Here is a 54,778-nt window from a genome sequence, read left to right on the forward strand (position 1 = left end):
CCCCCCGGATCCCCCAGCCCAGACCCCGCTTTAATCCAGACTTGTGCCAACCCTGCATCACCAAACAACGGAAAAGACCACCAAAACACCAAATCAACCGTCCCGGAACGCGTGCTCAAGCTGGTCCATCAGCGGTTTTGTCAGGTAGGTCAGAACCGACCGCTCGCCGGTCTGAAGAAAGACCTCCATCGGCATCCCGGGGATCAACTCCACGGACCCAAGGCGTGACAGCTCTTCGGGTGCGACGACCATCTCCACCCGGTAGAAGGACTGGCCGGTGGCCTTGTCCTCGACGCTTGCGGGCGAGATGGCCGAAACCTTGCCGAAGATCTCGGGTGTCGCCCGCATGTTGAAGGCGGGGAACTGGACCTTTGCAATCTGCCCGACGAAGACCTGGTCGATCAGGATCGGGTCGACCCGGGCCTCGAACTCCACGCCTTCGGAGAGCGGCACGATCTGCAGGATCACCGCCTCGGGTGCAACGACGCTGCCGACGGTGGTCACCTGCATCTCGTGAACCACCCCATCGGAGGGCGAGACGATGTCGATACGCTCGAGCTTCTTCTCGACGTTGACGATTTCCAGCAGCAATTCCTCATGGCTGGCGGTGGCTTCGCGCAACTCGGTGACAACCTGTTCCTTGAACTCGCGGTCCACCTGCAGCATCTCCAGCTCGGTGTCCCGGATCGAGTTGCGGATCCGCGCCAGTTCGGCCTGTTGCGTGGCGAGTTCGCCCAGCAGGCCCGCGCGCCGGCTTTGCAGTTCCAGCACCTCGCTTTCGCGGGCAAGCCCGTCCTTGTTGAGCGCGCGGGTGCTTTCCAGATCGCGCTCGATGAAGTCAAGCTGGTCGCGGGTGGCGATGAGCTGTCCCTCGATGCCGTCGATCTGGTTCTCGAACTGAAGGACCCGCTCTGCCAGTTGGTCCTTGCGGCCCTGCAGCACCTCCTGGCGGGCGACGAAGACTTCGGTCTGGCCTGCGAAGTGCTGGTCGAGCGACATGCCCTTCAGTTGCTCCGGCGTTGCCGGGAACTGGATTTCGGGATTGCCAAGATACTCGGCCTCAAGCCGCGCCCTGCGCGCAACGACCTCGGCCAGGCGGCTGCGATAGATGTCGAGATTGACCTGCAGCAGCGTCGGATCAAGCCGGAGCAGCGCGTCGCCGGCTTTGACCATGTCGCCGTCCTTGGCAAAGATGCTGGCCACGACACCGCCGTCAAGGCTTTGCACCACCTTGGGCTTGCCGCGGACAAGAACCTGCCCGGGGGCGATCACGGCGCCGCTGATCAGCGTGGTCTGCATCCAGAAGAAGCCGATCAGGGCAAGCACGAGGCTTGCCACGGCGCCAAGCCGCATGGCCCCGGTCATGCTGGTCTTCAGATGGGGGTCCTGGCCGATGCTTGGTGCGGTCATCCGGGTTGGCCGATCTTCTTGGCCGCCGCCAGGGCGGCCGGGGTGGGCACGGCCGCCGGTGTCGCCGGAGGCGTGGCAAGGCTGGCGGGATCGGTCTGGTCAACCGCCGCGGCGGGAAACATCTTCGCGCGCGCGGCCAGCGCAAGTGGCATCGGTGTCGCTGCCGCAGGTGCCGGCGCGGGGGAAGGCGCCTTGTCGGCGGCCTTGTCGGCGGCCTGGCCTGGTGCAGGGTTCGGTGCGGGGTTCGGGGCCATGCGGATCGGCGTCGTGGTCCGCAGAAGCTCATCCTTGTTGCCGAACTGCAGGATCATGCCCTTGTGCATGATCATCACCTTGTTCACCGTGCTGATGGCGCTTGGCCGGTGCGCCATGACGATCACGACAGCGCCGCGATCGCGCAGCTTCTGGATTGCGGCCGTCAGGGCCTCGTCGCCCTGGCTGTCGAGGTTGGAGTTCGGCTCGTCCAGCACGATCAGCCGTGGTGTGCCATAGATCGCGCGGGCCAGACCCAGCCGCTGGATCTGGCCGCCCGAGAGCGGCTGCGCCGGGGTGCCGATCTGGGTGGAATAGCCGCCGGGCAGGGCAAGGATCATCTCATGCACGCCGGCGATCTGTGCGGCCTCGATGATCTGGCTGTCTTCTGCCTGCAGATCGAAGCGCGAGATGTTCTCGGCGATGGACCCGGGCAGCATTTCAAGCTGCTGGGGCAGGTAGCCGATGTGCTTGCCCAGATCCTCGGGACGCCACTGGTCCAGCGTGGCGCCGTCCAGCCGGACCTCGCCGGCGTCGGGCGTCCAGGCACCGACCAGGATCTTGGCAAGGCTTGACTTGCCGGCCGCGCTGTTTCCGATCACCCCAAGCCCGTCGCCCGGCGACAGGGTGAAGCTGATCCGGTCAAGGATGTTCGGCCGGTCCGACAGTGGTGTCGCCCCCGGCATCAGCTTGGACACCTGGATCACCTGCAGATGCCCCTTCGGCGCCGGCAGCCGGATGTGGTAGCGTTCGGGCGGCAGGTTGTCGAGCGTGGTCGTCAGCCGGCGATGGGCCTCGCGCGCCCGGGCGATCGAGCGCCACTGGCCGATCACCTGATCGACCGGGGCCAGGGCGCGGCCCGCGATGATGGATGTGGCCACGATGGCCCCTGCCGTCACCTCCTGATGGATCGCGAGATAGGCGCCGAGCGTCAGCAGCATGGATTGCAGCAGCAGCCGGAACGATTTGGAGAAGGCCGAGAAAGCCTCGGACCTGTCGCCGCCCCGCTGGGCGCTGGCAAGCCGGGATTCGTGCAGCCGGGTCCAGCGCAGCTGAAGCTTGCTCTGCATGCCAAGGGCGTGCACGGCTTCCGAGTTGCGCCGGACGCGTTCAAGGAAGCTGCGCTCGTTCGACTCCATCGACATCGATTCGCCGATGTGGCGCTGGGTCAGGTACTGGTTCAGGAAGGCGGCAATGCCCACCACCACCGCGCCACCCAGGGTCAGGTAGCCAAGCCAGGGATGGATGAAGAACACCAGGCCAAGGAAGACGGGAATCCAGGGCAGATCGAAGATGCCAAGGACCGCAGGACTTGCCAGAAAGCCGCGGACCACCTCGATGTCCTGCATCAGGTTCTCGCGCGGGCGGTCCTGCAGGTTGGCCGAGCGCATCCAGAAGTCGTAGGATTTGCCGCCCACCTGCATGTCCAGCCGGTAGCTGGCCCGCGACAGCAGCCGCGAGCGCAGGAATTCGTAGAACCCCAGGAAGACATACAGCACGACGACGATGACAAAGAGCCCCTGCAGCGTTGCGACCGAGCTTGAAGACAGCACCCGGTCATAGACCTGAAGCATGTAGATCGGGCCGGTCAGCATCAGGATGTTGATCGCCGCGCTGAACAGGCCGACCAGCAGGAAGGTGTTGCGCAAGCTGCGGATCGCCTGGTGGTAGGGATTGCGTTTCCGGCTCTGGGTCTGGTGCATTCTTGCTGTCATCCTCCGGCATCGCGGCCGTATTCCAGGGTCGCCTGCGGGTCTCGTGATTAACGGGGGAAGGCTGTTTCGGAAAGGTTAACACAAGCCCGGCCGCAACGGAAAATGCTTTGATCCGACCGAAGTCGCCACCCCGCTTGCGGGTGTCCGGCCGTTTCCCGCCGACGTCATCGACCAGGATCGGCCCACGATTCCGTGATACGGAAACCTGGCAGGTGGCGAAGCGCCGGCGATCCGTCCCGGTCAGCTTTCGCGGAAAGCCCGCGAGAAGTAGTCGGTGAACGGCTTGACGAGATAGGCAAAGGGCGTGCGGGGCTGGGTCTGGATATAGGCCTCGACCGGCATGCCGGGCAAGAGCGGCTGGTCCAGCTTTGCCGCCTCGTCGGGCGGGATCGAGATCTCGGCCCGGTAGTAGGTGGCCCCGGTAGCCTGATCGGTCAGCGCATCGGCCGAGACCAGGGCAATCTGGCCGGAAAGTTCCGGCGTCGTGCGGGACGAAAAGGCGGGGAAGGTCAGCTTCACCGCCTGGCCGACCCGCACTTCGTCAATGTGGATCGGCGCGATCTGGGCGGCGATGACCATAGGGCGATCCTGCGGGATGATGTAGACCACCGGATCGGCCGGGCGGATCACGGCGCGCGGGGTGGTCACCAGCAGGCCGAACACCGTTCCTGCGGCCGGCGCGCGGATGTCCAGCCGCGACACCTGTTCCGAGAGTGCGCGCTGCCGCTGGGTCAGTTCCAGCTCTTTCGAGCCGATGTCGCGCAACTCGGTGCTGGCGTCTTCGCGGCGCTGCGCGGTCAAGGCCAGCATCTGCAGGTCGAATTCGGTGATGCGGCCCTCGGCCTGGGCGCGCTCGGCGGCAAGCTGCCCCACCTCGCCGGCCAGCCGCGACTTCTCGCGCTGCAGGGCAAGCACGCGGGACGCCTGCGCCAGGCCCTTGTCGAGCAGCTCTTGCTGATCGGCCAGTTCCTGGTCGATCAGGGTCAGCTGGTCGGTCAGCGCACTTGACTGGGCGTCGATCCCGTCGATCTGCGCCGCCGCCTGCACTTTGCGCTTTTCCAGCTGGTCCAGCGTCCGGGCCAGGGTCTCGGCCCGGGCCTCGAACAGGCGGCGCTGGCCTTCAAGTTGCTCGGCCGCCTCTGGATAGCTGGCCGAAAGCTGCTTGAGGTCTTCCGGCATTGCCATGTCCGGCAGACCGTCGCGCTCGGCCTCAAGCCGCGCCCGGCGGGCCCAAACCTCGGAAAGCTGGTCCTCGATGATGCTGAGTTCGGACCGCAGAAGCGTGCCGTCCAGCCGCAACATGACCGCGCCGGCCAGGACCGTATCGCCTTCGCTGACCAGGATTTCGGCCACCACGCCGCCGTCGGGGTGCTGCACGACCTGGCGGTTCTGCTCGACCTCGACCCGTCCCTGGGCGACGATCGCGCCCGAGATGGTGGTGGCCACCGACCACAGGCCGAAACCGCCCAGCAGCGCCACAAGGGTCAGGCCACCCAGCCACAGCGGACCGCGGGCGCGCAGATGGTCGGGGGGGACCGGAACGGTCAAGACACCCCTCCCGGCCCGCGGGCCCGAACGATGTCGGTATGGTTCTTGACCATCTCGCGCAGCACTTCGTCGCGCGGGCCGAAGGCACGGCGCTGGCCCTCTTCCAGCACCAGGAGCAGGTCGCATTCCTGAATCGCCGCCGGCCGGTGCGCGATGACGATGACGCTGCCGCATGCCGCCTTGATCCGCCGGATGGCGGCGTTCAGGGCCAATGAGCCGTCGTTGTCGAGGTTCGAGTTCGGCTCGTCCAGCACCAGCAGGACCGGGTCGCCGTACAGCGCGCGGGCCAGGCCCACCCGCTGGATCTGCCCGCCCGACAGCTGCCCGCTGGAAGGCGACAGCCGGGTGTCATAGCCCTTGGACAGCCGCAGGATCATGCCATGCGCATCGGCGGCCTGCGCGGCGGCGACCACCTTCGCGGGGTCGGGGTCCGGGGCAAGCCGGGCGATGTTCTGGGTGACGGTGGCGTCGAACAGCGTCACGCTTTGCGGCAGATAGCCGATGTAGCTGCCCAGGGTGTCCGGGTCGTATTGCGCCAGCTCGGCGCCATCCAGGCGGATCCGGCCGGCGACAGGGCGGATCGCGCCCACGATCGCCCGGCCCAGCGTCGATTTGCCGGCGCCCGAGGGGCCGATGATTCCCAGCGCCTGGCCGGGCTCAAGTCGGAAGCCGACGTTGCGCAGCACCGGGGCCGGGTTGCCCGGCAACAGGACCGAGACGCCTTCGGCCTCAAGCAGCCCTTTCGGGCGCGGCAGGACGGTGCGCGCCGGGTCGAGCGGCTGCAGCGACAAGAGCTGGACCAGATGTTCGCGTCCGTCGCGGGCGCGGGTGAACAGCGCCCATTGCCCGATCGCCTGTTCGATCGGCGCCAGGGCCCGGCCCATGATGATCGAGCCGGCGATCATCGCCCCTGCCGTCAGTTCTCCGCGCAGGACAAGCCAGGCGCCCAGTCCCAGGATCGCCGATTGCAGGAACAGCCGCAGCGTGCGGGTGGTGCTGCTGAAGGCGCCCGACAGATCGGAGCTGGCCATGCCGGTGGACAGCGCCTCGGTCCGGGCGGCGGACCAGCGGCGGAAGGCGGCGTCGGTCATGCCAAGGGCCCGCAGCAACTCGGCCTCGGTCTTCAGGCGGTCGGCCATCTGTTCGGCGGCGACCGAGGCGGAACTGGCGCGCAGGATCGGCGCCTTGCCCAGCCTCTGGTTGACCAGGGTCAGCACCACCAGCACCGCGCCGCCCGCAACGGCAAGCCAGCCCAGCATCGGATGAAAGACGAAGATCGCGGCCAGGAAGACCGGGGTCCAGGGCATGTCCATCAGGGCAGCGGCGATGGGCGAGGACCAGAACTGCTGCATCGCCTGCAGGTCACGCTGCGCCGAGAGCGCCAGCGGGTCGCCGGGCACGGTGCTGGCCCGGGTCAGCGCCGCCTCGAACACGCGGCGGTCCAGCCGGGCCTGCAGACGCGCCCCGATCCGGGCCAGCAGGCGGGCGCGGGCATGGTCCAAGAGCCCCATGGCGAGGAACAGGAAGACGACCAGGATCGACAGCGCGACCAGCGTCGGCTCGGACCGGCTGGCCAGCACCCGGTCATAGATCTGCAGCATGTAAAGCGGGCCGGTCAGCATCAGCAGGTTGACGAAGATGCTGAAGATCAGGGCGGCAACCAGCAGCCCGCGCGATTCCCGCTGGACCCGCGCCAGTTCGGTCCGTCCGGCGGCGGACCCGCCCGCTGCTGCGCCAAGGGGCGTCATGCAAGACCCTTCATCACATCGTCCCGATCCGCTGGCGGCCCGGTTCCGGCATCGCCGCGCTCTTGCGCCTTGATGCTCTGAAATCACCAATTCGCAAAGAACAAGTTGAGGATCGACGCGAAGCGAGGGATCGCGGCACCGAATGGCCCGATCGGCCGTCTAGCCGCGCTTGTCGATTTCCTGGGTGATCGAGAAGATCGCGGTGCCCAGGGCGCCGCCCTTCTTCATCTCGCCCAGGATCACCGTGGTCTGCTGGCCCAGGTCATCGGTGATGATCCATTGCCGCAACTCCACCGGGTCGGCGGTGAAGACCAGCTCGATGGTGCCGTATTGGGGGTTCTCGGGGTCTTGTGCCTTGACCCGGGTCGAAGTGCCGTCGGCGCGGTGGCCCACCACCATCTTGGCGCGGGAAAGGTCGATGTTCTCGGCCAGGATCAGGTTCAGCGGCGTGCGCTTCAGCGGGTATTCCTCGGGCGGCTGGTTCGACTTGCCGTCGAAGATCGCCACCTTGCCGGCGCTGGCCAGCACCAGCGACTTGTCTGGCGGTGCGTATTCGAACCGAACCCGGCCCGGCCGCTTGATCAGGATGCGCCCGGTCGAGACCGAGCCGTCGGAATTGACCTGGGTGAAGTCTGCCTCGACGGTGGTCAGGCTGTTGAGGTATTTCGACAGGGTGCCCAGCGACAGTTTTTCGGCCAGCGCGGGCTGACCAAGCGCCAGAAGGGCAAGCGGGGCGAGGATGGCGGTGCGACGGTTCATCCTGCCTATATAGGCGATGCCGCCGGGGCGCGGAATCCCCCCGGCCCGTCAGATCGCGGTTTCGTGCCGGCGTCGTGATCAGCCGAACTGGCCATGCGGCCCATAGTCGATGGTGCGCGGCGGAATCAGCTTCGGCTCGACCTCATACAGGGCTGGGGTCTGGTCCTCGCGGTCGATCAGGTCATAGGCCAGTTCGATCAGCCGGTGGCTGTCCTGGCGCACCATGTGCACCGGGAACTGAAGATAGGCCGCGAAGGGATCGTAGTCGTAGCAGCCGATCGCAGTGCCCTCCACCGCCTCGGGCGGCAGGCCGACCAAATAGCCCAGCACGCCCTCGAAAGCGGTCAGCGAGTTCACGAACAGCCCCGCCGGCAGGCCGCCCAGCCGGTCGCACAGCGCGGTGATCTCGTGCTTGGCGCGCAACGGCGAGTAGCCGCAGGCGATGATCTGTTCCGGCGCCGGGGGGTGGCCGGCCTCGGCCAGCACATCGCGGAAGCCCTCGATCCGGCGCGAGGTGGCATAATCGGTGGCAACGCCGCCGATCAGGTAGATTCGCCCGCGCGGTGTGGGGTCACCCGTCATGTCGGCCAGAAGCTGCCGGGTCAGCCGCGCCGCGCCCTGGTGGTTGTCGGAGATCACCGAGGGCGCGCCGGGGCCGGGCAGGTCGACGAAGACATGCCGCAGGCCCGCGGTGCGGCACAGCGCAGTGATCGCCTCGGGGTCGGTGGCGCCGGCGATGAACAGGTAGTCCACCGCGTAAGAGATCAGGGTGCGGACGATGCGCAGCTCTTCGTTGCGGTCGCGCATGCTGCTGGCGATGACCGGCACCAGGCCGCGGTCGCGGGCGAAGGCCTCGAAGCTTTGCGACATAGACGAGAAGAAGCGGTTGTCGTGGATGGGGATCACCATCCCCACCAGCCCCGACCGCGCCTGCCGCAGCCCGCGCGCCTGCATGTTGATCGAGTAGCCCTGCTCGGCGGCGATGCGGCGGATCTCCTCGACCCGCGGCTCGGAAATCCGCCGCGATTTCCAGTTCTCGGACAGCGCCGCCGAGACGGTCGAAGGCGAGGCCCCCGAGAGCCGCGCAATGTCATGGATCGTGGCCTTGCGGGGCGGGACGGTCATGTGGGGTGCGCATTGCTGTGGAAGATTCCGCTTGACGATTCTAAGGGCGATGCGGCTTGATACGCAATATCGATTGTGCAGACCTTGGCGCCTGGGAAAGAGAGGCGCCGATCCGGCAACCTGGCGGAAGGCAAGGGCCCCTTGGGCCGGGCTTTTCCCTCTGGTTGCGCAATCGATTGCGCAGTTTCACCGCCAGCAAGGCGGATCATGGGAGGAAGACATGAAAAGACGGACCTTCGGCGCGCTCATGGCGGGCGTGGCGCTGACTGTGGGCCTGGCCGGCGCAAGCTTCGCCCAGGACAAGCCCACGATGGGCGTGGTGGTGAAGATCGGCGGCATCCCGTGGTTCAACGCCATGGAAGCCGGCATCAAGGAGCAGGGCGAGGCGCTGGGCGTCGACGCCAGCATGATCGGCCCCACCAGCGCCGACCCGGCCCTGCAGGTGCGCGCCATCGAAGACCTGATCGCCAAGGGCGTCGACGTCATCGGCGTGGTGCCGAACGACGAGGCAGCGCTTGAGCCGGTGCTGGAAAAGGCCCGCGCGGCCGGCATCAAGGTCGTCGCCCACGAAGGCCCCGGCCTGAAGAACGTGGACTGGGATTTCGAGCTGGCCTCGGCCCAGGGCTTTGGCGAAACCCACGCCAAGCTTCTGGCCGAAAAGATGGGCGGCAAGGGCGAATACGCGGTCTTCGTCGGCAGCCTGACGGTGCCGCTGCACAACGCCTGGGCTGACTTTGCCATCGCCTACCTGACCGCCAACCACCCCGACATGAAGCTGGTCGGCGAACGCTATGGCGTCGCGGAATCGGTGGACGACAGCCGCAAGACCGCGCTGGACCTGATGGCCGCGCACCCGGAACTGGGCGGCTTCCTGGGCTTTGGCAGCCAGGGCCCGATCGGCGCCGGCCGCGCCATCGAGGAACAGCGCAAGGTCGGCAGCGTCCATGTGATCGGGCCGTTCTCGCCCGGCCAGGGCCGCGACCTGGTGAAATCCGGCGCGATCTCGGGCGGCTTCATGTGGAACCCGAAAGAAGCCGGCAAGGTCTTCGTCACCATGGGCAAGATGCTGGTCGATGGCACCGAGATCACCGACGGCATGGACATCCCCGGCCTTGGCCCGGTGACGCCCGACGTGGAAAACCGCGACATCATCACCACCAACCTGGTGCCGATCAACGCGGAGACCGTGGACAGCCTGGCCGACATGGGCCTCTGATCACCCGTGACCCGGGCCGGAGCAGGCGCTGCTCCGGCCCGTCTTCATGCCTCGGGGGAAGACATGACCTTGTATCAGACGGCGCTCGATGAGTTGGGCGGGGTTTTCGCGCGGCTGGACGATGCCGCGGTAGACCGGCTGGTGGAACGGCTGGCGCAGGCGCGGCGGATCGTCGTGTTCGGCGGCGGGCGCGAGAAACTTCAGATCATGGGCTTTGCCATGCGTCTGTTCCACATGGGGCTGGACGCCGCCGTGGAAGGCGACATGACCACCCCCGCCGTGGGCAAGGGCGACGTGTTCCTTGTCACCTGCGGCCCCGGCTGGATTTCCACCGCCGAGGCGCTGATGCGCGTGGCCCGCGACGCCGGCGCTGAGGTGCAGTTCATCACCGCCCAACCCGCCGGCCGCTGTGCCGCGCTGGCCGATGGCGTGCTGCTCTTGCCGGCGCAGACCATGGCCGACGATCAGGGCACTGCCAAGACTTCGGTCCTGCCGATGGGCAGCCTGTTCGAAGGTGCCCTCTTCGTGCTGTTCGAGGTGATGGTGCTGAAGCTGAAGGCGCGGCTGTCGATCACCGCCGACGCCATGCGCGCCAACCACACCAACCTGGAATGACCGCGCCGTGACGAGTGCGCCTGCCATCCACCTGCGTCATATCTCCAAGGTCTTCGGCGGGGTCAAGGCGCTGCAGGACGTCGATTTCGACGTCGGGATGGGCGAGGTGCATTGCCTGGCCGGCGAGAACGGCTGCGGCAAGTCCACCCTGATCAAGATCATCACCGGCGTCTACCAGCCCGAACCCGGCGCCGAGATCGAGATCTTCGGCCAGCGCTACGCCCAGATCACGCCCACGGTGGCCCGCAAGGCCGGCATCGCGGTGATCTGGCAGGACTTGGCCCTGTTCGCCGAAATGACGGTGGCCGAGAACATCGCCTTCGAGGCGGTGCTGGGCAACCGCCCCCGCCGCGTCCGCCACGCCGAAATGCGCCGCGACGCGACGGCCGCGCTGGACCGGCTGGGGGTGCATCTGGACCTTGATGCGCGGCTGGGCACCCTGCCCATCGCCGAGCGCCAGATGGTCGCCATCGCCCGCGCGCTGGTGGGCGAGGCGCGGCTGATCTTCATGGACGAACCCACCGCCAGCCTGACCCAGACCGAGACCGACGCGCTTCTGTCGGTCGTCCGCACCCTGTCGGCGCAGGGCGTGACCGTCGTCTTCGTCAGCCACCGCCTGGCCGAGGTGCTCGAGATCGCCAACCGCGTGACGGTGCTGCGCGACGGGCGGCTGGTCGGGGTCTATCTGGCCGAGGGCATGACCCAGACCCGGCTGACCGAGCTGATGACCGGCAAGACCTTCGACCAGCACGTCGCGGCGCAGGACACCGCCGCAAGCGAGCCTGTGCTCGAGGTGCAGGGTCTGACCCGCAAGGGCGAGTTTCGCGACATCAGTTTCGCCCTGCGCCGGGGCGAGGTGCTGGGCCTGACCGGCCTGATCGGCGCCGGGCGCACCGAACTGGCGCATGTCCTCTTCGGTATGACCCGGCCGGATGCCGGCACGGTCACGCTGGACGGCCGCCCGGTCCGGTTCCGCTCGAACCGCGACGCGGTGGCGGCGGGCATCGCCTATGTCTCGGAAGACCGCCTCGCGCTGGGCCTGATCCAGCCGCAGTCGATCTCCGACAATGCCGTGCTGGCGGTGTTGAAGAAGATCACCGGCGGGGCGGGGCTGCTGTCGGATGACCGGCAGGAAGGTCTGGTGGCGCATTGGGTGCGCGAACTGGGCGTCAAGATCGGCAAGCCGGGCGATGCGATGAACACGCTTTCGGGCGGCAACCAGCAAAAGCTGGTGCTGGCCAAGTGGCTGGCGACCCAGCCGAAGGTGCTGATCCTGGATTGCCCCACGGTGGGCGTGGATGTGGGCGCCCGCGCCGGCATCTTCCGCATCGTCCGCGATCTGGCCGCCCAGGGCCTGGGCATCCTGCTGATCTCGGATGAGGTGACCGAGGTGCATTTCAACGCCGACCGCATCCTGCACATGGCCGGCGGAAGGATCGTCGGCGAATACGATCCGCGCCAGACGCGCGTCGAGGAACTGGAGGCCGCGGTCTATGCGTAACTTCCTGCGCAGCTACCCGTCCGAGGCCAAGCTGCTGGTGGTGCTGCTGATCCTGTGCACCCTGCTGGCCTTCCTCACGCCCGACTTCCTGACGCTGGTCAACCTGACCAGCCTTCTGAACAACAACTCGGTCAACGTGATCTGGGCGGTGGGCCTTCTGGTGGTGCTGATCGCCGGCGGCATCGACATCTCTTTCGCCGTCGCAGCCTCGGTGGTGCAATACATCTGCGTCTACGTCTTCGCGGCCATCGGTGGCGGCAACTGGGCCATCGGCCTGATCGTCGCCGGCGGGCTGGGGATGAGCCTTGGCCTGATCAACGCCTTCCTGATCCACCAGTTCCGCATCATCTCGATCGTCGTCACCATTTCCACCTTCAACGCCTTCTTCGGGCTCTTGATGTTCATCACCTCGGGGCGGTTCCTTTATAACCTGCCGTCCTGGTGGTCCAAGGCCGTCTACCTGTGGGAAAAGGAAACCCCGCAGGGCTGGGCCGACATCCGGCTGCCGGTCGCGGTGATGGCGGTCTGCATGGTGGCGACCTGGTTCCTGATCCGCCACACCACCACCGGCCGCCAGCTTTACGCCTTTGGCGACAACCCCGAAGGCGCGCGGCGGGCGGGCATCAGCATCGGCCTGATGCAGGCCATCGCCTTCGGCTGGTGCGGCATGATGGCGGGCATCGCCGGGCTTATGCAGGCCAACATCACCAAGGAAGTGGTGCCAATGGCCCTGATCGGGCGAGAGCTGGACGTGCTGGCCGCCGTGGTGCTGGGCGGCGCGCGGCTGGGCGGCGGGCGCGGCAGCATCCTGGGCTGCTTTCTGGGCGTGGCGCTGGTCGCCGTCACCCAGAACGGGCTGAACCTGCTCGGCGTCTCGCCCTATGCCTTCAAGATGGTGGTCGGCGCCATCATCCTGCTGGCCATCTCGACCTCGAACCTTGACCTCGCGCGCCTTGTGACGCCCAGGCGGAAGGGCCGCGAATGACCCTGCTCCAGCGCATCCGCACCGGCGCCGGCCCCGAGGTTCCGGGCCTTCTCGCCTTCCTCGCCGTGGTCATCCTGATCTTCAGCCTGACCGCCGACCGCTTCCTGTCGCTGGCGAACTTCGGCTCGATCGCCTACCAGCTGCCCGAACTGGGCCTGCTGACGCTGGCGATGCTGATCCCCATCATCAGTGGCGGGTTCAACCTGGCCATCATCTACACGGCCAACATGGCCGGCCTCACGCTGGCCTGGGTCTTGAACCAGAACGGCGGGCCGGAGGCCGGGGTCTGGCCCTTCGTCTACGGCTCGGTGCTGGCGCTGGGCGTGGGTGCCACGGCCGGCGCGGTGATGGGCGCGGTGATCGCCTATATCGGCGCGCATCCGATCCTGGTCAGCCTTGCCATGATGATCTTCCTGCGCGGGTTGGGAGAATTCCTGACCCGCGGCGGCGACATCTCGGGCTTTCCCGACTACCTGGCCTTCCTGGGCCACGGCGCCGTCTTCGGCATCCCGGTGCCGCTGATCCTGTTCCTGGTCTGCGCGGTTCTCTGGCACATCCTGCTGACCCGCACCCGGCACGGCTTTGCCGCCCGGATGATAGGCTCGAACCTCAAGGCAACGGCCTATTCGGGCGTGCACGTCAAGCGCACGCTGGTGCTGATCTACACCCTGTCGGGCGTGATGTGCGCCATCGCCGGCATCCTGATGCTGGCCCGCTTCAACTCGGTCCGCGTCGGCCATGGCGAGGCGCTGCTACTGGTTACCGTGCTGGCCTGTTTCCTGGGGGGCGTCGACCCCTTCGGCGGCTTTGGCCGGGTGGCGCCGGTGGTTCTGGCGCTGATCGTGCTGCAGGTGCTGTCGTCGGGCCTGAACCTGCTGGGCGCCAACCAGCACCTGTCTACCGCCGTCTGGGGCCTGTTCCTGGTGGGCGTGATGATCCTGCGCTGGGGCGCGGGCAAATGGAAAGAACGGCAGAAAAGGGAGTAGGCCATGGAAGGCTTTGGCGTTCACACCAGCATGTGGACCATGAACTGGGATCGGGCGGGGGCCGAACGGACCATTCCCGCGGCAGCCGAATACAACATGGATTTCATCGAGATCGCACTTCTGAACGCGCCCGCCGTGGATGCGCCGCATACGAAGGCGCTTCTGAAAAAGCACAACCTGCGCGCGGTCTGCTCGCTGGGCCTGCCGCAGAAGAACTGGGCCTCGGTGAACCCCGAAGGCGCTTCTGCGCATCTGATCCAGGCCATGGACGTGGCCGCCGCGATGGGGGCCGAGGCGCTGTCGGGTGTCACCTACGGCGGCATCGGCGAACGCACCGGCGTGCCGCCGACCGAGACCGAGTATGACAACATCGCCCGCGCCCTTTGCGCCGCCGCCAAGCACGCGAAAAAGCTGGGGATCGCCTTCGGGATCGAGCCGGTGAACCGCTACGAGAACCATCTGGTCAACACCGGCTGGCAGGCCAAGTGGCTGATCGAGAAGGTGGGCGCAGACAACATCTTCATCCACCTCGACACCTATCACATGAACATCGAGGAAAAGGGTGCCGGCAACGGCATCCTCGATGCCCGCGACTACCTGCGCTACATCCACCTGTCCGAAAGCGACCGCGGCACGCCGGGTGAGGGCACCTGCGACTGGGACGAGATCTTTGCCACCCTTGCGGCCATCGGCTTCAAGGGCGGGCTGGCGATGGAAAGCTTCATCAACATGATGCCGGAACTGGCCTATGGCCTTGCGGTCTGGCGTCCGGTGGCGGAAAGCTTCGAGGAGGTGATGGGCAACGGCCTGCCCTTCCTGCGCAACAAGGCGAAGCAGTATCGCCTGATCTGAAGGGGCATAGGCTTGGGTGGCGAAGGGTCAGATGGGGCCACCGTCGCGGTTCTGGACGTCGGCAAGTCGAACGTGAAACTCTCGGCCTGCACGACCTTGGGGCATGTGGTCGAGACACTCAGCACCCCGAACCCCGTCCGCCCCGGCCCGCCTTGGGCGCATCACGACCTTGCGGCGCTGAATGCCTTTGTGCTGGACGGGCTGGCGGCGCTGTCCCGCCGTCACCCGCTGACCGATTTCGTCGCCTCGGGCCATGGCTCGGGCGGGTTGCTGGTGGGCGAAAACCCCGACGCGGGGGGCACCGGCCTGGTCCTGCCGATGGTCGATTACGAACAGCCCCTGCCGCCGGGCCTGGCCGAGGCCTACGCCCCGCAATCCGGTGGCTTTTTCGACCGCGGCTCGGCGGTGATGATGGCCGCCACCCACACCGCGCGGCAGATGTTCTGGGCCGAGACGGCGGAACCCGAACGTTTCGCGGCCGCGCGCTGGTGCCTGGGCATCCCGCAATACTGGGCCTGGCGCCTGTCGGGCGTGGCCGTCAGCGAGGCCAGCACGCTGGGCGCACAATCGCACCTCTGGAACGTCAAGGAGGCGCATTGGTCCCCCATCGTCGCCGCCCGCGGCTGGGGCCGCCTGATGCCCCCCTTCGCCCGCGCGGCCGACACCCTTGGCCCCATCCGCCCCGCGCTTTGCGCCCGCCACGGCCTGCCGCCCCTGCGCGTCCACGCCGGGGCGCATGACAGCTCGGTCAGCTTCCACCGCACCCAGGCCGCCGGCCTGTCGGACTTCGTCGGCATCTCCACCGGCACCTGGATCGTCGCCATGGCCGGCGGCATCGACCTGTCCCGCCTGGACGAGGCCCGCGGCATGACGCTGAACGCCGACATGGAAGGTGCGCCGCTTGCCGGCGCCCTGACCATGGGCGGCCGCGAATACGCCGCCGTCGCCGGGCCGCAACCGCCCGGCGCGATGGCCGATCCGGCTGTGCTTGCCGGCCTGGTCGCGCGGGGCACCTTTGCCCTGCCCACCTTCGGCAGCAACGACGGCCAGTTCCCCGGCAGCGCCGGCCGCGGCCGCCTCCACGGCCCCCCGCCCGAAATCGAAGGCGAGCGCCACGCCCTTGCCGTGCTTTCCACCGCCCTGCTGACCAAGGCCTGCGGCGACACCCTTGCCCCCGACCGACTCTGGGTGCTGGACGGCAGCTTCCTGCGCGACCCGGCCTTCGCCGGCCTTGTCGCCGCCCTGCGCCCCGGGCGCGAAACGAAGCTGAACCCCGAGACCTACGGCATCGCCAGCGGCGCGGCCCTTCTCTGCCGCCGCGACGCAGCGCCCGTGCCGCTGGACCTGCAACCCGCCCCGGCTCTGGCGCTGCCGGGCCTGACCGACTATGCCGCGCAATGGCACCAACTTGCCGAAGGACCCCGCAGATGACCGAAGCCGAACGCGACCTCCGCACCCGCATGGTCGAAACCTGCCGCAAGATGAATTCGACCGGCCTCAACCAGGGCACCGCCGGCAACCTGTCGGCCCGCCACGGCGACGGCTTCCTGATCACCCCGTCCTCGATGCCCTATGACATCATGCAGCCCGAGGACATCGTCGACATGGCCTGGGACGGCACCTATGCCGGCCGCCGCCCCAGCTCGGAATGGCGCTTCCACCGCGACATCCTCAAGGCCCGCCCCGACGTGGACGTGGTGCTGCACTGCCACTCCACCTACGCCACCTCCGTCGCCTGCCACCACCGCACCATCCCCGCCTTCCACTACATGGTCGGCGTGATGGGCGGCACCACGCTGCGCTGTGCGGCCTACGCCACCTTCGGCACCCAGGCCCTGTCCGACGCCGCCATCGAGGCGCTGCAGGACCGCAAGGCCTGCCTTCTGGGCCAGCACGGCCAGATCTCGCTTGGCAAGACGCTGGACGCCGCCCTCTGGATGGCCGTCGAAGTGGAGACCCTCGCCCGCATGTACCAGCAGGCCTGCGTGCTGGGCGAACCCCCGGTCCTGTCGGATGAGGAGATGGCCCGCGTCATCGCCCAGATGCAGCGGATGAGCTACGGCCTTGGCCCCGAGGAAGAAGGGTCGAACGACGTCGCCCGCCCGCGCAAAGCCTAGATGCGGTGATAGGGCGATCCGGCCAGGATCGTCGCCGCGCGGTACAGCTGTTCCGCCAGCATCACCCGCACCAGCAGGTGAGGCCAGACCATCCGCCCGAAGCTGATCGCCAGGTCGGCCCGGTCCCGCAGCGCCGGGTCGATGCCATCGGCCCCGCCGATGACAAAGGCCGCGTCCTGCCGCCCGGCATCGCGCCAGGCGGCCAGTTGGGCGGCGAACTCGGGCGAGGACAGCACCTTGCCCCGCTCATCCAGCACGCAAAGCGCGGCCCCCGCCGGGACCACCCGCGCCAGCAGGGCCCCTTCGCTGGCCATCCCGCCGCCGCGCTTGTCCTCGACCTCGTGTTCTTCCGCCGGGCCAAGGCCCAGGGCGCGGCCGGTCTTGCCCAGCCGGTCCAGATAGTCATCCACCAAAGCGCGCTCGGGGCCGGCCCTCAGCCGCCCCACCGCGCAGAGGTGCAGCCGCATCAGCCCGGCTGCGACAGGCTGCGCGCCCCGGCCACCTGCCCGGCCGGCAACCACATCTTCTCAAGCTGGTAGAACTCGCGCACTTCGGGGCGGAAGACGTGGACGATGACGTCGCCGGTGTCGATCAGCACCCAGTCGCCGGTCTCCTTCCCCTCCATCTTGGCGTTCATCCCGAAGGTCTGCTTCATCCGGTCGGCCAGCTTTTCGCTGATCGCGGCCACTTGCCGCGACGACCGGCCGGAACAGATCACCATGTAATCCGCCACGTCCGACCGGCCGCGCAGGTCGATCTGGACGATGTCCTCGGCCTTGTCGTCATCGACCGACTCCAGCACGGCCTGAAGAACCTGCTCCGGGGTGAAAGTCTCGGGCAGCCGCGACCGGCTGGCCCGGGGTCCGACCGGCAAACCGGTCGCGGGGTCAGAGTGAGACAGGAGTATGTCCTCCGAAAATGCGCGCAAACCCCGCGCCGGGCCTTTCCGGCAGGGTAACACCCCGGCCCCGCAATCTCAACCGCAAGGGCTGAGGCTGGCCAGTGCCTCGGGGCCCAGCAGGCCGGACAGCGGGGCGGGGCCAAGCAGCGGCCGGAAGGCTTCGGCGGGAGAGAGCCGGATCAGCACGGCGCCTTCGGCTTCGGGCGCCGGGCCGCCATCGACGGTGCAGCCGCCGATGCCGACCGACAGGCTGGCAGAAGCGGGGCCTTCCCCCTTCCAGGCGGCAAGGACGGCCTGGGTGTCGCGCAGGCGTTGCAGGTCGGCGCCGGCCAGGCCGAAGCCGGCGACGGTGGCCCCTTGCGGCGCGCCGACGCCGGGCGCCGGCCGGGGCGAAAGGGTGAAACGCTCGGCCAGCCGCTGGCCCCCGCGCATGGCCGTCAGGTCCAGCACCGCCGTGCCGGGGGTGGCCTGCAGGCCGGCGGGCAGCACCAGCGCCACCTCGATCTGCGCCGGATCGGCGGTCAACGGGTCCAGCGCGGCCAGTCGCGCCGCAGTCGTTGGCACAAGCGCGCCACAGGCGCCAAGCACAAGCAGGGAAAGCGGGGCGGCAAGGCGCATGGCGAATCTCCTTTGACAGCGATTTATTATCGTCATACAGTAAATCATCATCTTGAAAAGAGGTCATCCGATGTTCGACACCCGGCGCATCGTCCGCCTGTCCGGCTGGTTGCACCGGGCCACCGGCGCGCTGATCCTGGGCCTGCCGGTTCTGCTGGCGGTCTGGCTTGTCCGCGGCTGGCGCGATCCGGCCGGGGTGGTCCTGGCCTTCCCCGAGGTGACGCTGGCCGTTCCGCCGACACCGGGTGCGGCGCTGCTGACCGGCGCGATCGGGGCCGTTGCGCTGGGGCCCGTCCTCCTGGCGCTGGCCCAGATGCGGGCGCTGTTCGCGCTGTATCGCCGGGCCGAAATCCTCACCTCCGCCGCTGCCGGCCACATCCTGCGCAGCGGGCGGTGGCTTCTGGTGCTCGCGGCGGTGCAGGTCGCGGTGCGGCCCTTGCAGACGATTGCGCTGACGCTGGGCAATCCGCCGGGGCAGCGGCAGGTGGCGGTGTCGCTGACGGGGGAAATGCTGTGGCTGGCGCTTGCCGGGGGCCTGCTGGTGGTGATCGGCTGGGCCATGCAAGAGGCCGCGCGGGCCGCCGAGGAAAACCGGGGCTTCGTGTGATGGAGATCGTGGTCCGGCTGGACGTGATGCTGGCGCGGCGCAAGATGCGGTCGCGTGAGCTGGCCGAGCGGATCGGCATCACCGAGCAGAACCTGAGCCTGCTGAAATCGGGCAAGGTCAAGGGCATCCGCTTCGAGACCCTGGCCGCGATCTGCGCGGCGCTGGACTGTCAGCCCGGCGACATTCTCGAGGCGGTGCGCCCCGCCTGACCGCCCTTGCACCATGGGCGGCGGCGCAGCGTCAGATCACGGCGCGATGTCGAAGGTCACCTCATTGCGGCGCTTGGCCGGCCAGGTCATCGGCGAATCGTAGAACTGGTAGTGCGGCCCGCCGCTGATGCGCAGGCCGCGCGCTTCGGCCCAGGCCCGCAAGGCTTCGGCCCGCGCGGCAAGGTCGTCGGTCTCGGGAACCCCCGGGAACCGTTCCACCACCTGCCGCCCCGCCGGCACCTTGCGAAAGGCGATGCGGTCGTCCTTCGGGTCGGGCAGGCCGGCGGCGACGGCCGCGGCGGGCATCAGGAAGCGGATGCGCCAGACCTTGCCGTCCGGTTCCGGCGTCTGGGTGACCGGCACCGTCATGCTGATCTTCTCGCCGCTGGCGTTGGCCCCGAAGATGTAGCCCGCCAGCAGGTTGAACCCGGTGCCGATGGCCGATCCGCGGCCGCCGGCGACCCGCACCTCGGCCACCACATGCGCACCGCAGGCCCGCACCTCGCGCGCGCCCTCGGCCGCTTCCACCCGGCAGGGCGGCGCCTCGTATCCCTTGTGCCCGGTTTCGGCCATCGCGCCTGCCCCTCCCAAGGCCAGGGCCAGCCCCGCCAACGCCCATGCCCGCATCTCCGGCCCTCCTGCCCTTTGCCCCATCACCTAGCTTGATCGCCCCCGCATTCCAGCGTATCTGCAGCCCCCATGATGCGCTTTTTCGACATGGCCGACCGCGCCCGCCTGCCGTGGCGCTTTGCCCGCCAGACCCGAGCGGTTTCCGCCCGCCGGGACTGACCGGCGCCGCTGCTGCCCGCGTCCCCGTTTCCCAAGCCTTCCAGCCAAGGACCCCTGCCCATGTCCGCCGCCCGCACGCTCTATGACAAGATCTGGGACGACCACGTCGTCCACACCTCGGAAGACGGCACCTGCCTGCTGTATATCGACCGCCACCTGGTCCACGAAGTGACCAGCCCCCAGGCCTTCGAAGGCCTGCGGATGACCGGCCGCAAGGTGCGCTGCCCGGAAAAGACCATCGCCGTGCCCGACCACAACGTGCCCACCACCGCCGGCCGCGACATCCACATCGACAACGAAGAATCGCGCATCCAGGTCGATGCGCTGGACCGCAACGCGCGCGACTTCGGCATCAACTACTACCCGGTTTCCGACGTCCGCCAGGGCATCGTCCACATCATCGGCCCCGAACAGGGCTGGACGCTGCCCGGCATGACCATCGTCTGCGGCGACAGCCACACCGCCACCCATGGCGCCTTCGGGGCCCTTGCTCACGGCATCGGCACCTCCGAGGTGGAACACGTCCTGGCCACCCAGACGCTGATCCAGAAGAAATCTAAGAACATGAAGGTCGAGATCACCGGCTCGCTGCTGCCCGGCGTCACCGCCAAGGACATCACCCTGGCGGTCATCGGCCAGACCGGCACCGCCGGCGGCACCGGCTATGTCATCGAATACTGCGGCCAGGCGATCCGCGAGCTGTCGATGGAAGGCCGCATGACCGTGTGCAACATGGCCATCGAAGGCGGCGCCCGCGCCGGCCTGATCGCGCCCGACGACAAGACCTTCGCCTATGTCATGGGCCGCCCCCACGCCCCGAAAGGCGCCAAGTGGGAATCCGCGCTGGCCTACTGGAAAACCCTCTTCACCGACGAGGGCGCCCATTTCGACAAGGTCATCACGCTGCGGGCCGAGGACATCGCTCCCGTCGTGACCTGGGGCACCAGCCCCGAGGACGTGCTGCCGATCACCGCGACGGTTCCGGCAGCCGACAGCTTCACCGGCGGCAAGGTCCAGGCCGCCCAGCGCAGCCTCGACTACATGGGCCTGACCCCCGGCATGAAGCTGACCGACATCCGCATCGACGCGGTCTTCATCGGCAGCTGCACCAACGGCCGGATCGAGGACCTGCGCGCCGCCGCCGGCATCCTGAAGGGCAGGCACCTGGCGCCGGGCCTGCGCGGCATGGTCGTCCCCGGTTCGGGCCTCGTGCGCCTGCAGGCCGAGGAAGAGGGTCTGGACAAGATCTTCACCGACGCCGGCTTCGAGTGGCGCCTTGCCGGCTGCTCGATGTGCCTGGGCATGAACCCCGACCAGCTGGCCCCCGGCGAACGCTGCGCCGCGACCAGCAACCGCAACTTCGAAGGCCGCATGGGCCGTGGCGGTCGCACCCACCTGATGTCGCCGGTGATGGCGGCGGCGGCTGCCGTCGCCGGCCACCTGACCGACGTGCGAGACATCCTGGCCCAGGTCAACTGACGTTTCCCGGGCAGCGGCTTGGCCCGCTGCCCGGCCCGGACAACCCTGCGGCGATGCGACTCCCAGACGTTCACGCATGGAGGGTATGCGATGCGGCCAAAGTGCAGCACTCCGCAACATTTGGTGTCAGCGCGACACGAAATCGCCAGATTTACTGTTGGCCAAACGGCCTTGCGTTACCATCTATAACGGGTGGGATCGTCGCTTGCCTTCGGGCTGGTGAAGGAGCTGGCACTTCCGAAGGCGGAAGCGGTGGCGCCGAAAGTCTGGGCTGAAGCAGACAAGGATTCCCCGGTGAAGAAGGAATTCTGTCATGCGACGCTTCGCGACTCTCCTGGCCTTCGGCGTGGCTCTTTGGGTGCCGTCCATCGGTCGCTCTGCCACCCTCGACGTCCAGAACGTGACCGGCGGGTTCGACGTTCTCGCAGCGGCATCCGGCGCCACGTTCTCCGGCGAGGGCACCGGCGATCTGGATTGGGGCCTTCAGATCGCGGGTCAAGGGCAATCCGGCTACAGCTTTGCCGGGGCGCTGCCCGGCAGCCATGAAACCGAAACCGATTTCATTCTGGGCACCTTTACCCACCACAACCAGCCGATCGTCGCCGGCACCTCGATCACCCGTGCCCGGCTGGATCTGACGATCAACCTTGTGCTCGCCGGGCAGGCCCGCACAGCAACGGCCTCGGTCGATGTGGCGCACTGGGAAACCAGCAATGGCGGCCAAGCGGGCGGTCTTTGCGCCGACGGCGGCGCCAACTTCGCCGGCGTCAACGTCAACGGCTGTGCCGACCGAGTGCAGCTTCTCGACGTCATCGAGGTTGACGATGAGTTCGTCCTCGGCAATGTCGTATACGCCCTGCAAGTCACGGGTTTCCTTCAGAACGGCGAGATCGTTCCCCAGTTCTGGACGTCCGAGCGCCAGGACAACAGCGCGGTGATCATGGGCCGTTTCGTCTGGCTGCGCGACATCGCGCCGGTGCCCCTGCCCGCGGCCGGTTGGCTGCTTCTGGCTGCGATCTCCGGCCTCGGCTGGGCGGGCCGTCACAAGCGGAAAGATTGATCGCCGTCGCGCCAATACAACCGGCCGGTGAGAATCAGCTGCGACCCGCTTAAGACCGCCTGCAAGCCCGTCCGCCAAATGTGGCAGAAAAGCGCCAGAATAGAGTGACTGTCCTTGTTCCCGCGACGATTTACCTTGTTTTTGCCCTATTCCATTGCGCCCGGAATCTCGGTCGGGTAGTATGAAAATTGGGTTGATGTCGGACAACCGTCTCGCGCCGCCGCCGTTTTGGCAAAGGGTCGCGAGGATTCGTCCGGCAGCAGTGGCTGTAACGTCTGTTTGGCGTGAGAGATAAGAGGAGAAGGCACTTGCGGAAATATGCATATGCACTGGCAGTGGCTTCGGCGCTTGCCGTATCGCCGGTAGGTGCGGCGACCATTGACCTTGATGACGTCGGGATTTCCTGGAACGGCGTTTCCGCCGTGGGTTCGGGTTCTGCCGTGACGGGTGTCGGTACGTCCAAGATCGAATGGGGCGTGCCCTTCAAGAAGGGCGGGAAGAAGTCCGGATATGGCTTCGTCGGTCTGGAATCGACGGGCCACGATGTGGACGAAGAGTTCCAGCTCGGGACCTTCACGCACTTCAACAACCCGATCAATGCGGGCACTTCGATCACCAAGGCGACGCTGTCTCTCTCGTTCGACCTGATGGTCGATGGCGTTGCCAAGTCGGTCGATACGGCCTTCGACTTCCTGCACTGGGAAACGTCGAACGCTGCGACGAACGGCAAGTGCGCGAATGGCAGTGGCATGACGGGCGTCAACGTCAACGGGTGCGCCGACCGCGTGACGATCTCCAGCGTGCTGAACATGATGGACGAATTCCAGATCGGCAACGCGTTCTACACGATGCAGATCACCGGCTTCCTGCTGAACGGCGTGATCGTGTCGGAATTCTGGACCAAGGAAGACGCTTCCAATCCGGCTGTCCTGATGGCCAAGTTCACCAAGGTTCGCGATATCGACACTCCGCCGCCGGCGCCCGTGCCGCTGCCTGCGACCGGCTTGCTGGTGCTGGCCGGCCTGGCTGGTCTGGCCGCAGCGAAGCGTCGTCGCAGCTGACGCTGACGTGACAAGGCAAGATGCGGGCGGCTTCGGCCGCCCGTTTTCATTTGTCATTTCCGGTTGGCGCAGCCTTGGCTTTCTGGCAAGAGCCATCTCGGAAAGACTGATCAGCAGGGGCCTCCATGGACAAGTTCACCACACTCACCGGCATCGCGGCGCCCATGCCGCTGGTGAATATCGACACCGACATGATCATCCCCAAGCAGTTCCTGAAGACGATCAAGCGCTCGGGGCTGGGCGTGAACCTGTTCGATGAGATGCGCTACACGCTGGACGGCCAGGAGATCCCCGGATTCGTGCTGAACCAGCCGGCCTATCGCCGCGCGCAGATCCTGGTGGCGGGCGACAACTTCGGCTGCGGCTCGTCCCGCGAACATGCGCCTTGGGCGCTCTTGGATTTCGGCATCCGCTGCGTGATCTCGACCAGCTTCGCCGACATCTTCTTCAACAACTGTTTCAAGAACGGCATCCTGCCGGTGGTGCTGCCGCCCGAGGCGGTCGAGGTGCTTATGAAGGACGCCGAAAAGGGTGAGAACGCCCGCATCACGGTGGACCTTGCGGCGCAGACGGTAACCTCGTCGGACGGGCAGTCCTTCGGCTTCGAGGTGGACCCGTTCAAGAAGCACTGTCTGCTGAACGGTCTGGACGATATTGGCCTGACGATGGAAAAGGCGCCCGCCATCGACGCCTTCGAAGCCAGGAATGCTGCCGCACGGCCCTGGGCCTAAGCCCTCTCCCAAAGGCGTCCGCACCCCGGCCCGGCACGGGGCCTGGGGCATTCTATGCGATTTGGCTGCCGCCTTTGCAGGGGAACCAGGTGGCGGTGCTCCGGCCTGTCGCTCGGGGCCGATCCTGTGGCTGTCGAACGCCCCCGGACGCGCCCGCAATGCTACCTCTGGTTTCAAGGCCTTTCAGGCCCGGATCGCGCCCAGAGCGGCCTTGTGTCCGAAAATGCTTGCACCACAATATGTTGAGGTGCGGAGTTCAAGCCCGCCCGGCCTGCCCATTTTTCTTCCCAAGGTTGATACAATCCTGCAACACCTCCGCCCCGGAATTGCCATGAGGATCCGGTTTTGCTGATCAGGCCATTGCGGCATTGATCGGAAGCAGACAGGAATTGGGCAAGATTGAGGCAATCCGTCACAATGTGCGCGGGCTGGTGCAGGACAGGGCGCTTGCACGCTTTCCGCTGACCAGCGTCGGAGTGGTAAGAACCGTGGTCTCTCGGCTGACAGGTGCATTGACCCGCGCGTTTCTGGTGATGCTTGTCATCGCCACGCCTTCGGTCATCCTGCCCGGCATCGGGGCGGATACCAAGCAGATGGTCGCGCTGGTGGCGCTGTTCGGCGCCGCGCTCACCTTTGCCGAATACAATGCCGTCTACCCCAGCCTGGTCGAGTTCCGCGACGCACCGCCGTTCAACCGCGTGCGCTACCTGATGCTCTTCGTCATCGTCTTCTCGCTGTCCGCCATCCTGGCCGCGAACGAGGCCCCGTCATCCTTCACCCGGCTGTTCGAGGCGATGGGCATCCTGGTCGGCCACGCCATGGACTTCCCCTATTCCCCGGTCCGCCTGGCCACGATGATGATGGCCGACGGCGCCTCGCCTGGCGAGGTTCTGGCGGTGCGGACGGCGGCGGGAACCTCGTACATCATCTCGCTTGTGGCGCTGGCGCTGTTCGTCATCATCCTCAAGCTCAAGGGCTGGCCGCATCGCCATCTGGCCTTCAACGTCTGGGTCAACCTGCCCACCTTCGAGCCGACCGCCGGCGGCGACATCGTCGATCGCCTGGAACGCGATGCGCGGGTCAACATCTCGCTGGGTTTCCTGCTGCCGTTCCTGATTCCGGCCGTGATCAACGTTGCCTCGATCGGGTTCGAACCGCTGACGCTCACTTCCCCGCAAACGCTGGTCTGGACGATGGCAGCATGGTCCTTTCTTCCCGCAAGCCTGCTGATGCGCGGTGTCGCCATGGGCAAGATCGCCCTGATGATCCGCACCAAGCGCGACGCCATGAGTCCGCCGCCTTCACGGTTGGCCGCGGCCTGATCGCCGCCCTGGCGCTGGTCGCATCGGCGCTGGCCGCATCAGCCGAGACGCTGAAGATCGCCACCTGGAATGTCGGACTTGACCGGCCCGGACCCGGGCTGCTGGTCGATGCCATTGCTTCGGGCGACGATCCCCAGGTCGAGGCGGTCCTGCGCGTTCTGGCAAGGCTGGATGCCGATGTCATCCTGCTGACGGCCGTCGACTACGACCGCAACCTCGTGGCGCTGTCGCTGCTGGCCGACCGCCTGGTTCCTCTGGGCCGGGGCTATCCCCACCGTTTCGCCCTGCGCCCCAACACCGGTCGGCAAACCGGCCTGGACCTTGACGGCGACGGCCGTCTCGGCGGGCCGGGCGACGCCCAGGGCTGGGGGCAGTTCTCCGGGCAGGCGGGCATGGCGGTGCTGTCGCGGCTGCCGGTCGACACGGCTGCGGTGCGCGACTTCTCGGGGTTCCTCTGGGCCGACCTGCCCGGCGCGCTGCTGCCCGAGGCGATGGGAGACGAGGCGCGGCGCGTCCAGCGCCTGTCCACCACCGCGCATTGGGAGGTGCCCTTGGTGCTGCCAGATGGCGGGCGGCTGCGGCTTCTGGCCTATCATGCCACGCCGCCGGTGTTCGACGGGCCGGAAGACCGCAACGGCCGCCGCAACCATGACGAATCCGCGTTCTGGCTGCGCCTGCTGGGCAGCGAGCTGGACGAGACCCCGCCTCAGCCGCCCTTCGTGGTGATCGGCGACGGCAACCTTGACCCCGCCGATGGCGATGGCCGGCGTGACGGGATTCGCGCCTTGCTGGGGCACCCGGCGCTGCAGGACCCGGCACCAAAGGGCACCTCGGGCCGGTCCGAGCCGGGGCAGAAAGGCGACCCGGCGCAGGACACCGCGCTGTATCCCGACATCGGCGGCTTGCGGGTTGATCTGGTGCTGCCCTCGGCCGACCTGAAGGTCACCGCCTCGGGCGTGCTCTGGCCGCCGGAGGGTGATCCGCTGATACCCGACCTGACCGCAGCCTCGCGGCATTTCCCGGTCTGGGTCGAGGTCGAAGTCCCCTGAGACGCTCCTTAGCGGGGGCCCAGCATCGCCCGGACCACGGTGTCGAAGGGCGTCACTGCAAAGCCCGGCAGTGCGGCCTGCAGCGGCGCCGGGTCCAGCGCATGCGGCAGGTCGTAAAGATAGCGCATCTCGCCCAATTCCCGCGCCAGTTCCCAGACCGGGGACAACAGCCGCAACTGCCACCAGGGAAAGCGCGTGACTTGCGGCTCGGCCCCGGTGACCTGTCCGATGGCGCGGGCAAGATCGCGCATCGAGAAGGTGTGGCCGGCGAACGGCATGTCCAGGAAGGCCGGGCCGTCCTGGCCCAGCAGGGCCGCTCCGGCGCGGGCCATGTCGGGCAGGAAGGCGTGGGCGCGGGCGGCGTCGGGGTCGCCCAGGGCGACGATGCGGCCCTTGGACAACGGCTTCAGCACCACCTCGGGGAAGATGCCCTCGGTCGTGCTGGTGCGGATGAAGTCGCCGCCCCGCAGGATCAGCACCCGTGCCTGCGCTTTCTCTGTCGCTTCGCGGTAGCGTGCCTCCATCGCCGCCCGGATGGTGCCCTTGCGTGACACCGGGCGGTGCGGCGTGCCGGCATTCCATGGCCCCGGCTGGCTGCCGTAGACATAGACGTTGTCGGGCACCAGCACCCTGGCGCCGCTGAAGCGGGCCGCGGCCAGCACGGTTTCGGTGATTTCCGGGATCAGCCGATCCCAGGCGTGATAGCGCGGCGGGTTCAACCCGTTGACGATGACATCGGCGCCCTTTGCGGCCGCGCCCATGTCAGAGCCGCGGGCATAGGCCTGCACCTCCCACCCGGCCGCACGCAGGGCCGTCGCCATCGCCCCGCCGAAGCCACCGCCAGCCCCGGCCACCAATGCCCGCTTTGCCATGTCATCCTCCATTCAGTCCTGGTGCAGGGGATATGCGTCTTTCGTGTATGAATGGGAATTGGCGGAATCCGGCGATGTGCTATGCATATCTGCATGGATAAGCTTGACTGGTCCCTGATCCCATCGCTCCTCGCGGTGGCCAAGCATGGCTCACTCTCGGCCGCCGCGCGCGAAAGCGGGGTCTCGCAGCCCACCCTTGGCCGCCACGTGGCCGAAGCCGAGGCGCGGCTGGGCCTGGTGCTGTTCGCCCGCACCCCGCGCGGCCTTGTGCCCACCGATGCCTGTCTGGCGCTGTTGCCGGCTGCCCGCGCCATGGCCGAGGCGGCCTATGCCCTGGGCCTGGCGGCAGCGGGCCGCGAGGTGCGTCTGAAGGGGGCGGTGCGGTTGACCGCCAGCCGGATCGTTTCCGCGCACATCCTGCCGCCGATCCTGGCCCGGCTGCGCGCAACGGAACCCGAGATCGAGATCGACCTGGTGCCCTCGGACCGGGTCGAGAACCTGTTGCACCGTGAGGCTGACCTTGCGCTGCGGATGGCGCGGCCGGTGCAGCCCGACCTGATCGCCCGCCACCTGGCCGACCTGCCGATGGCGCTCTATGCCACGCCGGGGCTGTTGGCGCAGCATGGCACGCCCAAGACCCGCGACGACTTTCTGCGCCTGCCCTTCGTCGGTTTCGACCGCGACGACACCATCTTGCGGCTGATGGCGGGCCTTGGTGCTCCGCGCCGGCGTGAGGATTTCGCTGTGCGCTGCGATGACCAGTTGGTCTATTGGCAACTGGTGCGCGCGGGTCTGGGCGTGGGCGGGATGCAGAAAGTCGTCGGCGATGCCGACCCGGCCGTCACCCGCCTGCCGCCCATCGTGCAACTGCCCGCCCTGCCGGTCTGGCTCTGCGCCCCGCCCACCCTGCGCGGCACCCCGCGCGTGGCCCGGGTCTGGGATTTCCTAGTGGCCGCGCTGGCGGTCCCGGTTGGGCCAAAGCTTAACAAATCATGAAAATGCGCCGCCAAGTCCTTGAAATCATTTGCGGCGTTGTGTGTCCCATCATGGGACATGCGGATTTCGCTCCCGCCGCGCCGGCTTGACCCCGCGCGCCCCATCGGCTAGCCCCCGCCCGACCCCTTTGCATACGGAGCGCCCCCCGATGGCCAACCCCTCGATCCTGATCCTTGCCGGCGACGGCATCGGCCCCGAAGTCATGGCCGAGGTGAAGAAGATCATCGGCTGGATGGGCGCCAAGCGCGGCATCAGCTTCGATGTCAGCGAGGGGCTGGTGGGCGGCTGTTCCTATGACGCCCACGGCACGCCCCTGACCGACGACACCATGGCCCGCGCGCAAGCGGTGGACGCGGTGCTGCTGGGCGCCGTGGGCGGGCCGCAATACGACAAGCTCGATTTCAGCGTGAAACCCGAGCGCGGCCTGTTGCGGCTGCGCAAGGAGATGGACCTGTTTTCCAACCTGCGCCCCGCACAGTGCTTCGACGCGCTGGCCGATTTCTCCTCGCTCAAGCGCGAGGTGGTGGCGGGGCTGGACATCGTGATCGTCCGCGAGTTGACCAGCGGGGTCTATTTCGGCGAGCCGCGTGGCATCTTCAAGGAAGGCAATGAGCGGGTTGGCATCAACACCCAGCGCTATACCGAATCCGAAATCGCCCGGGTGGCGCGGTCGGCGTTTGAGCTGGCGCGCAAGCGCGGCAACAAGGTCTGCTCGATGGAGAAGGCCAACGTGATGGAGAGCGGCATCCTGTGGCGCGAGGTGGTGCAAGAGGTGCATGACCGCGAATACCCGGATGTCGAACTGAGCCACATGTATGCCGATGCCGGGGCGATGCAGCTGTGCCGCTGGCCCAAGCAGTTCGACGTGATCGTGACCGACAACCTGTTCGGCGACATCCTTTCGGATTGTGCCGCGATGCTGACCGGGTCTCTGGGCATGCTTCCCTCGGCCAGCCTTGGCGCGCCCATGGCGAACGGCCGGCCGAAGGCGCTGTATGAGCCGGTCCATGGCAGCGCCCCCGACATTGCCGGGCAGGGCAAGGCCAACCCGATTGCCTGCGTGCTGAGCTTTGCCATGGCGCTGCGCTACAGCTTCGATCTGGGCGACGAGGCGACGCGGGTGGAAAAGGCGGTCGAGAAGGTGCTGGCGGACGGCGTGCGCACGGCCGACCTGATGGGGCCGGAAGGCGGCACGCCGGTTTCGACAGCGCAAATGGGCGACGCGATCCTGGCCGCTCTGGACGCGAGCCTCTGAGATTGGCCGGGGCGGGGCCGCCGCCCTCGAACCTGATCGGAGCGGGGCTGGGGCTCTTGGCCTTTGGCTGCTTTGCGGTCTACGACATCTCGGTCAAGTTTCTGGGCGGCGGCTATCACCCGTTTCAGATCATGGCGGCGGCGGGGTTGATGAGCCTGCCGCTCTTGGCGCTGTACGCCCGGCTGTCGCCAGAGCCGGGCAATCTGCGGCCGCGCCGGCCCGGCTGGATGGCCTTGCGGGCGGCGGCGGTCACGGTGAACGGCGTTCTGGCGACCTATGCCTTTGCCAACCTGCCCCTGGCGCAGTGCTATGCGATCTTCTTCACCATGCCGCTGTTCATCGCGGCGCTGTCGGTGCCCCTGTTGGGTGAGCGGATCGACCTTGTCCGCGGGCTGGCCATCCTGCTGGGTCTGGCCGGCGTGCTGATCGCGCTGGACCCGGAAAGCGCGGCGCTGCAATGGGGCCACGCGGCCGCGCTGGGCGGGGCGGCGGTGGGCGCGCTGAACTATGTCATCATCCGCAAGATGGGCGGGGTCGAGCGGACGGCGACCCTGCTGATCTGGCCCCTGGTGGTGCAGTTCCTGGTGGTGGCGGCAACGATGCCCTTTGTCTTTCGCCCGATGCCCGTGGCCGACCTTGCAGTGGCGGCGGTCATGGCGGTGGCGGTCGTGGTGGGCATGCTGCTGGTGATCGCTGCCTACCATCGGGCGCCCGCCATCGTGGTGGCCCCGATGCAGTATTCGCAGATCGCCTGGGCCGCGGTCTTTGGCGCGCTGTTGTTCGATGAGGCGATGGGGCCGCGCACCTTGCTGGGCACGGGTCTGATTGCGGTTGCCGGCATTCTGGTGGTGGCGCGGCAAGACAGGCCCGCCGCCTAGCCCAGGGCGCGGCGCGCCTGATCGCGGTGAAAGGCGATGCGCTCGGCATGGTCGGCGACGCGTTCGACCCAGCGCATGGCATCGGTGTGCTGGAACGGGTCGTGGCCGTTGGCCGGGCCGCCCGCAAGAAACTCGTGCCGCTGGCCGTGGGCGCGGCGCTGGGCCAGGGCGGCGATGCGGGCCATCTGCGGCGCCTCGGCCCCCTGCGCCAGCCCGGCGGCCAGCGCTTGCGAGGCACGGGCCAGGTGCTGATCGGCCGCAATGCGGGCGATGCGGTCGCTGGCCTGCGCCCGCACCATCAGGCGCGACAGGTGGTCGGTCATGTGCATCAGTGCGGCATGGGCGGTGCGGTCGCGCGCGTCGGTCAGGCTGGGCAGGCCGGAAAGCCAGGTTTCAAGCGCGGTCAGCGCGGGTTGCAGCCGGGCCGGCAGGGCATCCAGCGCCGCCGGTCTACGCGCCAGTGCCTGCCCCAGCGCCTGGCCGATCTGGGCCGCGATGTCATCGGCCACCTCACGCGCCACTTGCAGGGCGGTGCCCGGCTCGCCCGCCAGTCGCTGGTCAAGTCGGTCGGCGGGCGAGGGGTCGCCGCGCCGCACCAGCCGCGCCACCAGGGCCGCAAAGGGCGTGACCACGGGCAGGAACAGCACCGTGCAGGCCAGGTTGAAGGTGGAGTGAAAGCCCACCAGCATGGTCTGCGCATCCAGCCCGGCGCCGGCATCGACCCAGGTCTCCAGCCAGCCGAGAGCGGGGAACAGCGCCAGCGCCGTGACCGCATTCATCAACAGGTTCGCCAGCGCCGTCATCCGCATCTCGCGTGAACCGCCGATGGCCGCGATCAACCCGGTCACCGTGGTGCCGATGTTCAGCCCCAGCACCAGCGCCGCGCCCTGCGGCAGGGTCACCGCGCCTGATCCGAGCAGCACCACCACCAGCGCCAGCCCGGCGTTCGAGCTTTGCAGGATCATCGCCAGCACGGTGCCGATGCCGACCAGCGCAAGGCGGCCGACAAAGCCGTCTTGCGGCAGCATGTCGAGGGTCAGCGGCAGCGTGTCGCCAGACACCGCGCCCTGCATGGTGCCCAGGCCGATGAAGACCAGCGCCAGCCCGGCCAGCACCCGGCCCGCCCGCGCCACCCGCGCGCCTCCCAGCAGCACGGCCAGCGCAGCGGCAGGCAAGACCCCCATCGCCAGCGTCAACAGCTGCAACTTGACGCCCAGCAGGGTGACCAGCCAGCCGGTGATGGTGCTGCCGATGTTGGCGCCCAGGATCACCCCCAGCGACTGCGGAAAGGTCATCACCCCGGCGCCAACGAATCCGATGGCCATCAGCGTGACCGCGGTCGAGCTTTGCAGGACCGAGGCCGCCAGCGTGCCCGTCACCGCGCCGCGCCAGCGCGTGGCGGTGGCGCTGGCGATGCGGCGGCGCAGGCCCGGCCCGGCCAGTTCGGCCAGCGCCGAGGTCATCACCGCCATGCCGAACAGGAACAGCCCGATACCGCCAAGGAACCCCGCCAGACCCTGCGCCATGCCCTGTGTCTTCCCTGTGCCGTTCCCCCTTGGCGGGCGTATCTTGCGCCGCAATCGTCCCCGCCCGCAAGGCCGCGGGGCCTTGCGCCCGGCACCGATCCGGGCGAAAACTGGTGGCGCTAACAGGGCCGTGCCCCGCCCCGCTGACGGATTGCCAGAATGTCACCCACCTTGCGCGGCGCGCTTCTGTCGCTCGCGGCCTTCGGGATTTATGCCACCCATGACGTGGTGGTGAAGTTTCTGGGCCACAGCTATTCGCCGTTCCAGATCATCTTCTTCGCGGGGCTGCTGAGCTTTCCCTTCGTCTCGGTCCTGCTGATGGCGGACAGGCGCGATGCGAACCTGGTGCCGCGGCATCCCTGGCTGTCGCTGGCGCGTTCGGTACTGGCGGTGGCGACTGGGGGGATGGCGTTCTACGCCTTCTCGGTGCTGCCGATGGCGCAATGCTATGCGATGCTGTTCGCCACGCCCCTGCTGATCACCATCCTGTCGGTGCCCTTCCTGGGCGAACAAGTCGGCATCCGCCGCGCGCTGGCTGTGGTGGTTGGCCTGTGCGGCGTGCTGATCGTGCTGCGGCCCGGCACGGCGCCCCTGTCACTGGGGCATGTCGCGGCGCTGGGGGCGGCGCTGACCGGGTCGCTGACCTCGATCATCGTGCGCAAGATCGGCAAGAACGAACGGTCGATCGTGCTGATGATGTATCCGATGCTGATGTCGGTGGGGGCGATGGGGCTGACCATGCCCTTCGTCTATCGACCGATGCCGTTTCAGGATCTGGCGCTGACCGGGGTGATCGCGTTGTTCGGCATGACCGGAGCGGCGCTGATCATCGCGGCCTATCGCGCGGCGCCGGCGGTGGTGGTGGCCCCGATGCAGTATTCGCAGATCGTCTGGGCCACGTTCTACGGCTGGCTCTTGTTCGACGAACATATCGACCGCTGGACCGCTGTGGGTGCGGGGGTGATCATCGCCAGCGGCATCTACATCGTGCTGCGCGAGGGCACGCCATCGGTCAGCCGCAACCAGCCGGTGCTGGAGAACCGCTCGCGGCTGGACACCGGCACCATCCCCCGCATTTCGCTGTGGCTGCGGCGGTTCGGCCCGAAAGAGGGCTAGCGCCTGGGAATCGCCCGCACCCCCCTTGCCAAAGCCCGTGGCGGCGGGTAATCCCCCCGCCACGGTCGGAGCGTAGCGCAGTCTGGTAGCGCACCTGCTTCGGGAGCAGGGGGTCGGAGGTTCGAATCCTCTCGCTCCGACCAAATTCCCGATTTCCCGCTTCTAGAGTCTGCCCTGCGGTCGGGTCTTGCTGGACTTTTCGCGGATCATCCGATATCAATCAAACGATTGATCCAGGGGCCGCGATGGACCTTCACCCTACCCGCACCGCCCTGATTGCCGCCGCAATGCAGCGGTTCGGGCAGGATGGCTTTGAGGCAGCTTCGACCCGCGCCATTGCGGCCGCGGCGGGGACCAACATCTCGTCCATCGCGTATCATTTCGGCGGGAAAGAGGGTCTGCGGCTGGCCTGCGCCGATGCGGTGGCCGAGCGGATCGGCCGCGTTGCCCGCCCGCTGCCGCGCGATCCGGCCAGCCTGACGCCCCAGCAGGCGCGGGCGGTGCTGCGGCGGCTGGTGCATCGGATCGTCACCTTCCTGATCTCGACGGCCGAGGCGCAGGACACGGTCTCGTTCCTGCTGCGCGAACTGGCGCAGCCCGACAGCCCGGTGCTGGACCGGCTGTACCTTGCGCTGATCGAACCGCGCCACCGTGCGCTGTGCGCCGTCTGGGCCGCCGCCACCGGCCGGGAGGCCGAGTCGGTGGACGTCCGCCTGGCAGTCTTCGCGCTGGTCGGTCAGGCCGCCTATTTCCGACTGGCCGCACCCATCGTACAGCGCCGGATGGGCTGGACCGGCTACCCGCCCGAAGCCGCCGCCGCCATTGCCCGCCGGCTGCTGGCCAACCTTGATGCCGCCCTGGAGGCAAAAGATGGCTGATTTCCTGTGCTCGCTGGGCTTCGTCTCGGCGTTCTTCGCGGCCTGCGATGCACCGGCCCCCTTGGCGACAGGATATGTCGAGGGCGAATATGTCCAGCTTGCGCCCCTGACGGTGGTGCGGGTGGACAGCCTGACGGTGGCGCGGGGCGACCGGATCGCCGCAGGGCAGGTGCTGGCGCTGGTCGAGGATCAGGATGCGCGCATCGCGCTGGCCTCGGCCGAGGCGGCGCTGCACAAGGCGGAAAGCGATCTGGCGAACCTGCTGGAGGGCAGCCGCGCGCCGGAAATCGCGGCGATCGAGGCGGCCGTCGCCTCGGCCCGGGCCAATGCCGACCGGACGGCGAAAGAGGCCGAGCGGCAAGAGCAACTGGTGCGCCAGAATGTGTCGTCGCAGGCCACACTGGACGCTGCCCGCGCTGCGGCCGACATGGCGGCGGCAGCGGTGCTGGAGGTTCAGGCCAAGCTGGAGGTGGCGGCGCTGCCGGCGCGGCCGCATCAGATCGAGGCGGCGAAGGCGGCGGTCGAGGTGGCGCGCACGACGAAGACGCTGGCGGAATGGCAATTGGCGCAGCGCAGTCTGACGGCGGTTGCCCCAGGTGTGGTGACCGACATCCTGCGCCGTGCGGGTGAGGTGGCCGGGCCATCCGCCCCGGTCCTGAACTACTTGCCCGACGGTGCGGTGAAGCTGCGGCTTTACGTGCCCGAGCCGGACTTGGCCTCGGTTTCGGTCGGGGGCCGGTTGGTGGTCTCCTGCGACGGCTGCGGGCCGATGGCAGCCGTGGTCACCTATGTCTCGGACCATGCCGAGTTCACCCCGCCGGTGATCTATTCCAACGAAGCCCGGCAGAAGCTGGTCTATCTGGTCGAGGCCCGCCCGGCCGAGGGCGCCGCGCTGAAGCCCGGCCAGATCGTCGAGGTGCAGGCCGCGCCATGACCCCGGCACCCGTCATCGACGTGCAGGGCCTGACCAAGACCTTCGGCAGGCGGAAGGTCGTGGACGACGTCAGCCTGCGCGTGGCGGAGGGCGAGATTTCGGGATTCCTGGGCCCCAATGGCTCGGGCAAGACGACCTGCATCCGCATGATCTGCGGGCTGCTGACGCCGGATGCGGGGCACGGCACGGTGCTGGGGCTGGATGTGCTGCGCGACCAGCGGGCGATCCGGCGGCAGGTCGGCTATATGACCCAGCGGTTCAGCTTCTACGAAGACCTCTCGATCGAGCAGAACCTGGATTTCGTGGCCGGTCTTTACCAGCTGCCGAAACAGGCGGTGCGCGACACGCTGGCCGACCTGGGGCTGACGACGCGGCGGACGCAGCTTGCGGGCAGCCTGTCGGGCGGCTGGAAGCAGCGGCTGGCGCTGGCGGCCTGCATCATGCACCGGCCAAAGCTCTTGCTGCTGGACGAGCCGACGGCCGGGGTGGACCCCAAGGCGCGGCGGCAGTTCTGGGACGAGATCCACGCCAGGGCGGCGACCGGGATTACCGTGCTGGTCTCGACCCACTACATGGATGAGGCCGAGCGTTGCCACCGGATCAGCTACATCTCCTATGGTCGGATGGTGACCAAAGGCACGGTGCCGGAGGTCATTGCGCAGTCGGGGCTGGTGACGATGCGGGTGGATACCGACCAACCGGGTACGCTGGCGGCGCGACTGCGGGCGGCGACGGGGGTGGAACAGGTGGAGCCCTTCGGCACCTCGTTGCATGTGACGGGCACCGATGCGGCGGCGCTTGAGGCCGCGATCCGGGCCGAGGGGGCGGAGCCGCGGCCCGAGGAGACCAGCCTTGAGGACGTCTTCATCCGCCTGATGGGGCAAAGCGCGGACAACATGACATGATTGGCTCGGTCGCCCGCATCCTTGCCATTCTGCGCAAGGAATTCATCCAGATGCGGCGCGACCGCGTCACCTTTGCGATGATGCTGATCGTGCCGGTCATGCAGCTTCTGCTGTTCGGCTATGCCATCAACACCGACCCGAAACATCTGCCCGCCGCCCTGGTGGCACCGACGCAGGACCGCTTCACCCGCGCCATGACGGCGGCGCTTGAGAACACCGGCTACTATGACTTCACCCACCCCGATGCGACCGCGACCGAGGCCGAGCGGCTGATCGCCACCGGCAAGGTGGCCTTCGTGGTGACGGTGCCCTCTGACTTCGGCGCGCGGATGCTGCGGGGCGATCATCCGCAGGTGCTGGTCGAGGCGGACGCGACCGACCCCGCCGCCGCCTCGGGGGCGATCTCGACGCTGGGCACGGTCTCGGCCCAGGCGCTGGCGCGCGAGTTGGGGGTTGCTCCGGCGGCCGCGACCGGCCCCGAGATCGTGGTGCACCGGCGCTACAACCCCGAGGGGATCACGCAATACAACGTGGTGCCGGGGCTGTTGGGGATCATCCTTCAGATGACCATGGTGATGATGACCGCAATGGCGCTGACGCGGGAAATCGAGCGCGGGACGATGGAGAACCTGCTTTCGATGCCCGCCCACGCAGCCGAGATCATGGTGGGCAAGATCACCCCGTTCATCGGCGTCGGTGCAGTGCAGATGCTGGTGATCCTGGGCGCGGCGGGGGTGCTGTTCGACGTGCCCTTCGTGGGGTCGGTCGGGCTGCTGCTGTCGGGCGTCTTGCTGTTCGTGGTGGTGCTGGTGCTGCTGGGCTATCTGATCTCGTCGGTGTCGCGGACGCAGATGCAGGCGATGCAGCTGTCGATCTTCGTCTTCCTGCCGTCGATCCTGCTGTCGGGCTTCATGTTCCCGTTCCGCGGCATGCCCGGCTGGGCGCAGACGCTTGGGGAAATCCTGCCGGTGACGCACCTGTTGCGGCTGGTGCGGGCGGTGATGCTGAAGGGGGCAATGCCCGCGGATGTGGCGGCGCAGTTCGCGGCGCTGGGGGTGATGACGCTGGTGCTGGGGACCGTGGCCGTGTTCCGGTTCCGCAAGACGCTGGACTGAGGGAACCGATTTCCGAAGTCGGAAATCGGGGACGGAATTCGACTTCGAATTCCGGTGCTTCGATCAGCGGTCGCGCCAACGTTTCAGGATGTAGTCCGCCGTCATCAGGTCCAGATGCGCGCCGCCGCCGTTCTTGGCGATGGTGATCTCGTCGTCCGAGATTCGGGCATAGCGGCCGGTCTCCAGCTCGTAGAAATCGGCCAGGATGTGGCTTTCGTCGATGGCGCCCGACTTCAGCGGCTCAATGATCTCGCCGATGTGGTGCAGCGTGGTGGCGCGGGAATCGACGAACAGCCGGGCCTTGGCGATGGCGGCGTCGTCCACCTCGCGCATGTCGGCACGGTAGGCGCCGATCAGGTCCAGGTGCTGGCCGGGGCGCAGCCAGTCGCCCTTGACCAGCGGTTCGGTCGCCATGGTACAGGTGCAGATGATGTCGGCCCAGGGCACGTCGTCGGCCAGGCTGGTCGAGACGTCAAGGCCCAGCGGCCCCGCCATCATGTCCGCCGTGGCGATGCTGCGCGACCAGACCTTGAAACGGGCGTCCGGAAACAGGCTGCGATAGGCCTCGACCATCGAGCGGGCCACCGCACCGGCGCCCACCAGCAGGATGTTGCGGCTGTGTCGCCGCGCCAGTTTGGAGGCCGAAAGCAGGCTGTCGCCGGCGGTCTTCCATTTGGTCACCAAGTGGAAATCGACCAGCGCGGTCAACTCGCCGGTGGTGTCGTCGAACAGCGTCACCGCGCCATAGATCGTGGGCAGGCCGCGGCTGGCGTTTCCCGGCACCACCGTGGCCGCCTTGACCAGCGCGCCCAAGCCATCGATCCAGGCCGCCCGGTCCAGCAGGGTATCGGCGCCGCGGCGAACGAACAGATCCTTGATATCGGGCTGCGGCAGGCGATGACCGGCCTCCAGGGCTTCAAGCAGATCAGGCCAGTCCAGCAGGGCTTCCGCCCCGAAAGGGATGATCTCGATGGTCATGGCGCGGCCTCCGTTTCGCTCAGCAGTCCTTCGGCCACCAGCCGGGCGGCCCAGCCTTCGGGGCTGTCGAACAGGTGGGCCCGCCAGCCCCGTGCGGCGGCGGCGTCGATGTTCGCGGCCTTGTCGTCGGTGAACAAGAGCCGATCCGGCGGCAGACCGCAATCGGCCTCGACCGCGGCATAGATCGCCGGATCGGGCTTGATCACGCCCATCCGGCCCGAGACCCAGGCGCGGTCGAACTCGTCCAGAAAGGGGTACGCGGCGCGGGCGATCTGAAAGGTCTCGGCGCCGAAATTCGTCAGCGCAAAGACCGGCACGCCGCGGCTTCGAAGCGCGCGCAGCAGCGTCACCGAGGGCTGGATCACCGGGCCAAGCGTCGCCACCCAGTCGTCGCGCCACCACAGGATTTCGCGCTGCCAGGCCGGGTAGGCCCTGGCCAGGGCGTTCAGGGTTGCCTCGAAGGGGGCGCCAGCGTCCATCGCCACATTGGCGGCGTGGATCGGCACCTCGGCGAAGAAACGGCGGCGGGCCTCGGGGCCGATGCGGGCGTCATACATTGCCTCGGGATCCCAGCCGAGCAGCACATTGCCGATGTCATAGACCACGGCGAGGGGTGTCATGTCGTCTCCCTTTGGCGGACAGCTTCGCGCCAGACCACGTAAAGGCCGGCGCCGCAGATCAGGGCGATGCCCCACCAGGCGGTGCTGTCGGGCCAGGTGCCAAAGACCACGAGGCCCCAGAAGATGGCAAGCGGCATGCCGACGTATTCGAAGGGTGCCAGCAGGCCGACCTCGGTGATGCGGTAGGCCTGGGTCATCATCAGCCCGCCGATGGCGACCGACAGGCCGGTGGCGATCAGCAGCGGCCAGTCCTCGGCCGGCGGCCAGATCCAGGGCCGGACAAGAAAGCCAAGCAGCGGACGGTCGCTGGCCAGATGTCCGTCGCCCAGCCACAGGCCGATGCCAAGGGACAGCAGGATGAAACCGAGGTGGACATAGAAGGCCAGCGTCATCGCGCTTTCGGTGCCGCCCATGCGGCGGGTCATCAGGTTGCCGCTGGCGTAAAGCAGCGCAGAGGTCAGCACCAGCAGGGCCGCGGGCTGAATCACCCCTGCCCCGGGGCGCAGCATGACGATCACGCCGACCAGGCCGACAATCACCGCGGCCCAGCGGCGGGGGCCGACACGTTCGCCCAGAAAGGGCACGGACAGCGCGGTCACCGCGAGGGGGCTGATGTAGGCGACAGCTGCGGCATCGGCCAAGGGCAGGGCCGAAAGGCCGACGAAGTAGGTGAGGTTCGACACAAGGACGATCAGCACCCGCGCCAGGTGCTCGCGCGGGCGCAGGGTCAGCAACTGGGCCAGTCCGGTGCCGCTGTAGCCGATCACCGCCAGCACCACGGCCATGCCGACCAGCGAGCGGATCAGCGTCAGCTGGTGCAGGGCATAGCCGTCCGACAGGTATTTCATCGTCACGTCATTGACGGAAAAGACCAGGGTGCCGCCAAGGGCAAGGAGGATTCCGGTCAGGGCGGGGCTGCGGGCCATGGTGGGGCGACTTCACCCCGGCGGCCGGGTTCCGTCTGTTCCGCCCGCGACACCGGAACGCCGCAACACGCGGTCAAGCACGTCGAGAAAGCGCGAGCGGTCGCGCGGGCTGAAGCTGCGGCCGCCGCCCTGCCGGAACGGGTCGGCGCTGCGCAGGTCGGCCATCAGGTCGCGGGTGGCAAGGATCTGGCCGATGTTGGCGGCGGTCAGTTCGTCGCCGTCATGCTTGACCACCGCGGCGCCGGTGGCAATCACCCGGGCGGCCAGCGGGATGTCGGCAGTGACGACCACGTCGCCGGGGCCGGCGTGATCGGCAATCCAGCGGTCGGCTTCGTCCAGCGCGCTGCCGACATAGACGCTTTCGACCAGCGGGTTCGGGCTGGGCCGGATGCCGCCGTTCGACACCAGCACCATCCGCACGCCCAGCCGAGTGGCGACACGCTCGGCCTCGGCCTTGACCGGGCAGGCGTCGGCGTCGATGTAAAGCGTCATCGCGCTATCCGTGCAAGGCAGAGGCGTGGAAGGCGATGTGGTCTTCCATGAAGGTCGAGATGAAGAAGTAGCTGTGGTCATAGCCCTTCTGCATCCGGAAGCTGCCGCCCTGCCGGCGTTCGGCCATGGCGCCGGCCAGTGCCTCGGGGCGCAACAGGTCAAGGAACTGGTCCGCCGTGCCCTGGTCGATCAGCATCGGCCCGTCAAAGCCGTAGCGGCGCATCAGGGCGGTGGCGTCGTGCGGGGCCCAGAGGGCTTCGTCGGCGCCCAGGTAGGCGGTGAACTGCTTGCGGCCCCAGTCGCTGCGGCAGGGCTCGCAGATCGGCGCGAAGGCCGAGACGCTGGCGAAACGGCCCGGAAAGCTCATCGCCACGGTCAGGGCGCCGTGGCCGCCCATGCTGTGGCCGGTGATGGCTTGCGCGCCTTCGTCCAGCGGAAAGGCGTTGAACAGGATGCGCGGCAGGTCTTCGGTCACATAGTCCCACATGCGGAACTGCGGCGCCCATGGGGACTGCGTGGCGTTGACGTAGAAGCCCGCGCCCTGACCCAGGTCGAAGGCGGCGTCGTTGGCCACGCCTTCGCCGCGGGGACTGGTGTCGGGGAACACCAGCGCCAGGCCCATCTCGGCGGCCCAACGCTGGGCGCCCGCCTTCACCATGGCGTTTTCATGGGTGCAGGTCAGGCCGGACAGGAACCAGAGCACCGGAACCGGGCCATCCTCGGCCTCGGCCGGCAGGAACAGGCCGAAGGTCATGTCGGTGCCGGTGGCGGCAGAGCGGTGGGTATAGACCCCCTGCATGCCGCCGAAGCAGCGGTTCTCGGACAAGGTCTTCATGGCACCTCCACAAGGGATATGACGGCGCTGACGGTCAGGATCGACAGCACGGTCGAGATCAGGATCGCGGTCGACACCCGTTGCGGCGCGACGCGGTAATGCTGGGCCAGGATGAACACGTTGCCCGCCACCGGCAAGGCCGCGGCGGCGATCATCACGCCGGCGGCAAACGGCTCGATCGCGAACAGCCACAGTGCCGAGACGGCGACCAGCGCCGGGTGCAGCACCAGCTTGGCGAAGGACAGCCAGGTGGCGACGGCCAGCCGTTCCCCGCCGCGCCCGGCCAGCGAGGCGCCGATGGCGAACAGCGCGCCGGGCGTGGCGGCGGCACCAAGCAGCGTCATGAAGTCCTGCACCGGGGGCCAGAGGCTGCGGCCGGTGGCGCCCCAGGCCAGGCCAAGGGCGATGGAGACGATCATCGGGTTTTTCAGCAGGCCCAGGGACAGGATGCGGATCGTGGCCAGCGAGACCCGGCCCGAGCGCAGGCCGGTGACAAGCAGGGTCAGGAGCGAGGAGAACACCACCATGTCCACGGTCAGCACCAGCAGCACCGGGCCGGCAGCTGCGGGGCCAAGGAGGACGGCCAGCATCGGGATGCCGAGAAAGCCGGTGTTGCCGGAAACGCCGGTATGGGCCTCGAACACGGCCTCTTCGGCCCCTGTGCCGCGGGCCAGGGCTACGGCGATCAGGAACAGCCAAAGCGCGGTGGTGGCGGACAGGTAGGCCAGCACGAAGGGCAGACTGAAGATCTCGGCCAGCGACAGGTTGGCGGCGAAGCCGAAGAGCATGGCCGACAGCGCGAAGTAGAAGACGAACCGGGTCAGCGCGGCGCTGGCCTCGGGGCCGAAGAACCGGCTGCGCGCGGCGCCGTAGCCGAGGCCGATGACCGCAAAGAACGGCAGGGTCTTGAACAGGATCGCCAGCATGGCGACCAAGTGTCACGGGGCGGGCCAAAGGGCAAGCCGGGGCGGTCGTGCGCCGCGGGTCGGCGGCGGCGAATCCGGTCAGGGAAACAGGCTGAGGATCTGGTCCAGAGGCTTCTTGCGCTTGGCCACGGCGGGGACGGTGGCGTCGGCGGCGGGATATCCGACGGGCAGGATCATCACCGGCTTTTCCTGCGCCGGGCGGCCCAGCATGTTGTTCAGGAAGGGCATCGGGTTGGGCGTGTGTTCCAGGCAGACCAGCCCGGCATGGTGGATCGCGGTGATCAGCACGCCGGTCGCGATGCCCACGCTTTCGGGGACGTAATAGTTCTTGTAGCGCTGGCCGTCCTCGGTGGTGCCCCAGCGCTGGGCAAAGACCACGATCAGCCAGGGGGCATCGGTCAGGTGCGGCTTCGAGACGCCGGTGCCGATCGGTTCCAGCGCGGCCAGCCATTCGTCGCCCGCCCCGCCGGCGTAGAAAGCGCGTTCCTCTTCTTCGGCCGCGGCGCGGATGCGGGCCTTCATGCCCGGGTCGGCGATGGCGGCAAAATGCCAGGGCTGGTGGTTGGCGCCCGAGGGCGCGGTGCCGGCGGCGGCGATGCAGGCGGCGATCACCGCCTGCGGCACCGGGTCCGGAGCATACTGCCGGACCGAGTGGCGCTTGCGCATGTAGGCCAGGAAATCCTGCGCCGCGCGAAGCGATTCCTCTGGCGGCAGTTGCACCCGGTCGGGGAGCGGCAGGGCCTGGTAGCTGACTTCGCCCTTGCGGTACATCACCCGCCCCCGATCAGCGCGCCTGCCGCGAAGACCAGCGCGCCGCCCAGCACCACCTGCAGGGCAGCCCGCAGGAAGGGGGTTTCCATGAACCGGTTCTGAATCCAGGCAATGGCCCAAAGTTCCACGAACACCACGATCATGGCGATGGTGGTGGCGGTCCAGAAATCCGGGATAAGGTAGGGCAAGGCGTGGCCCATGCCGCCCAGCGTGGTCATCACCCCCGAGGCCAGACCGCGTTTCCAGGGGCTGCCGCGGCCGGACAGCACGCCGTCGTCATGCGCGGCCTCGGTGAAGCCCATCGAGATGCCGGCGCCGACGCTGGCCGCGGTGCCGACCAGGAACGTTGTCCAGGTGTCCTGCGTGGCAAAGGCAGTGGCGAAGATCGGCGCCAGGGTCGAGACCGAGCCATCCATCAGCCCCGCAAGGCCCGGCTGCACCCAGGTCAGGATGAACTGCCGCCGCGCGTCGGCGTCTTCGTTGGCCTTTTCGTCGGCGCCCAGGTGCTGCGACTCCAGCCGCCCGGCGTGCGCCTCGTGCCCGGCCTCGGCCGCGGCCAGGTCGCCCAGCAGTTTCCGCGTGCCGGCATCCGAGGTGCGTTGCGCCGAAAGCGTGTAGAACTCCGCCGCCTGCCGCTCCATCGCCCGCGCCTCGCCGCGGATGGTTTCCAGCGACAGGTTGGCCGACAGCCAGACCGGCTTGCGGGCATAGAACCCCGCCACGTGTTCGCGCCGGATCAGCGGGATCACCTCGCCGAACCGCCTGCGGTGCACCTCGATCAGGCGGCGGCGGTGCTCGTCCTCTTCCTTGGCCATGTCGTCGAAGACGGCGGCCGTGGCCGCGTAGTCAGCGCGAAGACGCTCGGCAAAGCTGCGGTAGATTTGCGCATCGTCCTCTTCGGACGAAATCGCCAGCGCCAGCACCTCCTGTTCGGTCAGGTCGGCAAAGCGGCGGCGGGACGAGATCGAAGGCAGCACGGGGAATCCCCTGATCTGAGAGATTTTCAGATAGTCCGTGTCTGTCGCCGAGGCAAGTTGCGCCAAACTGAACCGATCGGTTCAGATTCGAATTGACGAACTGAACGGTTCAGTATATGTCGAGTCGCATTGACGCATCTGACGGAGACCAGCAATGAGATCCTTTCTTGCCACTCTTGCCCTGTTCGTTCTTGCCGCTGCACCGGTTCCGGCCCAGACCATGGCCACCCTTCTGCCCGCGCTGAGCTGGCCCGACGACGGTGTCACCGCCTCGTCCAAGACCTGCGACACTGCCGATGCCAAGGCGGTCTGCGTCAATCAGGAATGATCGGCAACCTTGCCCCGGCGGTTGTGGCCGGTCTATGTTTCCCGCAAGGGGAACTCATGGCTGAAACCGTCGGGGCAGAGGGCCGCAAAGGCCGCAAGTTCGACCAGGTTGTGGACGGCGCGCGGCGTGTCTTTCTGCGCGACGGCTATGACGGGGCCTCGGTCGATGACATCGCCCGCGAGGCGGGAGTGTCGAAGGCCACGCTCTACGCCTACTTCGCCGACAAGAACGTGCTGTTCCGCCAGATCTGCGCCACCGAATGCCGGCGCCAGACCGAACTGGCCGAGGCCGAGCTGGACCTGTCGGCCCCGGTCGAGGAGATGCTGCTGTTCGTGGCCGAACGCATCGCGGGGTTCCTGCTGTCGGACTTTGGCCGCAATGCGTTCCGGCTGGTTACCTCCGAAGGCGGCCGTTTCCCTGACCTTGCGCGGGATTTCTGGGCCAACGGGCCGGGCCTGACGCAGGACCGCCTGGCCCACCACATGCGCCATCTGACTGAAAAGGGCCTGCTGCGGATCGAAGACCCCAGGCTGGCCGCCGAACAGTTCGCCCAGCTTTGCAAGGCCCACATTCACGACCGCCTGCTGTTCGGGCTGGAGGACACCATCACCGAAGCGGGCGTGCAGAAATCGCTGCACGGCGCGGTCGAGATGTTCATGGCGCGCTATGGGGTGAAGGGTTAGGCCTTCAGCCGGACCCGGGCTTCGGGGCCCTTCGGATCACAGACAAAGACATTGGGGCGGGCGGTCAGCCATGCACGCCAGGATTTCTCGGGGGTTTCCGCGATCTTGATGCCTTGCTGCTGCATTGCCGGCCCAAGCGATGCCAAGGGAAATCCCGCCGGGCCGCTGGCGCGGACGACAAAGCGGACCTTATCTAGCATGGTCGAAGGCCCAGAGGATTTGGGTTCTGGAGCGGAAGGCGCGATTGCAGGCGGCGACAGGACTTCGAACTGTGAGCAGGTCGCCCGGAAGCTCGCCGGCGCGCTTGGCTGTCCCATCCCCACGACGCGCTTTCCAGCTTCTCGCATCTGTTCGGCCAGATAGCTGAAGTCACGGTCCGATGAAGCAATGACCAGGGTTTCGAAGCCATCGCGCAGAGCCAGGACGGCAGCCTCGACGCAAAGCAGCATGTCGGCGGCGTTCTTGCCGGGGCGGGTAGGGCATAGGCGGAAACCGTGGTCTTCCCAGCCCGAAATGGCGTTCAGATTGCCATAGACGCGGCGCACTTGCGGGTCACCGAACCGGCGCGCGGCTTTCATCACCTCGGCGGCGCGGTCTTTCGACAGGTTCTCGCCGTCTACCAGCAGGGCGAGGGCGGGACTTGGCGCAGGGGTAAGGTCCATGGTTGACTCGGCACTGCAACGTGCAGCAACCCGACCGTGAAAATGCGGCGTTCTTGAGGCCTTGCGGCATCGCTGGGCAGGGCTAGCCGTTCTCCCTCAGCACCTGTCCGGCAAGGTAGAGCGAACCGCAGATCAGGACGCGGGCCTCGGCATCTTGCGCGACAATGGCCCGCAGCGCCTCGGCCACCGAGGCGGCGGCTTCGGCGGGGATGCCGGCGTCGCGGGCGGCGTCGCGGGTGTCTTCGGCGGGAAGGGTGTTCTTTTCGCCGGGGATCGAGACGGCATGAAGCCGGGTCGCCTGCGGGGCGAGGGGGCGCATGTAGCCGCGCACGTCCTTGGTGTTGAGCATGCCGCAGATCAGATGCGTGGGCCGGGCGGGCATGCGGGCCACGGTGGCCGCAATGGCCTCGCCCCCGGCCGGGTTGTGGCCGCCGTCAAGCCAGAGTTCCACTTGCGGCGCCAACTCGACCAGCGGGCCGCGGCGCAGGCGCTGCATCCGGGCGGGCCAGACGGCGCGGGTGACGGCGGCTTCGCAGGCGGCCTCATCACGGCCCAACGCGCGCAAGGCGGCCAGCGCGGCGCCGGCGTTCTGAATCTGGTGCGGGCCGGGCAGGTTCGGCAGCGGCAGGTCCATCAACCCGTTCTCGTCCTGGAACACCAGCCGGCCGCGCTCCTCCCACACATGCCAGTGCTGGCCGTGCACCAGCAGCGGCGCCCCCAGCCGGGCGGCGCGGGCCTCGATCACCCCCAGCCCCTCGGGCGCCTGCGGCCCCACCACGCAAGGCACCCCTCGTTTCAAGATGCCGGCCTTTTCGCCGGCGATCTCGGGCAGGGTTTCGCCCAGGTATTGCTGGTGGTCGATCGACACCGGGGTGATGATGGTCAGCGCGGGCCTGTCGACCACGTTGGTCGCGTCCAGCCGTCCGCCAAGGCCTACCTCGAGCAGCGTCCAGTCGGCGGGCGTGCGGGCAAAGGCCAGGAAGGCCGCGCAGGTGGTGATCTCGAAGAAGGTGATGCCTTCGCCGGCGTTCGCCACGGCGCATTCGTCCAGTAGCGCCATCAGCGCCGGCTCGCTGATCAACTCCCCCGCCAGCCGGATGCGTTCGTGGAATCGGGCCAGATGCGGCGAGGTATAGGCATGCACCCGGTCCCCCGCCGACCCTTGGGACGGGGCTTCAAGCCCGGCGCGAATCATCGCCAGGGTGCTGCCCTTGCCGTTGGTGCCCGCGATATGGATGACCGGCGGCAGACGGCGTTCAGGGTGGTCCAGCGCAGCCAGCAGGCGGTGGACACGGTCCAGCGTCAGGTCGATGACCTTGGGGTGCAAGGTCATCAGCCGCTCAAGGATCGCGTCCGACCCGTAGGGCTGGCTCAAGCCTCGGCCTCCGGCTCGGGCGGCTTGATCTCGGGCTCGGGCGGCGGCGGTGGCGGGGCAAGGTCGCCCTTGATCGGCGGCGGCAGCGACATCAGCATGCGGATCAGCGCGGCCAGTTCTTCGCGCAGCTTCTTGCGGTGAACAACCCGGTCCAGCATGCCGTGATCCAGCAGGTATTCGGCGCGCTGGAACCCTTCGGGCAGCTTCTCGCGGATGGTCTGCTCGATCACCCGCGCCCCGGCAAAGCCGATCTGCGCGTTGGGTTCGGCAATCTGCACGTCGCCCAGCATGGCATAGCTGGCGGTCACCCCGCCGGTGGTCGGGTGGGTCAGCACCACGATGTAGGGCAGGCCCGCCTCCTTCAGAAGCTGCACGGCCACCGTGGTGCGCGGCATCTGCATCAGCGAGAGCATCCCCTCCTGCATCCGCGCCCCGCCCGAGGCCGAGAACAGGACCAGCGCTTTTTTCGTCTGCACCGCACGCTCAGCCGCGGCGATGATGGCATTGCCGACATACATGCCCATCGACCCGGCCATGAAACTGAAGTCCTGCACCGCAGCCACGACCGGGGTGCGGGCGATCTCGCCTTCTGCCACCAGCATGGCGTCCTTGGTGCCACTGGTCTTCTGCGCAGCCTTGATCCGGTCGGGGTATTTCTTCTGGTCGCGGAAGCCCAGCGGATCGACCACCGGCTCGGGCACCTTCACCTCGGTGAAGACGCCGCCGTCGAACAGCGACCGGAAGCGGTCGCGCGGGCTGATCGTCATGTGATGATCGCAGTTCGAGCAGACGTTCAGGTTCTGCGCCAGTTCGCGGTGGAACAGCATGGTTCCGCACTCGGGGCACTTCGTCCACAGATTCTCGGGCACTTCGCGCCGCGAGAACAGCGAGTTGATCTTCGGGCGGACGTAGTTGGTGATCCAGTTCATGCGGGTCCTGCCGAGGTGGTCGCCAAAGTCACCACGAGATACGCTCCCGAAGGGGCGAATGCAATCGGCAGGGGGGGCGGGTCGCAGGGCGACTGCGGATCAGCGCAGAAGCGCGCTGCCGGTCAGCGCGTGGTAGCGATCCATCGCTTCGACCAGCCCTGGCGTGGCCGGATTGCGCATCAGCTGGAACAACCAGTGCGAGGCGGCCGGCGCGTCCCCCCGGTTCAACGCCTTGCGGGCCAGTCGCAAGTGGTTGCGCGGGCGGCCGTCCAGGTCGTAGCCAAGTTCCGGCTGGCGCTCGTGCACCAGGATGTCGGCGAGGATCGGCTTCAGCCGGTGCTGGTAGGCCAGAAGGCGTGCGACCTTATGCCCGCCGCCGCGGACCGGTAGGAACCAGGCCTCGGGATAGGCCGGACGGACAAAGCGATCGACATAGGCGGCATCGGCGGCGATCCAGGGATCGAACAGGACGGACGGGCGCAGTGCCGGGTCGGCCACATCGGGCAGATCGCGGTGGCTGAGCGGAAGCCGGGCCAGCCGGCGGCGGCCGGCCGTCAGCCAGGGCCGGAAATAGGCATGCCCCGGCAACCGCGGGGCGAAGGCAATGGCGCGCGCATTGAACCAGTTGGCGTAATACAAGGCGGCATGACCGCCAAGCGACGCGCCACAGAAGAACCTGCGGGGATGATCGGGCAACAGTGGGGCCAAGGCCTTGTGCAGTTCCTCGGGGCTGAGCTGCTGAAACTGGCCTGCTGCGCTGTCTTCGACCTCGACATGGGAAAAGCCCAGCCACAGCGCGAAACTGGCGCCGAGGCCTGTCATCCCGGGCAGGGGGCGCGGCGGGACGAAGGAAACGACCAGAGTGTCGGATTCAACCTGCGACGGCCGCAGTGTCATTCGGTGGCGGTCCGTTCCGATCAACACAAGACTCTGCATGCCACCACCTTTTCTGTCCTTTTCTATCAAGGCAGGGGCCGCGGTCGTAGCAGTCAGCGTCTGGGATTTTCGGCTAATTCTAAGGCTTGACGTCAGACACGCCGGCGCGCCCGAAGGGCGGCGCCCAGGGTGCCGTCGTCAAGATAGTCCAGTTCGCCGCCCACCGGCACGCCCTGCGCCAGAGAGCTGAGCTGAACGCCGGTCGGCGCCAGCGCATCGGCTATGTAATGCGCCGTCGTCTGGCCATCGACGGTGGCGTTCAGGGCCAGGATCACTTCCTTCACGCCCTCGGCCGCCACGCGCGCGGCCAGGCGCGGGATGCCGATGTCCTCGGGACCCACCGCATCCAAGGCCGACAGCAGGCCGCCCAGCACGTGATATCGCCCGCGGAACACGCCGGCGCGCTCCAGCGCCCAAAGGTCGGCCACGTCTTCAACGACGCAGACCTCGCCATTCGCCCGGGCCGGATCGGCGCAGATCGGGCAGAGGTCCGAGGTGCCGATGTTGCCGCAGACCCGGCACTCGGTCGCGGCCAGCGCGACCTGCGCCATGGCCTGCGCCAGCGGCGCCATCAGCTGCGTGCGCTTCTTCAACAGCACCAGCACCGCGCGCCGGGCCGACCGGGGGCCAAGGCCGGGCAACCGCGCCATCAGGTCGATCAGCCCCTCGATCCCGGCATCGTCGGCCATATCGCTCAGAACGGCAGTTTCATGTCGGTCGGCAGGCCCAGGCTTTCGGTCAGCTTGCGCATCTCTTCGGCGTTGCGCACAGCGCCCTTGACCTGGCCATCCTTGATCGCCGCGACGATCAGGTCTTCGACCATTTCCTTCTCCGAGGCGACCAGGATCGACGGGTCGATGTCCAGCCCGGTCACTTCGCCCTTGGCGGTGACGCGCGCCTTGACCAGCCCGCCGCCGGCCTCGCCCAGTACCACGGTGTTGGCCATCGCCTCTTGCAGCTCGGCCATGCGGGTCTGCATTTCCTGGGCCTTCTTCATCATGCCCGCCATGTCGCCCAGTGCGCCAAGACCCTTGAACATCGGTTGTCTCCAGTTAGGGGTTTTCCCTGAGATACGGGTCCGCGCGGGCGCGCGCAAGCGCCGGTCAGGGCGTGGCGCGGTAAAGCATCCGTCGCACGGCAAAGCCCTCGGCCTGAAAGAAGGCATGCGCCTCGCGGTTGCCCTCCCAGGTGTCGAGCAGGATCTCGTCGGTGCCAAGGTCGCGCGCCAGCCCCCGCGCGGCCGCCAGCAGCGCCCGGCCGATGCCCTGCCGCCGGGCCTGCGGCGCCACCGCGACATGTTCGACCAGCAGGCGGCAGACGGGCGGCGAGAACACTGACAGCGGGCGCTCTTGCAGGGCGCAAAGCGCGTAGCCCAGGGCCGGATCGCCGGCCAGGAAGCAGGTCACCCCCGGCTCGGCCAGCCGGGCGGCGAAATGCGCGGTCAGGGCGGCGGGGTCGGGGTGCGGGAAAAAGGCCTCGGGGTAATGCGCCGCGTGCCAGCCCTGCACGTGGGCGTTCAGCCGGGCCATCTCTGCTGCATCCTGCGGCCCGGCGCGGCGGATCGGCGGGGTCATTCTTCGAACGGGTCCCAGTCGTCGTCGACCTCGGGCTCGGCCTCGGGCAGAGCCTCGATGGCGGCGCGGGCGGCCATCGCCTCGGGGGTGCGGATGTCGGTGATCCTGGCCTGCGGAAAGGCTGCAAGCACGGCCTGCACAAACGGAGTCTCCATCGCCTCGGCACGGGCCTCGACCATGGCGCTGTCGCGCTGTTCGGCCAGTGTCGGCGCGCCGCCCGACGACACCACCGAGACGCCCCAGCGGGCACCGGTCCAGGCCTGCAGGCGCTGGCTCAGCCTTGCCGCAAGGTCGGGGCGGGCGCCGGGGGCCGGCTCGAACTCGATCCGGCCGGGCGTGTAGCGGGCCAGCCGCACGCCATCCTCGACTTCGACCAGCAGCGACATGTCGCGCTTTTCGCGGATCAGCTCGACCACCGCCTCGAAGGTGGCACAGAGGGCGACCTGACCTTCGGCCAGCACCGGGGCCGTGGCAACCATTGTCGGGCCACGGGCGGGTGCCATCGGCGCGCGCATCATCGGCGCATGGACGGTTCCGCCGCCCCCACCGCCGCCCGACGGCGCCCCGCCCTGGGGCGGACGGGGCCCCTCGGTCAGCTTCCTGACCAGCGTTTCGGGGTCGGGCAGGTCGGCGACATGGGTCAGCCGGATCACCGCCATCTCGGCGGCCATCATGGCGTTGGGGGCCAGCCCCACCTCTTCGATCGCCTTCAGCAGCATCTGCCACATCCGCGACAACGCCCGCATCGGCAGCCGCACCGCCATGTCCAGCCCGCGAGAGCGTTCGTCGGGCGGAACCGTCGGGTCATCCGCCGCCTCGGGCGTGATCTTGATCACGCTGATCCAGTGGGTGATCTCGGCCAGATCGCGCAGCACCGCCATCGGGTCGGCCCCGGCGGCATATTGCCCCGACAATTCCGCCAGTGCCGTCGCCGCGTCGCCCTTCATGATCAGGTCGAACAGGTCCAGCGTGCGGCCCCGGTCGGCCAGGCCCAGCATCGAGCGGACCTGCTCGGCACTGGTCTCGCCGCCGCCCATGGCGATGGCCTGGTCCATCAGGCTCATCGCATCGCGAACCGATCCTTCGGCCGCCCGGGTGATCAGCGCCAGCGCGTCGGGGGCCAGCGTGGCGCCTTCGGCGGCGGCGATCTTCGTGAGGTGCGCCATCATCACCTCGGGCTCGATCCGGCGCAGGTCGAACCGCTGGCAGCGGGACAGCACCGTCACCGGCACCTTGCGGATTTCCGTGGTGGCGAAGATGAACTTCACATGCGCGGGCGGCTCTTCCAGCGTCTTCAAGAGCGCGTTGAAGGCGTTGTTCGACAGCATGTGAACTTCGTCGATGATGTAGATCTTGAACCGCGCCGATGCCGCCCGGTAGTGGACCGAGTCGATGATCTCGCGGATGTCGCCCACCCCGGTGCGGCTGGCGGCGTCCATCTCCATCACGTCGACATGCCGGCCCTCGGCGATGGCCCGGCAGGGCTCGCACACACCGCAGGGGTCGGTGGTCGGCCCGCCGGTGCCATCGGGGCCGATGCAGTTCAGCCCCTTGGCGATGATCCGCGCCGTGGTGGTCTTGCCCACCCCGCGCACGCCGGTCATCACGAAGGCATGCGCGATGCGGTCGGCCGCGAAGGCGTTCTTCAGCGTGCGCACCATCGCCTCTTGCCCGATCAGGTCGGCAAAGGTCTGCGGCCGGTATTTGCGGGCCAGAACCTGATAGGCTTTGTCGGGTGTGTCGGACATGGTCCCTCGCGTGACTCGGGCGCCAGACTAGGGCGCGGGGCGTGCGGCGTCCACCCAAAGGCCGGGCGGCGGGGATGGTCGATTGTCTTCGAAGGACATTGGTCCTAGCGGCGCTTCATGTCCTTCTTCACCGCCTTGATCATCCGCCCGAAGGCCTTGTCGCGGCGGCGGGCCTCCAGCAGGCTGGTGTTGGTGCGGGCGTCTTCCTGCTGCAACTTCTGCCAGCGGCCGAATCGCCCGGCCTCCAGCACTCCCGCCGCAATCGCCGCCTGCACCGCACAGCCCGGCTCGGCGCCGTGGCTGCAATCGCGAAACCGGCAGGTGCCCGCCAGCGCCTCGATATCGTCATACAGTTCGGCAATGCCCTCGGCGGCGTCGAACAGCGCCAGTTCGCGCATCCCGGGCATGTCGATCAGCAGGCCGCCACCCGGCATCAGGTGCAGCGACCGCGCCGTGGTGGTGTGGTGGCCCTTGGCGTCGTCTTCCCGAATGCCGGCGGTGGCCAGATCGATCCCCGCCAGCCCGCTGATCAACGTCGACTTGCCAACCCCGGACGAGCCGACAAAGGCCACCGTCTGCCCCTGCCCGCACCAAGGCCGCAGCACGTCCAGCGCCTCGGCCTGCTTGGCATTCAGCGCCAGAACTGCGGCGATGCGCGGCGAGATCGCCTTCGCCTCGGCCACCATCGCCTCGGCATCCGGTGCCAGATCGGCCTTGGTCAGCACGATCACCGGCGTGGTGCCGCTGTCCAGCGCCAGCGCCACATACCTTTCCAACCGGGCCAGGTTGAAATCGGCGTTGCAGGAGGTGACGATGAACAAGGTATCGACATTGGCGGCAATCAGCTGTGGCCGCACCTCGATGCCGGCCGCCTTGCGCTCCAGCAGCGAACGGCGTTCCAGCACCCGCAGGATACGGCGGGTTTCCGGGTTGGCCAGCGCCCAGTCGCCCACCGCCACTTCGCCCGCGGTCAGCCCCGGCGGAAATTCCAGCACCAGCGGCCCGCCGGGACCAAGCCCGGTGGCCCGGTTGCGCTGCACGCCAATCAGCCGCAAGGGCAGGGCGGAGCCGTCATCGGCGGTGATCTGGGCCGCGAAATGCGGCGACCAGCCAAGGTCGTCAAGGGTAAGGTGTGTCAAGGAAGTGTCCTCAGGCGAAGTCGCGGAAATGCGCGCACCGCCAGCGGCAGGCGCACAGGATCAGGCGCGGGGCAAAGCCCCGAGGACGGCGGCAGTCGGCAGCATCAACGTCCTCCTTTCGGCCAAAGGGACAAGGGTGAGAGGCTGGACAGCGACCCAAGCGGGTCTCGTTACGGCTGCTTCCTTCCGGACCTGACCGGGTTGGCGAGGCGCCTGCCCGCGCCAACCTCTCGCCCGCCGATATAGGCCCGGGGGGCGGGATTCGCAAGCCATCCCGCCAGCACGTCGCAGCCCGCGAATCGCTGCAATGCCCTAGGCTGCAAGCGCGCCCAAGCGCAAGGAGGCCGCGATGACCAACCTGGTAAGGATGGATTGGCCCGACCATGGCACCCCCGACCTGCCACCCGCCTTTGGCCTGCCCGAGGCCGAGGCGCGGCTTGCCGACACGCGCGCGGCGATGGCCGCGGCGGGCCAGGCGGCGCTGGTGGTCTATGCCGACCGCGAGCACGCAGCGAACCTGCACTGGCTGACTGGCTTCGACCCGCACTTCGAGGAGGCGGTGCTGGTGGTCACCCCGGATGACGCGCTGCTGCTGGCGGGCAACGAATGCCTGCCCTGGACGGCGGTCTCGCCGCTGGTCGCTGCCGGGCGCATTCGCATCGGCCATTGCGCCGCGCTGTCGTTGCCCAGCCAGCCGCGCGGCACGCCCCGGCTGGCCGACTGGCTGGCCGAGATCGTGCCCAAGGGCGCGACGGTCGGCGCCGCAGGGTGGAAGTGGTTCGGTCCCGACGAGGTGGACGATCCCGCCACCGCGCTGGACCTGCCGGCCTTTGTCGCCGACCCGCTGCGCGCCATCGCGGGGCGAGTGGAAAACGCCACCGCACTGTTCATGCACCCCGGCCACGGGCTGCGCTGCCGGGTCGATGCCGATGAGATCGCCCGGCTGGAGTTCGCCAACCATATGGCCGCAGCCGCGCTGAAGCGGATGGTCTTTGCCTTTCGCGAAGGCATGACGGATTTTGCGGCGGTCGAGGCCGCGCGGCTGGGCGGGCTGCCGCTGGGTTGCCACCTGACCTTTGCCACCGGCGGGCGGGCCGCGCAGGGCCTGTCCGGCCCCAGCGGAGAGCGGTTGACCCCGGGCCAGCCGATCAGCTTCAACATCTGCCACTGGGGTGCCAACATCTGCCGCGCCGGCTGGGTGGCACGCGGCCCGGCGGACCTGCCGCGGCCGGCAGAAGGCTATCTCGACGACTTCGTCTTTCCCTACGTCGCCGCCATGTCGGACTGGTGCGCGTTGATGCGTCCCGGCGTGACCGGGGGTGAGGTCTGGGCAGGGATGCGCACCCGCCTGCCGTTCCGCACCTTTGGCGTGACGCTGAACCCGGGCCACCTGATCGGGCTGGACGAATGGATCAGTTCTCCCATCGCCGAGGGGTCGGACATCCCGCTCGCCTCGGGCATGGCGATGCAGATGGACGTGATCCCGTCGCACCCCGCCTATGGCTCGACCCGGATGGAGGATGGCTACGTCCTGGCAGACGAGGCCCTGCGCAGGGATCTGGCACACCGACACCCCAACGTCGCCCGCCGCATCCAGGCCCGGGCCAGTTTCATGCGCGACGCCATCGGGATGCACGTGCCCGAGACCCTTCTGCCGCTTGCCGACACCTGCGGGATCGTCGCGCCCTTCCTTCTTGACGCGGCGCAGGTGGTGGTGCTCTAGCCGGGCAGCTGTGACACGCCGCTCAG

Annotated in this window: 57 protein-coding genes, 1 tRNA gene and 1 other RNA gene (1 of these 59 cut by a window edge); 28 read left to right on the forward strand and 31 right to left on the reverse strand. The window is 68.1% G+C overall.

Annotation, left to right across the window (positions count from 1 at the left end; all coding sequences use genetic code 11):
* Positions 1-93 precede the first annotated feature (93 nt).
* The 6 genes from LHP98_RS14500 to LHP98_RS14525 form a co-directional block, all read right to left on the reverse strand.
* Positions 94-1,365, reverse strand: a complete 1,272-nt coding sequence (locus LHP98_RS14500; RefSeq protein ID WP_227253266.1) for an HlyD family type I secretion periplasmic adaptor subunit — start codon at positions 1,363-1,365, stop codon at positions 94-96.
* Between the two features lie 41 nt (positions 1,366-1,406).
* Complete coding sequence (locus LHP98_RS14505) at positions 1,407-3,365, reverse strand: type I secretion system permease/ATPase (protein ID WP_227253267.1); 1,959 nt, start codon at positions 3,363-3,365, stop codon at positions 1,407-1,409.
* Positions 3,366-3,617: 252 nt separating this feature from the next.
* Positions 3,618-4,925 carry an HlyD family type I secretion periplasmic adaptor subunit gene (locus LHP98_RS14510; protein WP_227253268.1) on the reverse strand — a complete coding sequence of 436 codons (1,308 nt, stop codon included), beginning with the start codon at positions 4,923-4,925 and terminating at the stop codon, positions 3,618-3,620.
* Complete coding sequence (locus LHP98_RS14515) at positions 4,922-6,673, reverse strand: type I secretion system permease/ATPase (RefSeq protein WP_227253269.1); 1,752 nt, start codon at positions 6,671-6,673, stop codon at positions 4,922-4,924. The genes LHP98_RS14510 and LHP98_RS14515 overlap by 4 nt, the downstream gene beginning before the upstream one ends.
* 159 nt (positions 6,674-6,832) lie before the next feature.
* Positions 6,833-7,432, reverse strand: a complete 600-nt coding sequence (locus LHP98_RS14520) for a LolA family protein (RefSeq protein WP_227253270.1) — start codon at positions 7,430-7,432, stop codon at positions 6,833-6,835.
* Between the two features lie 78 nt (positions 7,433-7,510).
* Positions 7,511-8,557 (reverse strand): LacI family DNA-binding transcriptional regulator, encoded by a 1,047-nt coding sequence (locus tag LHP98_RS14525; protein ID WP_227253271.1) that lies wholly within the window; start codon positions 8,555-8,557, stop codon positions 7,511-7,513.
* Between the two features lie 220 nt (positions 8,558-8,777).
* Here LHP98_RS14525 and LHP98_RS14530 point away from each other — a divergent pair, with 220 nt between their 5' ends.
* From LHP98_RS14530 to LHP98_RS14565, 8 genes are all read left to right on the forward strand, one after another.
* Positions 8,778-9,773 carry a substrate-binding domain-containing protein gene (locus tag LHP98_RS14530; protein ID WP_227253272.1) on the forward strand — a complete coding sequence of 332 codons (996 nt, stop codon included), beginning with the start codon at positions 8,778-8,780 and terminating at the stop codon, positions 9,771-9,773.
* 63 nt (positions 9,774-9,836) lie between these two features.
* A complete protein-coding gene (locus tag LHP98_RS14535) occupies positions 9,837-10,388 on the forward strand; it encodes an SIS domain-containing protein (RefSeq protein ID WP_227253273.1) in 552 nt (183 codons plus the stop codon).
* Positions 10,389-10,395: 7 nt separating this feature from the next.
* A complete protein-coding gene (locus LHP98_RS14540) occupies positions 10,396-11,889 on the forward strand; it encodes a sugar ABC transporter ATP-binding protein (protein ID WP_227253274.1) in 1,494 nt (497 codons plus the stop codon).
* A complete protein-coding gene (locus LHP98_RS14545; protein WP_227253275.1) occupies positions 11,882-12,874 on the forward strand; it encodes an ABC transporter permease in 993 nt (330 codons plus the stop codon). Before LHP98_RS14540 ends, LHP98_RS14545 begins: the two co-directional genes overlap by 8 nt.
* Positions 12,871-13,860 (forward strand): ABC transporter permease, encoded by a 990-nt coding sequence (locus LHP98_RS14550; RefSeq protein ID WP_227253276.1) that lies wholly within the window; start codon positions 12,871-12,873, stop codon positions 13,858-13,860. Before LHP98_RS14545 ends, LHP98_RS14550 begins: the two co-directional genes overlap by 4 nt.
* A gap of 3 nt (positions 13,861-13,863) precedes the next feature.
* Positions 13,864-14,712 (forward strand): sugar phosphate isomerase/epimerase family protein, encoded by an 849-nt coding sequence (locus LHP98_RS14555; RefSeq protein WP_227253277.1) that lies wholly within the window; start codon positions 13,864-13,866, stop codon positions 14,710-14,712.
* Positions 14,713-14,724: 12 nt separating this feature from the next.
* A complete protein-coding gene (locus LHP98_RS14560) occupies positions 14,725-16,143 on the forward strand; it encodes an FGGY family carbohydrate kinase (RefSeq protein ID WP_227253278.1) in 1,419 nt (472 codons plus the stop codon).
* Positions 16,140-16,829, forward strand: a complete 690-nt coding sequence (locus LHP98_RS14565) for a class II aldolase/adducin family protein (protein ID WP_227253279.1) — start codon at positions 16,140-16,142, stop codon at positions 16,827-16,829. Before LHP98_RS14560 ends, LHP98_RS14565 begins: the two co-directional genes overlap by 4 nt.
* On the opposite strand, the gene rlmH is transcribed toward LHP98_RS14565, so the two are convergent.
* The 3 genes from rlmH to LHP98_RS14580 form a co-directional block, all read right to left on the reverse strand.
* Positions 16,826-17,296, reverse strand: a complete 471-nt coding sequence (gene rlmH, locus LHP98_RS14570; protein ID WP_227253280.1) for a 23S rRNA (pseudouridine(1915)-N(3))-methyltransferase RlmH — start codon at positions 17,294-17,296, stop codon at positions 16,826-16,828. The two genes, LHP98_RS14565 and rlmH, sit on opposite strands and share 4 nt — an antisense overlap.
* Positions 17,296-17,631 carry a ribosome silencing factor gene (gene rsfS / locus LHP98_RS14575; RefSeq protein WP_319638954.1) on the reverse strand — a complete coding sequence of 112 codons (336 nt, stop codon included), beginning with the start codon at positions 17,629-17,631 and terminating at the stop codon, positions 17,296-17,298. Before rsfS ends, rlmH begins: the two co-directional genes overlap by 1 nt.
* Before the next feature lie 174 nt (positions 17,632-17,805).
* A complete protein-coding gene (locus LHP98_RS14580; RefSeq protein ID WP_227253281.1) occupies positions 17,806-18,348 on the reverse strand; it encodes a hypothetical protein in 543 nt (180 codons plus the stop codon).
* Positions 18,349-18,418: 70 nt separating this feature from the next.
* On the opposite strand from LHP98_RS14580, the gene LHP98_RS14585 reads away from it, so the two are divergent.
* Both LHP98_RS14585 and LHP98_RS14590 read left to right on the forward strand, forming a co-directional pair.
* Positions 18,419-18,955 (forward strand): hypothetical protein, encoded by a 537-nt coding sequence (locus tag LHP98_RS14585; protein ID WP_227253282.1) that lies wholly within the window; start codon positions 18,419-18,421, stop codon positions 18,953-18,955.
* Positions 18,955-19,164 (forward strand): helix-turn-helix domain-containing protein, encoded by a 210-nt coding sequence (locus LHP98_RS14590; protein WP_227253283.1) that lies wholly within the window; start codon positions 18,955-18,957, stop codon positions 19,162-19,164. Before LHP98_RS14585 ends, LHP98_RS14590 begins: the two co-directional genes overlap by 1 nt.
* Before the next feature lie 36 nt (positions 19,165-19,200).
* Here LHP98_RS14590 and LHP98_RS14595 read toward each other — a convergent pair whose 3' ends face one another.
* Positions 19,201-19,791, reverse strand: a complete 591-nt coding sequence (locus tag LHP98_RS14595) for an SOUL family heme-binding protein (RefSeq protein ID WP_227253284.1) — start codon at positions 19,789-19,791, stop codon at positions 19,201-19,203.
* 222 nt (positions 19,792-20,013) lie between these two features.
* Between LHP98_RS14595 and leuC the strand changes: the two genes are divergently transcribed.
* The 6 genes from leuC to LHP98_RS14625 all read left to right on the forward strand — a co-directional run bounded on the left by leuC (position 20,014) and on the right by LHP98_RS14625 (position 26,655).
* Positions 20,014-21,432 carry a 3-isopropylmalate dehydratase large subunit gene (gene leuC / locus LHP98_RS14600; RefSeq protein WP_227253285.1) on the forward strand — a complete coding sequence of 473 codons (1,419 nt, stop codon included), beginning with the start codon at positions 20,014-20,016 and terminating at the stop codon, positions 21,430-21,432.
* A 313-nt stretch (positions 21,433-21,745) separates the two neighbouring features.
* The gene (locus tag LHP98_RS14605) at positions 21,746-22,492 is read left to right on the forward strand and encodes a choice-of-anchor K domain-containing protein (RefSeq protein ID WP_227253286.1); all 747 of its coding nucleotides are present in this window, start codon (positions 21,746-21,748) and stop codon (positions 22,490-22,492) included.
* A 308-nt stretch (positions 22,493-22,800) separates the two neighbouring features.
* Positions 22,801-23,553, forward strand: a complete 753-nt coding sequence (locus LHP98_RS14610) for a THxN family PEP-CTERM protein (RefSeq protein ID WP_227253287.1) — start codon at positions 22,801-22,803, stop codon at positions 23,551-23,553.
* A gap of 125 nt (positions 23,554-23,678) precedes the next feature.
* Entirely contained in the window at positions 23,679-24,284 is a 606-nt protein-coding gene (leuD, locus tag LHP98_RS14615; protein WP_227253288.1) for a 3-isopropylmalate dehydratase small subunit, read from the forward strand.
* Positions 24,285-24,817: 533 nt separating this feature from the next.
* On the forward strand, positions 24,818-25,606 hold the full coding sequence (locus LHP98_RS14620; protein ID WP_227253565.1) for a hypothetical protein: 789 nt from the start codon (positions 24,818-24,820) through the stop codon (positions 25,604-25,606).
* A 56-nt stretch (positions 25,607-25,662) separates the two neighbouring features.
* Positions 25,663-26,655 (forward strand): endonuclease/exonuclease/phosphatase family protein, encoded by a 993-nt coding sequence (locus LHP98_RS14625; protein ID WP_227253566.1) that lies wholly within the window; start codon positions 25,663-25,665, stop codon positions 26,653-26,655.
* An 8-nt stretch (positions 26,656-26,663) separates the two neighbouring features.
* Here the strand turns inward: LHP98_RS14625 and LHP98_RS14630 are convergent, their stop codons facing one another.
* Positions 26,664-27,527, reverse strand: a complete 864-nt coding sequence (locus LHP98_RS14630; protein WP_227253289.1) for an epimerase — start codon at positions 27,525-27,527, stop codon at positions 26,664-26,666.
* Between the two features lie 93 nt (positions 27,528-27,620).
* On the opposite strand from LHP98_RS14630, the gene LHP98_RS14635 reads away from it, so the two are divergent.
* From LHP98_RS14635 to LHP98_RS14645, 3 genes are all read left to right on the forward strand, one after another.
* Positions 27,621-28,523: a LysR family transcriptional regulator gene (locus tag LHP98_RS14635; protein WP_227253290.1), complete on the forward strand. Its 903-nt coding sequence runs from the start codon at positions 27,621-27,623 to the stop codon at positions 28,521-28,523.
* A 148-nt stretch (positions 28,524-28,671) separates the two neighbouring features.
* Positions 28,672-29,778, forward strand: coding sequence for a 3-isopropylmalate dehydrogenase (gene leuB, locus LHP98_RS14640; RefSeq protein WP_227253291.1), 1,107 nt, complete (start codon positions 28,672-28,674; stop codon positions 29,776-29,778).
* A gap of 2 nt (positions 29,779-29,780) precedes the next feature.
* The gene (locus LHP98_RS14645; RefSeq protein ID WP_227253292.1) at positions 29,781-30,656 is read left to right on the forward strand and encodes a DMT family transporter; all 876 of its coding nucleotides are present in this window, start codon (positions 29,781-29,783) and stop codon (positions 30,654-30,656) included.
* Here the strand turns inward: LHP98_RS14645 and LHP98_RS14650 are convergent.
* Complete coding sequence (locus LHP98_RS14650) at positions 30,653-32,182, reverse strand: Na/Pi cotransporter family protein (protein WP_227253293.1); 1,530 nt, start codon at positions 32,180-32,182, stop codon at positions 30,653-30,655. The genes LHP98_RS14645 and LHP98_RS14650 overlap by 4 nt on opposite strands.
* Positions 32,183-32,341: 159 nt before the next feature.
* Here LHP98_RS14650 and LHP98_RS14655 point away from each other — a divergent pair, with 159 nt between their 5' ends.
* From LHP98_RS14655 to LHP98_RS14680, 6 genes are all read left to right on the forward strand, one after another.
* Positions 32,342-33,298, forward strand: a complete 957-nt coding sequence (locus LHP98_RS14655; protein WP_227253294.1) for a DMT family transporter — start codon at positions 32,342-32,344, stop codon at positions 33,296-33,298.
* Positions 33,299-33,364: 66 nt separating this feature from the next.
* A tRNA-Pro gene (locus LHP98_RS14660) sits at positions 33,365-33,441 on the forward strand.
* 102 nt (positions 33,442-33,543) lie between these two features.
* Positions 33,544-34,176: a DUF1956 domain-containing protein gene (locus LHP98_RS14665; RefSeq protein ID WP_227253295.1), complete on the forward strand. Its 633-nt coding sequence runs from the start codon at positions 33,544-33,546 to the stop codon at positions 34,174-34,176.
* Entirely contained in the window at positions 34,169-35,110 is a 942-nt protein-coding gene (locus LHP98_RS14670; protein WP_227253296.1) for an HlyD family secretion protein, read from the forward strand. Before LHP98_RS14665 ends, LHP98_RS14670 begins: the two co-directional genes overlap by 8 nt.
* The gene (locus LHP98_RS14675) at positions 35,107-36,015 is read left to right on the forward strand and encodes an ABC transporter ATP-binding protein (RefSeq protein ID WP_227253297.1); all 909 of its coding nucleotides are present in this window, start codon (positions 35,107-35,109) and stop codon (positions 36,013-36,015) included. Before LHP98_RS14670 ends, LHP98_RS14675 begins: the two co-directional genes overlap by 4 nt.
* The gene (locus tag LHP98_RS14680) at positions 36,012-37,130 is read left to right on the forward strand and encodes an ABC transporter permease (RefSeq protein WP_227253298.1); all 1,119 of its coding nucleotides are present in this window, start codon (positions 36,012-36,014) and stop codon (positions 37,128-37,130) included. The genes LHP98_RS14675 and LHP98_RS14680 overlap by 4 nt, the downstream gene beginning before the upstream one ends.
* A 63-nt stretch (positions 37,131-37,193) precedes the next feature.
* Here LHP98_RS14680 and LHP98_RS14685 read toward each other — a convergent pair whose 3' ends face one another.
* The 8 genes from LHP98_RS14685 to mbfA form a co-directional block, all read right to left on the reverse strand.
* Positions 37,194-38,108 carry an ornithine cyclodeaminase family protein gene (locus LHP98_RS14685; protein ID WP_227253299.1) on the reverse strand — a complete coding sequence of 305 codons (915 nt, stop codon included), beginning with the start codon at positions 38,106-38,108 and terminating at the stop codon, positions 37,194-37,196.
* Positions 38,105-38,728 (reverse strand): HAD-IA family hydrolase, encoded by a 624-nt coding sequence (locus tag LHP98_RS14690; RefSeq protein ID WP_227253300.1) that lies wholly within the window; start codon positions 38,726-38,728, stop codon positions 38,105-38,107. Before LHP98_RS14690 ends, LHP98_RS14685 begins: the two co-directional genes overlap by 4 nt.
* The gene (locus tag LHP98_RS14695; RefSeq protein WP_227253301.1) at positions 38,725-39,654 is read right to left on the reverse strand and encodes a DMT family transporter; all 930 of its coding nucleotides are present in this window, start codon (positions 39,652-39,654) and stop codon (positions 38,725-38,727) included. The genes LHP98_RS14690 and LHP98_RS14695 overlap by 4 nt, the downstream gene beginning before the upstream one ends.
* 12 nt (positions 39,655-39,666) lie before the next feature.
* Complete coding sequence (locus LHP98_RS14700; RefSeq protein ID WP_227253302.1) at positions 39,667-40,146, reverse strand: YaiI/YqxD family protein; 480 nt, start codon at positions 40,144-40,146, stop codon at positions 39,667-39,669.
* Between the two features lie 4 nt (positions 40,147-40,150).
* A complete protein-coding gene (gene fghA / locus LHP98_RS14705) occupies positions 40,151-40,981 on the reverse strand; it encodes an S-formylglutathione hydrolase (RefSeq protein WP_227253303.1) in 831 nt (276 codons plus the stop codon).
* Positions 40,978-41,907 carry an AEC family transporter gene (locus LHP98_RS14710; protein ID WP_227253304.1) on the reverse strand — a complete coding sequence of 310 codons (930 nt, stop codon included), beginning with the start codon at positions 41,905-41,907 and terminating at the stop codon, positions 40,978-40,980. The genes fghA and LHP98_RS14710 overlap by 4 nt, the downstream gene beginning before the upstream one ends.
* Positions 41,908-41,985: 78 nt before the next feature.
* Positions 41,986-42,678 carry a nitroreductase family protein gene (locus LHP98_RS14715; RefSeq protein ID WP_227253305.1) on the reverse strand — a complete coding sequence of 231 codons (693 nt, stop codon included), beginning with the start codon at positions 42,676-42,678 and terminating at the stop codon, positions 41,986-41,988.
* Entirely contained in the window at positions 42,678-43,655 is a 978-nt protein-coding gene (gene mbfA / locus LHP98_RS14720) for an iron exporter MbfA (RefSeq protein ID WP_227253306.1), read from the reverse strand. Before mbfA ends, LHP98_RS14715 begins: the two co-directional genes overlap by 1 nt.
* Before the next feature lie 154 nt (positions 43,656-43,809).
* Here mbfA and LHP98_RS14725 point away from each other — a divergent pair, with 154 nt between their 5' ends.
* Positions 43,810-43,983, forward strand: coding sequence for a hypothetical protein (locus LHP98_RS14725; RefSeq protein ID WP_227253307.1), 174 nt, complete (start codon positions 43,810-43,812; stop codon positions 43,981-43,983).
* 56 nt (positions 43,984-44,039) lie between these two features.
* The gene (locus tag LHP98_RS14730) at positions 44,040-44,666 is read left to right on the forward strand and encodes a TetR/AcrR family transcriptional regulator (RefSeq protein WP_227253308.1); all 627 of its coding nucleotides are present in this window, start codon (positions 44,040-44,042) and stop codon (positions 44,664-44,666) included.
* Here the strand turns inward: LHP98_RS14730 and LHP98_RS14735 are convergent.
* The 10 genes from LHP98_RS14735 to ffs form a co-directional block, all read right to left on the reverse strand.
* Positions 44,663-45,328: an NYN domain-containing protein gene (locus tag LHP98_RS14735; protein ID WP_227253309.1), complete on the reverse strand. Its 666-nt coding sequence runs from the start codon at positions 45,326-45,328 to the stop codon at positions 44,663-44,665. The two genes, LHP98_RS14730 and LHP98_RS14735, sit on opposite strands and share 4 nt — an antisense overlap.
* A gap of 82 nt (positions 45,329-45,410) precedes the next feature.
* The gene (locus LHP98_RS14740; RefSeq protein ID WP_227253310.1) at positions 45,411-46,703 is read right to left on the reverse strand and encodes a bifunctional folylpolyglutamate synthase/dihydrofolate synthase; all 1,293 of its coding nucleotides are present in this window, start codon (positions 46,701-46,703) and stop codon (positions 45,411-45,413) included.
* A complete protein-coding gene (accD, locus tag LHP98_RS14745) occupies positions 46,700-47,632 on the reverse strand; it encodes an acetyl-CoA carboxylase, carboxyltransferase subunit beta (RefSeq protein WP_227253311.1) in 933 nt (310 codons plus the stop codon). Before accD ends, LHP98_RS14740 begins: the two co-directional genes overlap by 4 nt.
* A 99-nt stretch (positions 47,633-47,731) precedes the next feature.
* Positions 47,732-48,529, reverse strand: a complete 798-nt coding sequence (locus tag LHP98_RS14750; protein WP_227253312.1) for a YqiA/YcfP family alpha/beta fold hydrolase — start codon at positions 48,527-48,529, stop codon at positions 47,732-47,734.
* A gap of 131 nt (positions 48,530-48,660) precedes the next feature.
* Complete coding sequence (gene recR, locus LHP98_RS14755; RefSeq protein WP_227253313.1) at positions 48,661-49,257, reverse strand: recombination mediator RecR; 597 nt, start codon at positions 49,255-49,257, stop codon at positions 48,661-48,663.
* 5 nt (positions 49,258-49,262) lie between these two features.
* A complete protein-coding gene (locus LHP98_RS14760; protein WP_227253314.1) occupies positions 49,263-49,607 on the reverse strand; it encodes a YbaB/EbfC family nucleoid-associated protein in 345 nt (114 codons plus the stop codon).
* 64 nt (positions 49,608-49,671) lie between these two features.
* Positions 49,672-50,142: a GNAT family N-acetyltransferase gene (locus tag LHP98_RS14765; protein WP_227253315.1), complete on the reverse strand. Its 471-nt coding sequence runs from the start codon at positions 50,140-50,142 to the stop codon at positions 49,672-49,674.
* Positions 50,139-51,890, reverse strand: coding sequence for a DNA polymerase III subunit gamma/tau (locus LHP98_RS14770; protein ID WP_227253316.1), 1,752 nt, complete (start codon positions 51,888-51,890; stop codon positions 50,139-50,141). Before LHP98_RS14770 ends, LHP98_RS14765 begins: the two co-directional genes overlap by 4 nt.
* Positions 51,891-51,994: 104 nt before the next feature.
* Positions 51,995-53,029, reverse strand: coding sequence for a ribosome small subunit-dependent GTPase A (rsgA, locus tag LHP98_RS14775; RefSeq protein ID WP_227253317.1), 1,035 nt, complete (start codon positions 53,027-53,029; stop codon positions 51,995-51,997).
* A gap of 135 nt (positions 53,030-53,164) precedes the next feature.
* Positions 53,165-53,261: signal recognition particle sRNA small type (gene ffs, locus LHP98_RS14780), an RNA gene on the reverse strand.
* A gap of 117 nt (positions 53,262-53,378) precedes the next feature.
* On the opposite strand from ffs, the gene LHP98_RS14785 reads away from it, so the two are divergent.
* Positions 53,379-54,752, forward strand: coding sequence for a M24 family metallopeptidase (locus LHP98_RS14785; protein ID WP_227253318.1), 1,374 nt, complete (start codon positions 53,379-53,381; stop codon positions 54,750-54,752).
* 22 nt (positions 54,753-54,774) lie between these two features.
* On the opposite strand, the gene LHP98_RS14790 is transcribed toward LHP98_RS14785, so the two are convergent.
* Positions 54,775-54,778: the final stretch of a YeeE/YedE family protein gene (locus tag LHP98_RS14790; RefSeq protein WP_227253319.1), read on the reverse strand. 446 nt of this gene lie beyond the right edge of the window; the window shows 4 of its 450 coding nt (coding positions 447-450); the start codon falls outside the window, past its right edge; its stop codon occupies positions 54,775-54,777.

It is taken from the genome of Rhodobacter sp. Har01, assembly GCF_020564565.1.
In the GTDB taxonomy this organism is placed as follows: Bacteria; Pseudomonadota; Alphaproteobacteria; order Rhodobacterales; family Rhodobacteraceae; genus Pseudogemmobacter.

Bases quoted from the DNA above. Each gene is read 5' to 3' on its own strand.
- LHP98_RS14500 (WP_227253266.1), bottom strand. From the start codon at position 1,365: ATGACCGGGGCCATGCGGCTTGGCGCCGTGGCAAGCCTCGTGCTTGCC.
- LHP98_RS14505 (WP_227253267.1), bottom strand. From the start codon at position 3,365: ATGCACCAGACCCAGAGCCGGAAACGCAATCCCTACCACCAGGCGATC.
- LHP98_RS14515 (WP_227253269.1), bottom strand. From the start codon at position 6,673: ATGACGCCCCTTGGCGCAGCAGCGGGCGGGTCCGCCGCCGGACGGACC.
- LHP98_RS14520 (WP_227253270.1), bottom strand. From the start codon at position 7,432: ATGAACCGTCGCACCGCCATCCTCGCCCCGCTTGCCCTTCTGGCGCTT.
- LHP98_RS14525 (WP_227253271.1), bottom strand. From the start codon at position 8,557: ATGACCGTCCCGCCCCGCAAGGCCACGATCCATGACATTGCGCGGCTC.
- LHP98_RS14530 (WP_227253272.1), top strand. From the start codon at position 8,778: ATGAAAAGACGGACCTTCGGCGCGCTCATGGCGGGCGTGGCGCTGACT.
- LHP98_RS14535 (WP_227253273.1), top strand. From the start codon at position 9,837: ATGACCTTGTATCAGACGGCGCTCGATGAGTTGGGCGGGGTTTTCGCG.
- LHP98_RS14545 (WP_227253275.1), top strand. From the start codon at position 11,882: ATGCGTAACTTCCTGCGCAGCTACCCGTCCGAGGCCAAGCTGCTGGTG.
- LHP98_RS14550 (WP_227253276.1), top strand. From the start codon at position 12,871: ATGACCCTGCTCCAGCGCATCCGCACCGGCGCCGGCCCCGAGGTTCCG.
- LHP98_RS14555 (WP_227253277.1), top strand. From the start codon at position 13,864: ATGGAAGGCTTTGGCGTTCACACCAGCATGTGGACCATGAACTGGGAT.
- LHP98_RS14565 (WP_227253279.1), top strand. From the start codon at position 16,140: ATGACCGAAGCCGAACGCGACCTCCGCACCCGCATGGTCGAAACCTGC.
- rlmH (WP_227253280.1), bottom strand. From the start codon at position 17,296: ATGCGGCTGCACCTCTGCGCGGTGGGGCGGCTGAGGGCCGGCCCCGAG.
- LHP98_RS14580 (WP_227253281.1), bottom strand. From the start codon at position 18,348: ATGCGCCTTGCCGCCCCGCTTTCCCTGCTTGTGCTTGGCGCCTGTGGC.
- LHP98_RS14585 (WP_227253282.1), top strand. From the start codon at position 18,419: ATGTTCGACACCCGGCGCATCGTCCGCCTGTCCGGCTGGTTGCACCGG.
- LHP98_RS14590 (WP_227253283.1), top strand. From the start codon at position 18,955: ATGGAGATCGTGGTCCGGCTGGACGTGATGCTGGCGCGGCGCAAGATG.
- LHP98_RS14595 (WP_227253284.1), bottom strand. From the start codon at position 19,791: ATGCGGGCATGGGCGTTGGCGGGGCTGGCCCTGGCCTTGGGAGGGGCA.
- leuC (WP_227253285.1), top strand. From the start codon at position 20,014: ATGTCCGCCGCCCGCACGCTCTATGACAAGATCTGGGACGACCACGTC.
- LHP98_RS14605 (WP_227253286.1), top strand. From the start codon at position 21,746: ATGCGACGCTTCGCGACTCTCCTGGCCTTCGGCGTGGCTCTTTGGGTG.
- leuD (WP_227253288.1), top strand. From the start codon at position 23,679: ATGGACAAGTTCACCACACTCACCGGCATCGCGGCGCCCATGCCGCTG.
- LHP98_RS14620 (WP_227253565.1), top strand. From the start codon at position 24,818: ATGCTTGTCATCGCCACGCCTTCGGTCATCCTGCCCGGCATCGGGGCG.
- LHP98_RS14630 (WP_227253289.1), bottom strand. From the start codon at position 27,527: ATGGCAAAGCGGGCATTGGTGGCCGGGGCTGGCGGTGGCTTCGGCGGG.
- LHP98_RS14635 (WP_227253290.1), top strand. From the start codon at position 27,621: ATGGATAAGCTTGACTGGTCCCTGATCCCATCGCTCCTCGCGGTGGCC.
- leuB (WP_227253291.1), top strand. From the start codon at position 28,672: ATGGCCAACCCCTCGATCCTGATCCTTGCCGGCGACGGCATCGGCCCC.
- LHP98_RS14650 (WP_227253293.1), bottom strand. From the start codon at position 32,182: ATGGCGCAGGGTCTGGCGGGGTTCCTTGGCGGTATCGGGCTGTTCCTG.
- LHP98_RS14655 (WP_227253294.1), top strand. From the start codon at position 32,342: ATGTCACCCACCTTGCGCGGCGCGCTTCTGTCGCTCGCGGCCTTCGGG.
- LHP98_RS14665 (WP_227253295.1), top strand. From the start codon at position 33,544: ATGGACCTTCACCCTACCCGCACCGCCCTGATTGCCGCCGCAATGCAG.
- LHP98_RS14670 (WP_227253296.1), top strand. From the start codon at position 34,169: ATGGCTGATTTCCTGTGCTCGCTGGGCTTCGTCTCGGCGTTCTTCGCG.
- LHP98_RS14675 (WP_227253297.1), top strand. From the start codon at position 35,107: ATGACCCCGGCACCCGTCATCGACGTGCAGGGCCTGACCAAGACCTTC.
- LHP98_RS14680 (WP_227253298.1), top strand. From the start codon at position 36,012: ATGATTGGCTCGGTCGCCCGCATCCTTGCCATTCTGCGCAAGGAATTC.
- LHP98_RS14685 (WP_227253299.1), bottom strand. From the start codon at position 38,108: ATGACCATCGAGATCATCCCTTTCGGGGCGGAAGCCCTGCTGGACTGG.
- LHP98_RS14690 (WP_227253300.1), bottom strand. From the start codon at position 38,728: ATGACACCCCTCGCCGTGGTCTATGACATCGGCAATGTGCTGCTCGGC.
- LHP98_RS14695 (WP_227253301.1), bottom strand. From the start codon at position 39,654: ATGGCCCGCAGCCCCGCCCTGACCGGAATCCTCCTTGCCCTTGGCGGC.
- LHP98_RS14700 (WP_227253302.1), bottom strand. From the start codon at position 40,146: ATGACGCTTTACATCGACGCCGACGCCTGCCCGGTCAAGGCCGAGGCC.
- fghA (WP_227253303.1), bottom strand. From the start codon at position 40,981: ATGAAGACCTTGTCCGAGAACCGCTGCTTCGGCGGCATGCAGGGGGTC.
- LHP98_RS14710 (WP_227253304.1), bottom strand. From the start codon at position 41,907: ATGCTGGCGATCCTGTTCAAGACCCTGCCGTTCTTTGCGGTCATCGGC.
- LHP98_RS14715 (WP_227253305.1), bottom strand. From the start codon at position 42,678: ATGTACCGCAAGGGCGAAGTCAGCTACCAGGCCCTGCCGCTCCCCGAC.
- LHP98_RS14725 (WP_227253307.1), top strand. From the start codon at position 43,810: ATGAGATCCTTTCTTGCCACTCTTGCCCTGTTCGTTCTTGCCGCTGCA.
- LHP98_RS14730 (WP_227253308.1), top strand. From the start codon at position 44,040: ATGGCTGAAACCGTCGGGGCAGAGGGCCGCAAAGGCCGCAAGTTCGAC.
- LHP98_RS14735 (WP_227253309.1), bottom strand. From the start codon at position 45,328: ATGGACCTTACCCCTGCGCCAAGTCCCGCCCTCGCCCTGCTGGTAGAC.
- accD (WP_227253311.1), bottom strand. From the start codon at position 47,632: ATGAACTGGATCACCAACTACGTCCGCCCGAAGATCAACTCGCTGTTC.
- LHP98_RS14750 (WP_227253312.1), bottom strand. From the start codon at position 48,529: ATGACACTGCGGCCGTCGCAGGTTGAATCCGACACTCTGGTCGTTTCC.
- recR (WP_227253313.1), bottom strand. From the start codon at position 49,257: ATGGCCGACGATGCCGGGATCGAGGGGCTGATCGACCTGATGGCGCGG.
- LHP98_RS14760 (WP_227253314.1), bottom strand. From the start codon at position 49,607: ATGTTCAAGGGTCTTGGCGCACTGGGCGACATGGCGGGCATGATGAAG.
- LHP98_RS14765 (WP_227253315.1), bottom strand. From the start codon at position 50,142: ATGACCCCGCCGATCCGCCGCGCCGGGCCGCAGGATGCAGCAGAGATG.
- LHP98_RS14770 (WP_227253316.1), bottom strand. From the start codon at position 51,890: ATGTCCGACACACCCGACAAAGCCTATCAGGTTCTGGCCCGCAAATAC.
- LHP98_RS14785 (WP_227253318.1), top strand. From the start codon at position 53,379: ATGACCAACCTGGTAAGGATGGATTGGCCCGACCATGGCACCCCCGAC.